Source organism: Synechococcus sp. PCC 6717, from assembly GCF_022698185.1.
Classification (GTDB): domain Bacteria; phylum Cyanobacteriota; class Cyanobacteriia; order Thermosynechococcales; family Thermosynechococcaceae; genus Thermosynechococcus; species Thermosynechococcus lividus.
Genome location: NZ_JAKLTV010000024.1, coordinates 1 through 57671, shown reverse-complemented (window position 1 = coordinate 57671; position 57671 = coordinate 1). Strand labels below are relative to the sequence as shown.

The following is a 57671-nucleotide window of genomic DNA, read 5'->3' as shown; positions in this document are numbered from 1 at the left end:
CGCTAAGGTCGTCTGTTGCTCCAGTTGAGCGGCAATGTTTTGGATGGCGGTCACACCAACATTTCCGCTTGATCCTTTGAGGTGGTGGGCATCGCGCTTCACCTGATCCAAATTGCCGCTAGCCACTGCGGCCGCTAGGGAGGCTAGGCGGAGTTGGGCATCTTCAACAAAAGTTTGTAAGAGTTCTTGCTCAAAGTCGCGATCGCCCCCTGATAGTGCTGCTAAATAGTCCCAATCAATGAGTGATGCCATCCATCCACATTCCAAACAGGGTCATTCGTGATTATTTTAACCCTTTGGCGCAATGGGGACACAGCGCTCTAAGTGTGCGCCCAACCCACGGAGCTTAGCCTCGAGTTGCCAGTAGCCGCGATCTAGATGCTGCAACCCATAGACTTGGGATTCGCCGTGAGCCGCCAAGCCGGCAATCACTAAAGCTGCTGTGGCGCGTAAATCTGTACCCGTTACTGGTGCCCCCGACAGAAAGGGAACGCCCCGCACTGCTGCATGGTTACCCTTGACACGAATATCGGCACCCATCCGGTTTAGCTCAGCAACATGGCCAAAACGATTTTCAAACACCGTTTCGCTGACTAAACTGTTCCCTTCACTGATGGCCAGCAAACTCATAAAAAGAGCTTGCATATCCGTTGGGAATCCCGGGTAAGGTAGGGTTTCAATATCCGTAGCCCGATAGCGATGAGCCGGTGAAAAGTGAACCCGAGTGGGATCGGGAAACGTAATCACGCCCCCCATGTCTTCAAGTTTGGCCACTACTGCGGTCAGGTGAGCAGGAATAACCGGTGCCAAGGTAATGGCAGAGTGTGTCACTGCCGCCGCAAGCAAGAAGGTACCCGCTTCAATGCGATCGGGAATGATTTGATACTCGGTACCATGAAGGCGATCGACACCAACAATAGTAATTGAATTTGTGCCAGCGCCATAAATTTTTGCACCCATGGCATTGCAGAAGTTAGCTAGATCAACTACTTCCGGCTCTTGGGCTGCATTCTCAATGGTGGTTTCCCCGTCTGCAAGGGTGGCAGCCATCATTAATGTCTCGGTGGCACCCACACTCGGATAGTCAAGATAAATCCGTGCTCCCTTGAGTTTGCTTGCACTGGCGGTGACCACACCATGATCAATGGTGACCTCTGCACCCAACGCTTGCAAACCGCGCACGTGCAACTCCACAGGACGCGCCCCAATAGCGCAGCCACCGGGCAGAGGCACTCGTGCAATTCCTAGTCGTGCCACCAACGCACCAATAGCAAAAAAGCTAGCACGGAGCTGGCTCACAAGGCGATAGGGGGGATCGTTCGTATTCAGGTCTGTGGCATCAATGGCAATTGTTTCTGCCCCTAGCCGTTGTACCTTAACCCCGAGGGCTTGTAAAATTTCCTCAAGGCGGCGAATATCTGCCAAGTCGGGGACAGCGTGCAAAATGGTTGTATCCGCAGCCAGTAAAGCCCCCGCCATCAGTACCAAGGCAGAGTTTTTGGCACCACTAATTTTTACCTCGCCCGATAGCCGATACCCTCCTTGAATCTTTAGGTACGCTTGATCTGTTGTCTGATCTGTTGTCGGCAGTGTTGCGGTCGAGGTTCGCATAATTCACTCTCACAGCCAAAAGAATTCCCAAGGATTATAGCGTATAGGTGCGGATTTTATTCACAAGTGGGTGCATGTTTATCCAAGGCACCCCTATTATCCTAAAAACTACTACTATACTTGCAGGCGACTTGTAGGCGCGGCGCTGCCCGCTTAGGTGTTGCTGACTGTGGCTATGAATTCCCTCATCCCCAACCCTTCTTCTTGGGGAGAAGGGAGCTAAGAGTCTTGTTCCCTCTCCTTTGGGAGAGGGCTAGGGTGAGGGCGGCAAAAGACTCAAACCCGAAAAGCAACGCCCCCGCTTGATAGCTAACTAAGGTGTGACCGCGATTGCGGCAACTTGCACAAAATGCTTCGATCACGCCTAGGGGTGAGATGCTCCATAATAGAGAAAAACTTAAGGAACAGGAGGAATAGATTGGTTCAATGTGCAGACGTTCCTAATTCCTAAAAGTGATTAAAAGTGATCAAGGTCACAGTCAATCGGTGGTTCAGATCACTAGCGGTGCTAGTCTCAGCCCCTATTATGCTTAGGTAAGTCAATAAGTATGCCGCCCGTGTTCCTGCACTGTCTTGGTACTGCTGCTTAGGAGCGCGTCACCATCATGAATACGTCGGTTAAAGCAAACGACTATCAACTAATCTACGATCATCTGTTGGCGTGTGTACAACAGGAACAGCCGCAGCAGGTGATTGAGCGGTTTCGTGCACTTTTTATCATGGGTTACACCTACCCCGAGCGCCACGTTCAAGAGGCGATGGATCGGATTGTCACCAGTAGTAATGCCTCCCAGAATTTTCGTCCTTTTGTTAACCGTTGCTGCCACATCTTAATTAACCGCTGGCAATCGCGACCCTTGTTACAAGGTGCCGTGCCCGATTTTCTGGCGATTCTCGAAACCCAAGTCTCGATGCCTGCGGGCGGCCTCAGCCGTGCCCCCATTGTGCGCAAACTGCGTCTGCTGCTCAAAGACTACTTAAACAGCGAAGCCTTTCAGAAACTCCAACGAATGGTTCAGTTTCTGCGCGAAGATGCTCAGGATACTTCCCAAATTCTCAAAAATAGCGATCGCCCCCTTTCAACACTGATTCGTCGCTATCCCTACTTGTACAATCATTGCTTGGTTGGGGATGAAACTTCACCGGAAGAACTGCGGCATATCCAACATTACCAACACCAAGCAGTACAGCAATTTGAACTGAATCTCAGCCAGTACCTTACTAGCGAGTTTCGGCGTGCCCAAGGTCATGTCAATACGCCAACAGTTAAGAACCCAACCCTACTTACCCCTGAAGAGGTGAAAGCCTCTGTACAGCACTTTGTTGGCAAAATTGATCAGCGGCATACCTATCGCGACTTAGCCAATCACTTTGAGCACCGGCTACAGCGGTTAAAATCGACCCGTGATTTTCGGGATGCATTTTTTCACTACTTGACGGATACTATCCCTGATGTCGGGCGCGGTCGCTTTCGCCAAAAATTTCACCAATATCTCGATACGTTACCAGCGTTTCAGCAGCCACAGCCCGTTAATGAGTTCACGATTGTGCGTACCTGTAGCCAAACATTGAACTATTTGGTGGTGGATAGTGCCCAAAACCCAAATCATTTGGTCTTTATTGACCTGTTGAATAATATTGGTACCGCGGCCACTATTGGCTTACTGCTGAAAGTGGTTCTTGTGAGCAAAAAGGTCAAGCCTTACCTCGAGAAACGCTTTGCCATTTTATTTAATCACTACCAATCCTTTAGTCGTGGCAAGGTGCGGTGGCTTGTAAATTGTCTTGAGCACTTTAATATTGCCAATGTAACCCACTTTGGTAAGCGGGATTTTTCCTTTTTTGGTCGCTACTAGGACACGCGCCATCCCCCCGGCCGGTGGTAGCAAGCGTTAATCTAGGTCTTCTGCCAAGACGCTGGCGATCGCCCGTTGAGACTGCTGTTGAAATTGGCTGACATCCACCCGTTGCAGCAAGCAAATGGCTAGAACCATGCCCACCATTGGCAAGCAAAATACAAGGCTATAGGCCAAAATGGGGACCCCAAATAGCTGCCGCCCGATATCCAGAGCCGCACCACCCAGCACTGTTGCCGATCCCCGCGCAATCGCTTGAGCGAGCCCCCATGCACCAATAAAGGTTCCTGCTGTTTCCGCAACCGTTAAATCCAACATCAAGCTTAGAGCGCCTGTGGTGGTAATTCCTGCGGTAATGCCAAAGAGAAATAACTCCAGCTTAAAGAGCCATGCCTGCTGGGTTACCCCCGCCACAATCAAGAGTAAAAACATCACAGCCACCCCTAAGCAGCCGTATTTCGTAGTTGCAATTTTGCCCAAACGAGGCACAATCAAAAAGCCGGTCAAACTGAGACCAACGAGGGTTCCCACCCCCCAATAGGCATTGAGGCGCGTTGTTTCGGCAATGGTCATGCCAAACACTTCACCCCCAAACGGTTCCAAAACAGGCTCTTGGATAAATAAACTCAAGGTCATCAGAACCAAGAATATAAAAAAGAGCCACGTTTGCGAGTTGGCAGTCAGAATTTTAAGGGCGCGCCCCAAGGTAATATGTTCAGTGCGTTGTGGGTGGGTTGTGCGCACAGCATAGCGGGAGTACTTGGCTTCTACCCCCCACGTGCCGGCGATCGCCAAGAGTAACACCACCCCCAGCACCGTCAAAAAAAGCTGATTCACGCTGCTGCGCAACAGTGCGATCGGGGTGTCGATCTCCAACTGCTGCAAGAGCACACCACTGAGGATGGCACCCACAACAATCCCCACCGTTAACATCGACCAGACAATCCCCACCAGCTTGCCTCGGTTGTCTTCCTCAGAGACATCCACAAGCAGTGCTGCAAACGGTGTAGAGCTACTGCTGACGCAAATGCCGTAGGCGGCAAACAGCACTCCCAAGAGTGCAATCCATGCCTGCGTGACCCCATTCCAGCCCGACCGGCTAAGGCTTTCCCCCACCTGCCAAATGACCTGCACAATGGTGTAGGCCACCAAGGTAAAGGCAACAGCACCGCCCCAAATATACCCTGTGCGATGCTGCCCGCCAATGGGGTGGGCATCCGAGAGTTGACCAAACCATACCCGCACCGGAGACACAAATTGATGCATCGCGATCGTAAGCGTCACCAAGGTCGCTGGCACGGCCAGCTCTTTAATCATGATGCGGTTGAGCACCCCCAAAACCAAGATAGACATCATCCCCAGTCCCAGCTGAAATAAACCGAGGCGGAACATCACCCAAAGGGGCAAGGGGGGTGGCGCAGTCGTTACAGAACGGGCAACCATGGCTCACTCAACTCACATGAATAGATGATTATAAATGGATTAGGGTTTTATTCTAGATTGCCACCAAGAAAGAAATGGTCAATGATACAATGAGCGCAAGGATTGTCAGAAAAAGAGAGCGTTTGAGGGATTCAGTATAAGCAGACATTGATGGAGCTACCTTTTATCAACCAGCACAAACTCAACTCTTAAGGCTTAGCCAGTCTTTCAACGACCTTGTCGTTTCTCATTTTACAATGTCTGCTAGTGCTGTGACCGAGGCTTTATGATTGGGGGGATTGTGCAACCCCGCGTGCACTGAGTTCGCTGATACGGTGCAACACACCATTGATAAATCGATGACTGCCTTCGTCGCTGTAGCGTTTGGCCATTTCAACGGCTTCGTTAATCGCAACTTGTTTGGCCACACCTAAGTAGGCCATTTCAGTCATGGCAATTTCAATAATGTAACGGTCTAACTGTGTCAGCCGATCCACGTGCCAATCGACCATGGCTGCGCCTAGGTGTTGTTCAATTTCTGCTTGGTGGCGATGGAGGTGCTGCAAAATGCCTATGGCGTAGGCTTGCACCTCTTCTTGGTGGGCAAAGTAGAGAATTTCCGGTAAATCTAAGGCGGCACCCACACGATTAATACAGCGTTCTGCCTGTTGTAAGGCCTCTTGCAGCAGGGACTGTGCCTTTTCAAGGTGGGGAAGTTGTAATTCACTGTGGTGTAACAGCCGTTGACTGTCACTTAGCTCACTCCCCGCCTGCTCTAAGGTATCGCGCACATCGCTGGCGAGGGTACGCACGGCCATTAAAATCAAGCTACGGCAGTCAGTATCGCTAAGTTGCTTGGGTTGGCGCAGGAGCTGCGCTGCACTGAGCAAGGCTAATTCACGGGCAACACGGCGAGCAGTTATCATTAGTTGTTCCTCAGCATTGATGTTGGCTTAATTGACGGTAGCTCTGCGCTCGAGTACTTAGCGATGCGGGTCGAGCTGTTCATGATAGGGGCAATGATGCAGGGGTCAAGGACTGCGGCAGGGGTGTCTCCGGCGTAACAATGCCGCCGGAGATGATCAGCTTAAAGGCATCTTCAATGGAAATGTTTAAGTCCTGCACCTCGCGCTCACTGGCAATGACGTACCAGCCTGTTGTGGGGTTGGGGGAGGAGGGCACAAATAGACTGAGCATTGGCTCTGAAAAGGGTGTTTCTAAGGATTCATTAATGGTACCAGTGACAAAGGCTACTGCCCATAGACCCCTACGGGGATACTCGACCAGGACAACGCGACGAAAGCGATTGCGTGAATTCCTCAGAATGGTTTCTAGCAGTTGTTGCAAAACCTTTTGACATACTCCCCATGCCTAAAGGCAGGGGATTCTTGTTCTTGGTTCTGCGACAGCACTTATCGCATCAGGTTGCCCTGCTACGACAGCGGTGCTTATCTCCCCAAGCGTTCCCCCTTGCGGGGCAGTTCCCTTTTGCCCAAAGGTACTGTTAAACCAACCAAAAAAAACTTAGGTTGTTTTCTAGCCGTTAGGCTATTGGGTTTTTAGAGAGGTTGATTACCCTTACCTCTGGTTTTAGTTTAAACTAAAACCACTCTAAAAGACGAGTTTTTAGACCCAAAATTTTCGATAACACAACATGCGCCTTATATCCCCATGCCTGAAGGCAGAGGCTTTACGGCGTTTTTTTGGTAAAGAGTAATGCCAGCTAACCGCGATAGGTTTTATTCTGTTTGAGGCATTGCTGAATGTGGCTATGAATTGCCCCCATCCCCAACCCTTCTCCTTGGGGAGAAGGGAGCCAAGATTCTTGTTCCCTCTCCTTTGGGAGAGGGCGGCAAAAGACTCAAACCCGAAAATCATAGGTCTATTCAGCAACGCCAAAAGTGCGTCACTCACCAGTAATCGCCAAGGGAGCAACCCAGACCTCAGGGCACATTCCATAGGGGGTAAATGCTGGCTCTGGCGCAAGGTAAAGAATCTGGTGCAGCAGGGTGCGAATGTCCCCAGCAACTGTGGCAGATTCAATGCTAATCGCGTCTCCATTCCGTAGGAGCCACCCATCAAAGGGTAAGGAAAACGAGCCTTGAAGAGCTTTGACCCCGGCGTGCAGGGCATGGAGTTCATCAATCCAGACAACGCCATCGGCGCGATCGCGCCGGTACTGAGCCGCCGTTGTCTGACCCGGCAGCACATCGTAAAAATAGCCACTGACGGTGACTTTAGCGCCTAGATTGGCATGACCTGTCGGTTGGCAGCCAAAGCGAACCGCCGTGCCCGCGCTGTGGTATAGCCCCGTAAGGCAACCTGCTTCAATTAAAGGAATGCGGCGAGTGGGGGTTCCTTCCCCATCAAATAACGGTTGACCAATATTGTGGGGGTGGCGGGCATCGTCGTAAATCGTTAGCAGTGGCGCAGCGATCGCCTGGTGGAGAGAATCAGGACTCGACAGGCTTTGACGATCAAGGATATTTTGAGCATTGAATAGGTTAGAAAAGGCATTGAGCAAACTCAAAAAGGCTTGAGGCGAAAAAAGCACTGGGTACTGCCCCGATGGAATAGGGGCATAGTCAAGATGACGAATGGTTTTGTCCGCCACTTCTTCAATGCAGCCGTTAATATCTAATTGCTCGAGATCGGCGCTGAGGCGCATGGCACCAGCGCTACGGGGCTTACGACCTGCTTCCTCGGTTTTGCTGTAAAGGTAGAGAGTCGTCGTTGTAGTGCGTTGCTGGCGATTGGCGCCATCGCTGTTGAGATAAAACCGCTCTGTGCATCGCTGGCTAAGGCCGTTGTAGGGCACACTGGCGATCGCCGGGTGGCGGCCAAGAAGTTCCTGCTCAGCAGCAATCAGGTGATCCAAAAGCATTTTGGCAGGGGCGAGGGGCTGTGCCTCTGGCAGCGATAGTTCCGCAAGGGGTGCCGTTGCCAGTGGGCTAAAGTCTGGAATATGCTCATCTACACCAAACTCGCTGGCTTCCAGCGCCATGCCTAGAGCCGTTTCTAGCCCCTGATCATCCAATTGGGTAGTACTGGTGACCCCCAAGCGACCTGCAGCATTCCAGACCCGCACCGTAATGCCAGATCGCTGGGATGCCTTGACTTGCTTCGGCTCCCCTTGCTGCACCTGAACGCTCACTTCATCAACGTGGGCACCGCCTAGATCAAATTTGCGAATGCCTAACCGCTGGGCGATCGCCGTTGTTCGTTGTTGTAGGGTCACGTTAGGAGTAAGCGTGGCAGTCATGGCGGTGCTAAATTTTAGCAGTTGTAATTGTTAATTTATATTACCAAAAATCGCGGCTTCTCACCAGCCACAGTAAATCGCCGCAAGCAACGCATTTAGAACCTTAAGCAGGCCGAGGTTGAGTACGATGCCGCGCTAGCACCTCCTCATACACCGCAAGGTACTGCTTTGCTACCACCGGATAGGCAAACTCCCGAACTGCAAACGCCCGGGCATTTGCGCAAAGTTGAGCGTGATGATACGAGTCCTCAATCACCCATTGAATGCCGTGAGCCAAATCAGCCGCGTCAAAAGGAGTGGCCAAATAACCCGTTTGCTGATGAGTCACAATATCTGGTAAGCCACCAACCGCAAAGGCGACAACAGGTGTACCACATGCAATCGCTTCAATAGCTGTATTGGGTAGGTTATCCTGACGGGACGGAACAACCATTACATCCGCGGCACTATACAATATTTGCAAACTAACATCATCGTAGAGGTGTCCTGCATAATGGATAGGAAACCCAAGGTCTGGCGGTTGTTGTGGCTGACGTTCACCAAAAACAAGCAGCTCTAACCCAGACACGTTAACCTGTAGAGACTGCAACGCCGCCTGCAATAGGTCAAACCCCTTGCGCGGATCACGAGTGCCCCCTATCGCCCCAAATAGCACTAAGGGTACCTCCGTCGGTAAGTTGAGTAGCTTACGTGCCAACTCACGGTTTAGCGGCTGCCAAGCTTCCGTATCGATGGGGTTAGGAATCACAGTAACTGGCCAATCGTGCATCAAAGCACTCTGACGGACACACGCCGCCAGCCACTGACTAGGGGTCACGATTTGGATGGGATGTTTCCAGTGTTTGCGTTTACGCTCCCATGTCCAGCGATTGAGGTCAACGCCGCGTTCATAGGCTGGACGATTATTGGCGCGATAGCCCTCTTGCCAGCGCCGATCTTCTGCGTAGTGCTCTGCCCCGCAAAATGCCCACATATCATGAAGCGTCCAGACCAGAGGTTTTTGCAAGCGGCCAATGTCAGCCACTGAAAGCATTTCATTTTGTACCCAGTGCAAGTGCACTAGATCTGCCTCACAGGTGTTTAAGCGCCGTAACCGACCGGAAGGAAAGATGGATGGGGAATGAAGAACTGGGTTGTCGGTGCGCAACAGGCGGGTGGCTAAACTACCCAGATGAGGTCGCAGCACCACCCATGCCTTGGTAATTTTGCTGTTTGGTGCTTGAACTGTCCAATCCCCAGATATAGCAACATCAGTCATTAACCTAGAATCCACGTCTGCCGTGCGCAAAGCACAGTGGATACGATAGGCAGCACGAGCAGCTCCACCAACGATGTCTGAGTGGTTGAGGTGGAAGACGTGCATGCTTATGGTTGGTATTTGAATTCAACAAGCAGAGTATGACCAGGTAGCAGCCTACGTAAGCCCATGCGCAAAGTTAACTGCAAAGGGAAGGTCGTGTAACGATTAATCAATAGACGAGGTAAAGTGCTACCAAGAGGTGCCAGCACGCTTCTCAGATATCCATTCAACATCCAGCTAATGTGATAACTGGCCAATGGTTCGCAATGTGCAGAGATAACCCTGAGTGGCAATAAGTGTTCGAGTGAGCGAAATACTTTCTCATCCCAATGGCTCATATGATGCGGTGGTTGGTTGAGCAAATCCTCGTTATCTGGGTCAACTTTACGCATTACTGCTGCATTAGGAACCGAAAGGATAAGCTTGCCCCCAGGCTTGAGCAGACTTAGCATTCCATTAAGAAAACTCATTGGATTGGGAATGTGCTCTAATACTTGAAAAGAACAAATCGCATCAAAGCGTTTTAGTGTCACTTTGCTGAGTTCCTCAAGCATTAATTCGTAAACCGTAAAACCGCGTGCACGTGCCCGCCTTGCTGCCTTAGGGTTCAGCTCCACCCCTTCAATATCGAAACCAGCGCTTCGAGCAGCTTCAAGAAAACTGCCAACCCCAACCCCAACCTCTAAGATAGATTTTGCTCCCCGGAGTAAGTCAACAGCCAAATGGAATTCCCACTTGTCCTTCATGTAATACCACTCAAACTTCTCAAGTTGTTCGTATAGATCTGCTTCCCCCGCTGCCTTCAATGGACTGTACCAGCAAAATCCGGTCGCATTGCATTGTAGATACTCAATCGTACCCAAGCGCCGGAAATTATCGCCAACATCGATTCCCAAGGTGGCTTGCCACTTTTGGGCTATCTCTAGTGAACTCAACCGCTTGATAACCCGCGCTTCATCTTTACCAGTTAGTAGTGAGATCATACTCGTGCTTCAGTAATCACCACCAGATTTACGTGCCTCGATATACATCGACTCAGCTCCCTTGCGCAAATGACCGCACGCATCCAGATCGAGCGGATAGAACGGGAAGCCTTAAAACTGGCTGGTATTCGGATGTGCAATCCACGATGTCTGCGAATCCAGCTTCGGCCAATACAGATCCTATCTGGATATTGCCACAGGCAACTTTTTGTGGCTTGATTCACGCTACACTCCCTTGCAAGCGTCGATAAATGCTTCCTGCAATGCGGCGGGGKAGGTATAAMATTGACCAAGGAAAACGCATGAATCGCCCACCAAAAACATGCTCGAACACATAGCGGTCTGCTTCGGTATCTTGGTGCACGCCATCTGTATGTACCAACTTACCCAACTCGAACGTCTGCTTATTTGCAAGGGGGCTTTTGGCTCTCTTTGTGTGTGTGGCGTCTGCTCCGAAGCCTATGTTGCTAACCAAATTGACGTTCGGGGTAGCCGTTAGACCATTCTGATACCAAACACTCGCCGTCCAAGAAAAATCCCAAATAGTGTGGACTTTACCAGCATAACAAGATTCAAATATCTTTGACCAGTAGTAGCGCTCAACTGGATCTGGATTAAGAGCGAACCATTCAGGCGATACAACCCAATTGGGGTAAAACGGAATATCCTCTTGATAATGCTTCCAAGCACGTCGCCAGCTTGCCCATCCCCAGCAGTGATTATACTTGGAGAAGTAATATGAGGCGTTACCGCGTTTTTGCCCATCCTGGAAGTTGTTGCCAGTAATAACAAAAACACGTTCATCACTAGCATAGTATTCGAGAAGCACATCACAGAAATGAAAAAAATCTGGATGAGGTAGGCAATCGTCCTCAAGAATGATTCCCTGCTCTTCATATTCAAAGAACCAAGTAATTGCGTCGCTTACTGCTCGCTTGCAGCCTAGGTTTTTTTCACGAAACAGGGTTTTTACCTCACACGGCCAATCAACTGACGTAGCAATGCATCGCACTTCTGCACAGCGTTCGGCTTCACCTAGCTTATTTGTGCGCGGGCCATCAGCAGCGACATAAAGCTTTGGAGGCTGTGCCCGCCGGATAGCCTCAAAGACTCGGCGTGTAGTGTCAGGACGTTTGAAAATAAGGAATAAAACTGGTGCTTTCATAGTTTCAAGAATTTCCTGCTATTTTGACTTACTAAAGCGGGACAAGATTATTTTTTTGATTTTTATTTCCAAATTGTGCAAAGGTTGAATTAAAGGCGGATAGTAACTAAGATAAGTTCCCAAAAATTTGCCAAAAAATAAGTTTTCTGGCTTGTAGTATTGAAAATTTTTTCCATAATTCAAATTGTAATAACCAAAAGGGTAAGTTGCTTCTTTAGGTTTAGCCGAAAGACTATCTTGAGATAAAAGCTCTTCTAGTTCTGTAATTGATGATGGTTCATAAACACATCCTAAATTCCTGTAAATAGCATCTCCCAGAACAATCACAGGTTTACCTAAATATGCAGCTTCAGCGCCAATTGTAGATCCGTAAACAATAACTAAATCAGAGCTGTTTGCCAGTGCATAGGAATCTATTGGCGAATCACTTGCAATTACAGTAACATTTTTACCTGCTAGATCTTCCCACCAACGTCTTAATCTTTGAGACTTCAGTTTCTTATGGGGATGAACTCTAATTAATAATTCAGTATTATCTATTTTATCTACAAAAGAGATTAACCATTTAATTGCTTCAAATTGTGACTCAAATAGTGGATGCTCAATCGCATCTTCAACAGCAGCATATTCATCATCACTAGAGCTAAAGTATGTCCATCGCTTAAGTTTTCTTTGTTCTGGAATTAGGTTTTTAACTTGATTTCTAGTAAAAGAAACCCACCCTATTCCTTCTCCAGATATTTTACGTTCAAAATATGACTTTGCAATAGCTACTTTATCTTCTGGTGCATCACTTTGCCAAAGAAGATTCATATTCTTTCTATGACATATAAAAGAATGAGGCGAGCAATAATCTAAAAAATACTTTGTTTCATTGGCTCCTCTTTCATGGTACATAATCCGTATATCATTGTTTTTGCAAACATCTATGATTGGTTTTGAAGTTGCGAATCTACCATTAAAAGTTATTACTGTCAATGGTTTAAACTTTTCAATTAATTGCTGTGTTCCTAAGTAAGTTGCAATGGCTGCCTTGAATAGCCTAGCAATAATTTTCTTATTAATACTTGGAAATGGATCACCCATTAATGATATATAGGAACTGGCCACTGCCATGCCGATTTTTATGCTATCATAACAAATTAATTTTATTTCTTCAATATTATTAGCTGCATCCAATGAAGGCCTAATTTGATTAAAAATGAGTTGGACTTGATGTCTTTGAGGTGTAAAAATTTCTGTTTTATAAAGGCCACTACTATTTAATTTGTTAATGAGCGCTTTAACTCGGTATATTCGGCGCTGAAATAACAAAGTCCTTCTAATTATTGAAGGAGAATAGTCTAAAATATTATCGAACAAAATAAATGAGAATACAACTTCAAATCCTTTTTCATGAAAATCGAGCGATATCTCGCCAGCTGTTTCTAAATGTGGACAGTAACTAAAGGTTTCAATAAGCAATATATCTACCTGTTCCATCGAAAAGTCTCTCTAATATCAAGTATTCAACGCGCAGTCTCTATAGTCAATGACAAAAGGCATCGAAAACATAACACTATCATAGAGTAAAGATACTTAAAAGGTTATAGTGCCCCCAAAATATTTTGAGTTCACTCTTCATAATTGAAGAAATTTTCTTGCTCTTAACACTGTAACTTAAGGCAGTTTTTACATACAAGGCTCATTGAGGTTTGTTAAGCCACTACAGGACTGAAATACTAGGGATACAGAGAGCAGACTACACCGACGCATTCACTAGGTTTTCATTCACTAGACTTTATGGCGCATGGGTATGGTGGCCTACTAGGGGCAGAGCGGTTCATAGTGACGAAGGGTACAGCATAGATGCTCAGTGCCAGAGAATTTCGGTCGCCCGTTTTGCAGAGCTTGAAGCAGGGATGCCCCAACCTGCTATGCTGCAATTGATCTAGATGTGCGGCAGGACTATGGTACTTCATTTCTCTGTGGCGTTCTCTAGACGGCATAGAGGCCTTGATTGTACCTCCCATCGTATTTGCTGCCTTTGAACGTGATGATGGTTAGCGGATGTTAACGATTGCTCTGCCCAAAGGTGCTCTCTTAAAAGAGAGCATTGCCTACTTTCAGCAGGTGGGCTTAAATTTTGATGCGCTGTTAGAACCGGATAATCGTCAGCTACAGGTCGTTTCCCGCGATGGTGTGGCGCGTGCCTTGCTAGTACGTGCCCAAGATGTGCCGGTGTATGTGCAGTACGGTCAAGCGCAGTTGGGTATTGTGGGTTACGATGTTCTGCGGGAGAAAACTCCCCATGTTGCCCAATTAGCAGATCTGGGTTTTGGGCGATGCCGCCTATCGGTGGCTGTGAAGGCCACTAGCCCTTATCGCAGTGCCCGTGATTTACCGCCCCATTGCCGGGTGGCTTCAAAATTTGTTCGCTGCGCCAATGCCTTTTTCCAAGAGTTAGATGTACCAGTGGATATTGTGCCCCTCTACGGTTCTGTGGAACTTGGACCGCTGACCGGCATGGCGGAGGCCATTGTGGATCTGGTGTCCACCGGGCGCACTCTCAAGGAAAATGGATTGGTGGAACTCGAGCAAATTTTTACTAGCACGGCCTACCTGATTGCTCACCCCCGTAGCTATCGCCTCAATATCGCTGGCCTAGGACACTATGTGAAGTGTCTTGAAGGCTATCGGAATCGCATGGAGGGCAGGGCCTCCGCGTAATTCTCAACACAGCGCTTGGCAGGGTTTGCAGGCTGTCCGTTAGGCATCCTATGACAATTTTTAGCCAAGGCTTGCGTTTTGTTAAAAATCCGATAACCTAGTTCGTAAAACAAAACATTTTTATACGTCATTGGCGTAGGTGTGTGGTGATGAGTGAGTGGCGCAAAATGGAGTGGACGATGGATGAGCAGGAGTGGCGGGCGATCGCCAACTCCCGCAGTCAGATCGAGCAATCGTGGCGTACCAGTTCGCAGTCGCCCGTGATAAATCATTTAGGTCATTTACGGGCTGCAAAAATACACTCGGCATCGGTTCCTCGGGTTCCGCGTCGCGCTGTCGAACCCATTGGTATCCAGCCATGGCAGGCTGAGTTTACCCAACAGCGATTTCGTACCCGGACATCGCTCCCCTTGAAACGTCCGCAGGTGGAACTCCCGCAGTTTGCCACCCGTCGTTAACGTCCTCACAACTCATAGAGAGGTTTGCTATGTGTGGCATTGTTGGCTACATCGGTCCACAGCGGGCAGCGGAGGTGCTGCTACAGGGCTTGCAAAAGCTCGAATATCGTGGCTACGATTCGGCGGGCATTGCCACCCTTAGTGAAGGTGAACTTCTATGTGTGCGCGCCAAGGGTAAGCTCCACAATCTTGCGGAAAAAGTTCAGCAACTCGAAATTCTGGCTCATGTTGGCATTGGCCACACCCGCTGGGCAACCCATGGCAAACCAGAGGAGCACAACGCTCACCCCCATCGGGATAGTCGCGATCGCCTTGCGGTGGTGCAAAACGGCATCATTGAAAATTACCGCGAATTGCGGCAACAGTTGCAGGAGCGAGGGCACCTCTTTCGCTCGGAAACCGACACAGAAGTTATTCCCCATTTAATTTCGGAGTATTTMCCTGCCACTCCTCAGCCCAATGGGTTGCTGGAGGCGGTACAGAAGGCCGTGCAAGAGTTAGAAGGGGCGTTTGCGATCGCCGTTGTTTGCGCCGACTATCCCGATGAACTGATTGTGGCGCGGCAGCAAGCTCCCCTCGTCATTGGCTTTGGCCAAGGGGAGTTTTTCTGCGCCTCCGATACTCCCGCCATTATTCCCTATACTCGCGCGGTACTGCCCCTAGAAAATGGTGAACTGGCGCGATTGACCCCCACTGGGGTTGAAGTCTATGACTTTGCTGGCCAGCGTCTGCGCAAAACCCCTCGCACCCTGAACTGGAACCCCGTCATGGTGGAGAAACAGGGCTTTAAGCACTATATGCTCAAGGAAATCTATGAGCAACCCGGTGTGGTGCGCACTTGTTTAGAGGTGTATCTGCGCCCTGAGTGGGAGCCGCAAGCGCCCTATAGTCCGGTGCAACTAGGGTTGGCACCTGCGGTTCTCGCTGACCTTGAGTTCATTCAAATTGTTGCCTGTGGTACTAGTTGGCACGCCAGCCTTGTCGGCAAATACCTTCTGGAGCAGTTAGCCAACATTCCCACGAGTGTGCAGTACGCCTCGGAGTTTCGCTATGCGCCGCCACCGCTGCTGCCCAACACCTTGACCATTGGGGTGACCCAATCCGGTGAGACGGCGGATACCCTAGCTGCCCTAGAAATGGAGCTGAGCCGACGGCAGGGGCTAGAGCCGCCGTTGAGTGCGCGACTATTGGGCATTACCAACCGCCCTGAAAGCACCTTGGGGCAGTTAGTCCCCGCCATTATTGATACCCATGCAGGCATTGAAATTGGCGTTGCTGCAACGAAAACCTTTGTGGCTCAACTCATGGCCTTTTACTTGCTGTCGCTGGAGTTGGCATGGCAGCGGCAGACCCTAGGGGGCGATCGCCTCGCTGAACTGGTGGCTGGCCTACGGCAGCTACCGGCGCAAATTGAACTGATTTTAGAAAGCCAAGAGCGTTATATCGAAGCGCTGTCCCACGACTTTTCGGACACCCAAGACTTTATCTTTTTAGGGCGTGGCATTAACTTCCCTATTGCCCTAGAAGGTGCCCTTAAACTCAAGGAAATTAGCTACATCCATGCCGAGGGTTATCCCGCCGGAGAGATGAAACATGGCCCCATTGCCCTGCTGGATGCTAAAGTCCCCGTGGTCACGATCGCCATGCCTGGGAGTGTGTTTGAAAAGGTACTCTCTAATGCCCAAGAAGCCCGCGCCCGGGATGCCCGCTTAATTGGCGTTACCCCCATGGCAGAGGTTGAAGCACAGCACACCTTTGATGATCTATTGCCCGTGCCGGAGGTGGATGAACTTCTCTCGCCAATTTTAACGGTGATTCCGCTGCAATTGCTGGCGTACCATATTGCGGCGCGGCGCGGCTTAGATGTGGATCAACCTCGCAACTTAGCCAAGTCGGTCACAGTGGAGTAGGTGGAATCGCGCTAGGCTAGTAAATGCACCTCTGGGACTGGAATGCATGTACTTAGTCACAGGCGCAAGTGGACAACTGGGGTTGCGAGTGGTGCGGCGCTGTGTGTCCCTCAATGTGCCGGTGCGTGCCTTTGTGCGCCTCACGAGCCAGTATGACATGCTGAAGGAGTGGGGAGCCGAGGTCTTTATTGGCGACCTCCAAGAGCCACGGGATATTGCCAAGGCCATGCAGGGGATCACAGCGTTGGTCTGCTGCCATGGGAGCCACCTCATTAGCCGCCACATCCACGCTATTGATTACCGTGCCACCCTTGATCTGATTCAAGCGGCCCAAGCTCAACAGGTGCGCCATGTCACCCTCATTTCCCCGTTGGCTGTCACTGGCGATCGCCACGATTCACCCTTTCTTAAGGCCAAGTACGAAGCCGAGCAAGCTCTGATCCGCAGTGGCTTGAACTATACCATCTTCCGCTGTGCCACCCTAATGTCTAGCTTGATTCCCCTTGCGGAGCGCTTTCAGCAAACCGGTATCTATGTGATTTTGGGGGATCCGCAGCACCGTCTGCAACTCACCAGCCCGGAGGATTTGGCTCGCTGCATTATGATTGCTAGCCACACCAGCGATCGCCAGATTTTTAGCATTGCCCATCCAGAAATCTTTAGCCGTCAAGAGATTGCCGATCGCCTAGGTCGCTTTTTTAATAAACGCCCTTTTGTGGTTAACCTGCCCTTGGGGGCGATCGACGGTGCCCGCCAATTTCTAGGGTTATTCAATCGTGACATTGAAGCCAGCATGGGCACCCTGCGCACCCTATTGGCCTACGAAAGTTTGTGTCCTAGCAGCGACATTGAGCGAGTACAGCACTACTTTCAACTCCCCTTAGAGTCTCTTGAGGATTTCCTGAACCGCTATTTTTAATTGGCTAGGTTAGCGGTAGGCAACAACGGTCCAATGGCGATCGGAGGTGGCGGTCACCTCAACGCTGCAGGGTGGCTGGGGTATATTGGCCAACATGCTGCTAATTTCCTCAAGGGTGAGGGCGGCATGGAGGGAGTCGGCAAAGAGTTGGCGTTGCTGTGGATCACAGTCTTGGGCGTAGGTTTGCACCAGCGTATTGAGGTGCTCATGGGTGGTCGGGCGGATCAGATCCCGCACAAAGAGCAGCCCGCCGGGGCGCAGTACCCGCAACATTTCTGCGAACGCTGGCCGTGGATCTGGCAAGTGATGAATAAGGCTATTGCTGATGACTACGGCAAAGGAACCGTCGGTAAAGGGCAGTGCCTTGGCATCGCAGGGGCAAAGGGTGATGTTAGGGCATTGCTGAGTATGGGTGTGGGCGATCGCCAGCATAGCTGCGCTCAGATCCGTGGCGGTGATGTGCCAATGGGGGTATCGCTGCGCGAGCATCCGGGGAATTCGTGCTGTGCCTGTGCCGACATCCAGCAAAGATAGGGGGTGATCGGCCTCGGTAATCTGCGCCAGTAAATCCTCACAAAACGCCGTGTTAACTGCCCTAAAGTCTGTGGCATCGTAGGCGGCTGCGGCTTCAGGGGTGTCCATCACCTCTGGCTCGAGAACCCGCGGTAAGTGAGCAGTAACCATGCAACCCCTAGTCCGTGACCTTTCGTATTCTATCGAAGCTAGACCCTGCTCAGCTAAAAACCGCAGGAGCGCCGCAGAGCCAACAGTTGGGCGTTTTATCAATTGAGACAATGTCTGCAGTACAAGGCGATACTGGCAGGGGTTAACCTTGTGGTTATGCCGCCGGCCTACACATTGCAGMCCTGCCACAAGTGTCTGCATATTCATCCTGACCGGAGCAAATCTTATCGGTCGGGTAAGATGTTCACGTGCGGTCATTGTGGCTGGCAGAGGGATGCAGACTTTAACGGTGCAACTGTGATTGCACTTTTGGGGCGGCCTGTAAACCAGCCTAGAGGTATGGCTGACGCCACCTACGGAGCGTGGTTGGCGTGCCAACTGCAGGGCTACCGAAAGCCCGCGCTCTGTCCGTAGGAGGAGCGTCGGGTAGTTTACCAACCTGTAACGAGCCAACACATCCGGTACAGTAAAAATAGCACATGTCCATTCCTTAACACGCTTGAATGCGGAGTATTCTACTATGCCCCCTCGCTGGCCCCGTAAACCGGATCGTCGAGATCCGCGCTACCGTCGTTTAGACGATCGCATGAATTTTGCCGTTCATGTGGCAGCATTTGCCGCAGTGAACTCGGGCGGTTGGTTTTGGCACCAAGTTCAGCCCCATGCTTTGCCCTTTTTACCCCTACTCACTTTGGGGTGGCTGGTGCTATTGCTGGGGCATGGGGCGTATATCTTTGCGATCGCCCGCTACGCCGATGGAGAGTTTACCCCATGAGTCGCACCCCCTTAATTGAACGATTGGCTGCTGCCATTGGTGGTGAAATTTACATTGATGTGGCCAAATGGCATCTGTACCTCAGGGATGCCAAGCTGCATACCCCCCTTGCGGAGGCATTTTTGCCCCTCCTAGAGCAGGGAGAGGTGAACCGTAGCCACGTACAAGCAGTGTTGCAGGAGGTGAGCGTGCCTCTGGGGGGTGGCCAAGAGTCTCTCTCCCTTGACCGGTTGGTTCCCAAAACGAATCAAGATAGCCTTTTAGAACTGCTCAACCGCTTCCGCCAAGACAACCTCTGATGGCAGACCTACACCTTTATGGTTGCGGTGGACACAGCCTGCGATCCCACTAAGAAGGGAGCCAAGTTGTATCCCTAGCTCCCTGATGTTCATCTACATTTGGCTAATGGGCTGCGCCCCTGATTGCCCTAGCTAAGGGCAACGTGGGAGCGATCGTAGGTGGCACCAAATACAGGATTGATTTTGCCTTGAATTTGGCTCCAGTAGTTGGCGGCAGTGGCGGGCATACCAATAGCAGCAGCAGTCCGTGCCAACAGGGTTTGCTCACGGCTTTTGATGGTAGCGTGATGAGCCATTGCCAATGAACGTGCCATTTCATTAATACCTGAAGGCATCGCTACAGACACCGTTGTATCGGCCATCCGTGCTGCCGGCACTCCCGCCAATTTTTTGCCTTTTTGGTACTTAACACCGCGATAGGTCATGATTTTCAGCGAGTCTTCCGGTGGATTCACTGCTGTGGCCACACGGTAGGTAGTGCCGCGATATTTGGCCACCACATCCGTGGCTTGTGTGTTGATTGCAGGAGGAACGTAGTTGTACTGAACGCCGCGATAGGTAAGAGTAGTCATAGTTGTCGCCCCATTTTTATTACAAGGTGGATCATTTGAGGCGCGTTCCTTCGGGATCACTTTCCCTACTTCCGTCTCTGACTACAGGAACAACGCTGACGAGTCACTAACGTCTTAAACGCGTTTTACTGATGTCCTGAGAGAGATGAACGATTCATTTCTGTATCTAATTTAACAATTTCTCCACCTTAACGCAAGTTGTTCACAAAACTTTACTATTGGCCTCCTTGAAGCTGTGCCAATAGCCATGGATCTACGGGCTGGCCATCACGCCGTTGCAGGTGAACCTGTACCACATAGACCAAGCCAGAATTGGGAGGGGCGGGATGTTGAGAAAAAGAGATGATGTAGTCGGCAGGATTTTGTTGATACTGTCTCAGCCAATCTTCTACTTTTGCTGTTGCAAAGAAGGACTGCCCTTGTTGGTACATTTGGCTAATTTGCAAATGTAAGTTGTAAGGTTTGACTTCTCCCCTCCTTGAAAGAGAGGGGATTCCCAAAGGATGCTACGCAACGGGCTGAAGCCGCGTTGCTTCGCTTTTCCCTTGAGCTGTCACCCACAACTTAATGCGGGTGGGGGCAGTCAAAGACCCCCTACTCACCTCAAGCATTTCTGCTATTGGGACTACGTTTATGTTTCGGWTCGTGGTTTCGCGCTTTTCAACACTAGCCAATTCGATACGCTCAACATCCTGCCATTGCTTGCAGTGGTTTAGGCTTGCCGCCAAAGCGTTAGTGACTTACTTGCCGGGATTTCTCCGTACTAGGATGTCTCTTGGCGTAGTTGATACGCCTACTTTCCACGTTTTTAGTTTAACACATAGAGAGGGCTAAAGCCCCCTGAGTTGGCTGTATCCCCTCGCTAAAGCGGAGCGCCCACATCACTCCTATAACCCTATACAACCCTATACAACAGTGTCGGATTGTATCTTTTCTTCCATATTCCGAGCGGTAAAGGAGAGTTTGTGGCAAGATAGGAGTCGTAGCTAGTGATACATTCATAACCTAGGAGCAACAACCTATGAGCCTAAAACTTGGGGATGTCGTACCGAACTTTACTCAAGCCTCCTCAATGGGGGAGATTAACTTCTACGATTGGGCGGGTGATAGCTGGGTTGTTTTGTTTTCGCACCCTGCAGATTACACCCCCGTCTGTACGACGGAACTGGGTGAGGTGGCACGGTTGCGCTCAGAGTTTGAGAAACGCAATGTGAAAACGCTTGCCCTGAGCGTTGATAGTGTTGAATCTCACTTGGGTTGGATCAAGGATATTGAAGAGGTCAATAACGTTAAGGTTGATTACCCGATCTTGGCAGACGAAGATAAAAAAGTCTCCGAGCTGTACGACATGATCCATCCTAACTCCCTCAACAACTTAACGGTGCGCACCGTTTTTATCATTGATCCCCAGAAAAAACTGCGCTTAACCCTCACCTATCCCGCGAGTACTGGCCGCAACTTTGCTGAAATTCTGCGGGTGATTGACTCACTGCAACTCACCGACAATTACAGTGTGGCAACCCCAGTGAATTGGCAAGACGGGCAGGAGTGTGTGATTGTGCCCTCAATCAACGATGAAGAAGCCAAGGAAAAATTTCCTAAGGGCTTCAATACTGTTAAGCCTTATTTGCGGCTGACTCCTCAGCCCAATAAATAGAGATAAAGGCGTTGCTGAATAGACGTATGATGTTCGGGTTTGAGTCTTTTGCCGCCCTCATCCTAGCCTTCTCGCAAAGGAGAGGGAACAAGACTCTTAGCTCCCTTCTCCCCAAGGAGACGGGTTGGGAATGAGGGAAACTCATAGCCACATTCAGCAATACTGAGATAAATAGAGGATCCTTTACTGTTAGCGGCACCCTACAACCCTGTGGGGTGCTTTTTTGATCTGCGCAGGAGCCTAAGCCTCATGCCCCAAAACACGAAACACCTGCTGTTGGGTAAAGAGTTCTACTAGGTCGGCATTAATTTTGAACTCGTCGGCTTCTTGACGCAAAATGCTTAAAGCGGTTTCAACGGGTAAGCTTTTTTTGTAGGGGCGATCGCTAGCAGTGAGGGCATCATAGATATCGGCGATCGCCAACATTTGGGTTTGTAACGGAATGTCTGCTGCTCCAATTCCCCGCGGATAGCCGCCGCCATCGAGCCGTTCATGGTGGCCATAGGCAATAATTGGCACGTTTTTGAGGTGCTGGGTCCAAGGAATGCGTGACAAAAACTCATAGGTATGGGTGACGTGAGACTCAATCATCTGACGCTCCGCTTGGGTCAAGCTGCCACGGCGCACCAGTAATTGTTCAAGTTCCGAGGCCGTAATCAGGGGGTACAGCTGGCCATCAATCCCCTTGTAGTAGAAATGGGTCATGTCCTGAAGGCGGGCAAGGGGTTCCTCGTCAAGCACTCGCGGTTCATTGGCCTGTTCGAGGGTATGCCAGTAAGATTCTAGGAGGTGCAGGCGCTGCTGTAATTCGCTGTCGAGGTGCCGGAAAAATGCACAGTGATCACAGGGATGCTCGCCGCTGTGGGGCGTGTGAGGATGCGAGATCAGATAGTTCACCTTTGCTTGAGCTGTTTCCATTTCCAAGGTGCGGCGAACCAAGGCAAATCGCTGCCGCATGACTTCAAGGTGTTCTGGAAAAATTTTCTTTTGTTTATTGAGGATCGCTTCGGGAACGCCTATCTTGCCAAAATCGTGGAGTAGCGCAGCGTAGCGAATTTCCTGAAGTTGGCGATCGCTAAAATAGCACTCCCGAAAGACCCCGTGGGTGGTTGCATTTGTGATTTCTGCTAGGCGCACGGTTAGTGCTGCTACGCGCTCTGAATGGCCTGCTGTCGTTGGATCTCGGGCTTCAATTGCCTGTACTGAGGCAGTCACAAAGCCTTCAAATAACTGTTCAATACTTTTAAGAAGATGGTTGCGCTCAATAATCACCGCAGCTTGACTGGCCAGTGCCCGGACAATATGTTCTTCCCATGGGCTGTAAGGCTGAGTGAGGTCTCGGGCAGTCGCAGGGGTTAAAATAGCGTTCTGCTGGCGTTTACGATTAATGAGCTGCAAAACCCCAATCACTTGGCCACTGATATTCTGCATCGGCACCACCAGAACCGAACAGGTGCGGTAGTTAAAGGACTCATCAAAAAAACGATTAAACTGGTAGGTTTCACTGCCTGACAGGGCATACACATCAGCAATATTCAGCGACTCTGCCTTCAGGGCGGCATAGCCCACCAAGCTTTGGGCTGTCAGAGGAACGGTGTACTGCTGGACATGGTCAGGGAGGACTACACTGTCATTTTGTGCCGCCTTGAATTCTAAGACCGCTGGCTCTGCCTCTGCCTTCACCAGAAAAATAGTGCCCGCATCACTGAAGCTTATCTCACGACTTTTCGTAAGAATCAAATGCAATAAATCGTCTAAGGATTCTGTGGCTGAGAGGGCAAGCCCAATCTCCAATAGTTGATCTACAAGTTGCTGAGTGTTTTTACCTAACGTTTCACGTTCAAAGGGCGTGGTAATCATTGGCAAAGGCTCGTTAGGAATGAGGCCATTATAGCTGTCCCACCTCAGTATCGTTACCGGCGTTGCTGAATAGATGTATGATTTTCGGGTTTGAGTCTTTTGCTGCCCTCACCCTAGCCCTCTCCCAAAGGAGAGGGAACAAGAACCTTAGCTCCCTTCTCCCTAGGGAGAAGCGTTGGGGATGAGGGCAATTCATAACTATATTCAGCAACACCCGACAAACGACCACATCTGGTCACACTGAATCATTAGCCGCCCTTTTTTCAGCTCGTACGCTCACTTGGCACGGCACGTTCTGATAGGGTTCATTGAAGTCAAACCAAGTTAGGCGGTACGGCGTTTTCAGACTTAGTTAGACGGATCCCTTTGCTGAAAAACCTCAAGCCAATGGCGTAACTTTTCAGCAGCCAATTCCCGGCCACCAAAACCAAACGCAATGGCAATAGCGACTGCTATAGAACCCATCAACAAACCAAAGGCTAGGTTAATAATATTTGGCGCAATTCCCATCTGTTGTAAAGACATCGCTGCCACCAAAATAATGATGGAGATGCGTGCAGCTTGGGCGAGAATGAGGCCACTACGTCCGCCGGTGTGCCGAATCACATTAAAGGCAAGATTAGCAAAATAGAGGCCAATCGCAAAAACCACTAACCCAGCAATGACCTGCCCCAAGATACGCATCAGATCAGTTACAATCTGTGTCAGCTCGACAAAGCCAAGTACATTAGTGGCTGCTACAGCCGCAAAGAGCATGATGCCAACCAAGGCTACCACCCCAACAAATTGGGAGGGGGTATAGGTCACCGTAGCCGAACTCTCTGGCGTGTCGGGAGCTGCCTCAGACCCAGCTGACCCTGCAACAGCGATGGGTAACCCCAACCACTGAAAAACATTGTCAAATCCTAGGCTTGTTAAAAAGTTAGTGACGAGAGATTGAACAAATTGACCCACAAGAAAGGCAATAATCAAAATTACGATAGCGGCAAAGATCTGGGGCACCGCAGCCAAAATTTGATTCAGCATATTGACTGCTGGAACTGTAATTGCCCGAATTTCTAAGGCTTCCAAAGCTGCAATCGCAGTTGGAATCAAAATCAAAACATAGGCCACAATTCCTAAGAGTCCCGAAATGGAATACTGACTTCCTTGGAGGGGGAGGCGGCGCACCAAGCGATCAGCACCAGCAGCGGCTAAAAGATTAGTCACTAAACCTTTGACAACCCGAGCAATCAACCAACCCACACCGGCAATGATGATTGCCTTGAGAACCTTAGGCAAAGCAGAGAGTAATTCATCTAGCAAGTTCTGGATGGGTGCAAGCGGGCCTTCTAGATTCAAAACGCCTAAAATAGTTGGCAAGAAAAATAAAAAGACAAACCAATAGAGCACGTTACCTAGAGTACGGCTGAGCTTAAAGACATTCTCTGGAGGAGTTGCCGCTGTAGTTGTTGTTTCTGTTAGCTTTTGATCTAGGTTTAGGGACTCAGCCAGACGAATCACAATAGTTTTGACAATGGTAGCAATGATCCAAGCCAAAATGCTAAGGCCAATGGCGGAACCAATCCGAGGTAAAAATCCCGTAATTTCTTCTAAGAACTTATTGAGAGGGCGAGAAACTTCGGTGAGATTGAGGGCATTGAGAGCAGCAATAATTGCCAAGAGCATGATCACCCAAAAGGTAATCCTGCTGATCCACACTTCAATTGGAATGGTAGGCCTCTCGTGTGCTTCGCCACTCACCCACTCTGTTAGGCGATTATCAAGACCAGTGCGATTCAGCAGTTGTTTAACCCCCGTTGCGACTAAGGTTGCAATTAGCCAGCCTAAAATTAAAAGGGCGATCGCACCGATCAATTGGCTTAAAAGCAGCCCCAGATCATCAGGAATCAGACGATCAACAAGACTAGTTTCCTGTCTCATATCTGTTGGAAATTGAGCTGGCGATATGACAATAAAATTAATACAACTTGAACAGCCTGCATAGATCATAATCAGTTCTCCATACCTTGGTCAGCTCGTAAAAACACTAACTCACTACAATAGCAAAAAATTAAAAGCCAATGATTAAAAAATATAGAAAATTATTGCAAAATATTAGTCAATACTTAAAGTAATAGACTCGGAATATGAGGACATAAACATGGCTAACAACAAATTGGCAATTCAATAGGTATCAATACCGAGGGTAGTTACGTGGGATTGGGGAACTAAACCCATAGACACTTCAGTAAAAATAAAAGACAAAAAAGACGTTAGCTTAAGTTGTCTGAAATTTTTAATACACCACATTTGGTAAGAGTAAAAATATTACGGATCACTCTAATTTTTACACCCACTCATTCTATCACCTGTTTTTCAGGCACAAGTATAACTGCTGTTATTAATTTTTGCAACAATATATTGATAAAATTTGCAAAGTTCAGACTTGCAAGTGCAGGGGTCAATCCAGTTCAGCCAGGTGTCAAACCCTGAGAGTCCTAGGCATAGGGTAACTTCTAAACCCTTCCCGATGTTTGGCTTGAGCCATCGTTAGACAACCGCTACACCAAGAAATACGGCTTAGGTCTTGTTACATATCTTTACGATTTGTCGAGCGCTAATTGATATTTTTTCTCATTAAATGCGCTAGACTGATTCCGGTGATTGTTGACATGAGCAATCAACAACAATCCTTCAATTGTCCAGACTATTTGTTTCTAGGAGGACTCTATGGCGATCGCCAGCGACCCCGTAGCCACGGTGAATACACCGCCTGCTAGCAGTGCAGGGCTACAAACCTACGGTCAAGCCAACGTCAAGTACGACTGGTGGGCCGGTAATTCACGCTTTGTTGGTCTTTCCGGCCTGTTTATTGCAGCCCATGTTGCTCAAGCTGCCCTGACGGTCTTCTGGGCAGGAGCTTTCACCCTTTATGAAATTTCTCAGTATCAACCCGATGTCCCCATGGGAGAACAAGGGCTGATTTTACTACCCCATCTTGCCACCCTTGGATTTGGGATTGGCGACGGCGGTCAAGTGGTTGACACCTATCCCTACTTTGTCATTGGTGCAGTTCACCTCATTGCTTCAGCCGTGTTGGCCGCTGGGGCTCTGTTTCATACCTTTCGTGCCCCTCAAGATCTCAGCACCGCCAAGGGTCGGGCACGACTCTTTCATTTTCGCTGGGATGATCCGAAACAATTGGGTCTCATCCTTGGGCACCACCTGCTCTTTTTGGGCTTGGGGGCGCTGTTACTGGTGCTTAAAGCCACCGTCTGGGGAGGGCTTTACGATGCCAACCTCCACGAAGTGCGCCTTGTAACTCAGCCCACCTTAGACCCATTTGTGATCTACGGTTATCAGACCCACTTTGCTAGCATCAATAATCTTGAAGACCTCGTCGGTGGGCATATTTACGTGGCAGTCCTCCTGATTGGGGGTGGTATTTGGCATATCGTTGTACCACCGCTGAACTGGGCACGGAAAGTCCTGATTTTCTCTGCTGAAGCCATCCTCTCCTACTCTTTGGGAGGAATTGCGCTGGCTGGTTTTGTTGCTGCCTACTTCTGCGCCGTCAATACCCTCGCTTATCCGGTGGAGTTCTATGGCCCACCCCTTGAAGTGAAATTAGGGATTGCGCCTTACTTTGCCGACACTATCCAACTCCCCCTCGGTCAACATACACCGCGGGCGTGGCTCGCCAATGCTCACTTTTTCCTCGCCTTTTTCTTCCTTCAAGGGCATTTATGGCATGCCCTGCGAGCCATGGGGTTTAACTTCAAGCAATTAGAAAATATTCTCAATCCAATTGCTGAGACTTAATCGCAATTAGTTCTTTATATCTCTTAGGCAGTCTCCCTCGATCCATGGCGATCGGGGGATTTTTATGGTGACGGTGGCTGATCTTCACTGCCTAAACTTGCAGGCGGCCCCAGTTCCACAATTGCCTTACTCGCCAGTGCTAAGTACAGGACAAAAGGGCAAAGTTGCACTCAGCAAGACGATAAGGTGTACTTAAAACTGTGGCTTCTCAATGAGGAAGCAGGCTGCCAGCACTGTTAGACGTCAAGTTCACAGTTGCATCAAGACCGACTGATTTTAATTCGAGATTTATCAATTTTTTGTCATCAAAAGGATGGCTAAATCATACACGAGCCGTTTACAATCAATGGCCAAAAATGATCTGTAAATAGTAAATAATTAAGAGAAACTTAAATTAGTAGTCTTTAGTATTGTCAGCTACAAAGAAAGCGTGAATTGCAGTTTATAATTCTTAAAATCATCAATTAAAACCTGACAAATTTTAGGATCCCTTGATGTCTCAAAAAACAACTCAAAAAACAAGGTGTACTCTATGATCAGCGTTTTAAGGCTGGGAATTGAGGAACTGTGGTTGCTGCTTTTAGGCAATTTTGCCCTGCTATCGCTATACATTCACCTAATGCTGGGATGCGCCAATAAGCTAGGATGGTACCATGGAAAGTCATAATTTTTTATCTACCCCAAGTTTGATCTTAAGGACATGGTTAGCTGTCAAGGCTATGGATTCGACTTTCCAGGGGGTGTAGACCCTTACGAGTTAATACGGCCAATTCTTGCACGGCTACCTCTATTAATGATTTTTTACGGGAACGAAGGCGACGTCCTTTCTATTAATCAAGAGGTGACGACGCATTTGGGGTGGGATACAGGAGATTTACTCTCACGCGATTTGTTGAGTCAGTGTTTCCCTGACCCCGAAACCCAGCGCCAATTTCGCTACTGGATGCTCCATCCCCCTCTTGGTTGGCAAGAGGTTCCCTGTCATTCTGCCCATGGCCAAGTGTTAGAGATGATCTGGGCGTTTGTGCGCTTTCCCAATGGTGAGGGCTTGGTCTGTGGCTACAACGTTACCGACGCAAAGCTCACCCAATCGGCACTGCTAGAAACCAGCGATCGCTATGCGTTGCTCACTCGGGGCATGAATGATGGCGTGTGGGACTGGAACCTCATCACCGATGAAACGTTCTACTCCTCACGCTGGAAAGCCCTGCTCGGGTATCAAGACCACGAAATTGGCAATCGCATTGATGACTGGCTACGGCTCATCCACCCTCAGGATGCAGAGCGGGTGAAGTTAAATTTAACCTTACATGTGCGCGGCCAAACTCCACATTTCCACCAAGAGTTTCGCATTCAGCATCGCAATGGCTCCTATCGCTGGGCGTTAGCGCGGGGGTTGGTCTTGCGGGATGCTTACGGCAAAGCCTATCGCGTGGCTGGCTCGTTAACCGATTTAACGGAACATCGCTTAGCAGAGGCGCAGTTACTTCACGATGCCCTTCACGATTCTTTAACGGGGCTAGCGAACCGCACGTTGCTATTTGATCGCATTGAGCAGGCAGTACGGCATGGTCGTCGCCGTCCCGACTATAAATTTGCCATTTTGTTTATTGATATTGACCGCTTTAAGGTCATTAACGATAGTTTGGGGCACAGTTGTGGGGATGTCATTCTAATTGAACTTGGACAGCGCCTTCAGCGCATCGTGCGTCCGGATGATACAGTTGCCCGCATTGGTGGCGATGAATTTGTCATTTTGCTGGATGATATTAATGGCAATAACGATGCTTTGGGGGTGTGCGATCGCATTCATTGTGAACTGAATACTCCCTTTATCCTCAAAGAGCAACAGATTATGCTACGGGTCAGCATTGGGGTGGCTACCCGTACTGCCAACGTTGAAAAGGCCGAAAATTACTTGCGCAATGCCGATATTGCCATGTATCGTGCCAAGCTGGCGGGGGGAAGTTGCTACCAAGTTTTTAGTGAAGAGATGCACCTAATGGCGCGCGATCGCCTGTCGTTAGAGGTGGGACTGCAGCAAGCCCTAGAAAGAGACGAGTTTACACTACACTATCAGCCCATTTACTGCCTTAAGGATAATCATCTCTACGGCTTTGAAGCCTTGATTCGCTGGCAGCATCCCACCGAAGGGTTACTCAGCCCCGAGCGGTTTATTCCCTTGGCTGAAGAAACGAGCTTAATTGTACCGATTGGGGATTGGGTATTGTGGCAAGTCTGTCGTGATCTGCAACGCTGGCAAGAGCAGTATCCCCAACACTCTTTCTGTGTCAATGTGAATCTTTCCAATCGCCAACTCATGCATCCTAGCCTTGTAGAACAGGTGCTAGCGGCGCTTGAGCAGACCCAAGTGCCCCCTGAGTCTCTCCACCTAGAGATTACAGAAAGCGTGGGTATGGATAAACCTGAGCAGGTGCGGGACATTTTGCTCGCCCTCAAGGCTCATGGCCTCAAACTGAGCATGGATGATTTTGGCACGGGGTACTCGTCCCTCAGCTATCTCACTAACTTACCCATTGACAGTCTCAAGGTGGATCGTTCGTTTGTGAAGTTAATTACCGAGACCAACCAACAGCACTCGGTCATTGATGCGATTCTAAGTTTGGCGAAGGGGCTAGATTTGGAGGTGGTTGCCGAGGGGGTTGAGCACGCCTATCAGGTCATTCGCCTGCGGGAATTGGGGTGTGACTATGCCCAAGGCTATTACTTTTCACGGCCTTTGACGCGAGAGCAGGTGGATCAGCTGCTGGCTGAACGCTATCGTGTTTGATCGCTACAGCAGCCATAGGCATCACTAAGGCAGTAAGGGCTAAAACCAAGGGGTTGTTTACCGATTTCTATCAACTGGATTGCACGAGCAATCGCTTCATGATTAAAACAATGGAGTGATTCTCGTCTTATCGAGGCATAGCAGGCGCTGTCCGGAGCATTGCCAGATGAGATGGGTCTTCAAATTATTCTTCAGCCTCAGCGTACTTTGATAGTAATTTCCATGAGCCAAGAGGGAATCATGGGTTTAGATGGAGCATAGTAAAGCCACCCTAGAACAAGCCATGCAACTTTCTGTTAGTAGCATATCCTCTAAACTCCCTATGGCAATTCTATGCCTTGGCATTGCAAGCTGTGACGGATCTGGTTCGGAGGCGTCAGTTCCCGACGCTGTTTTACAGGCATTCAATACAACCTACCCAAATGTATCTCCGAAATGGGGGCTAATGCCTTATGGGTATGAAGCGGTATTTGTTCAAGATGGACTGGAATATGAAGTGGAGTATTCGTCATCTGGAGAGTGGCTGGAGACAGAATATGAGGTTCAAGAACTCCAATTTCCCCAAGCCGTATTGCAAACGGTGAGGCAACAATATCCCAATTACACCATCACGAAGTATGAAATTGAGCTAACACCTCTAGGCACTTTCTATGAAGTAGAAGTGGAAGGGAATGACCAAGAGATCGAGCTTTATTTTGATGAACAGGGGCGGCCAACTGCCAATTCCAATGAGGATATATGAGAGACGCTTAAGCATCAATACTCCAGATTGTTATTGTGGGAGCGTATGACCCGTGCGTTTACCCCCAGCGGAACAGCGCCGCTCCCCACGTCAATCCTGCGCCAAAACCAGCTGTGGCAATAAGGTCGCCGCGTTCGATCTGCCGTTGCTGTAGGGGAGTGGTTAAGGCAATGGGAATGGAGGCCGCGGAGGTATTCCCGCAATGGCTGACATTGCTAATGACTTTGTGGGCGGGCACACCGAGGCGATCGGCAACGGCATCTAAAATGCGCTGATTGGCTTGGTGCAACACCAACCAGTCAATGTCGTCAGCACTGAGGTGGGCGCGGTACAAGGCTTTTTCAATAACTTCCGGCACTTGGGTAACAGCAAAGCGATAGACTTCGCGGCCGTTCATGGCAATGGGGGCAAAGCTCCCTTGGGCGATCGCCACCGCATCACAGAGAGGCTGGCTGTTGCCCTGAAAGCTAAGGGTTAAATGCTCGTTAAGGCGACCATCACTGCGTAACTCAAAACTCAGGAGCCGATCCACGTCACTGGCTTGGAGCACCATTGCCCCTGCTCCATCGCCAAAGAGAATGCAGGTGCGACGATCGCGCCAGTCCACCCAACGCGAGAGAATATCGGCCCCAATCACAATCGCATTGCGGTAAGTCCGGGTTTGTAGGTACTGAGCGGCAGTGACCAGCCCAAAGATAAACCCCGAACAGGCAGCGGTGAGGTCAAAAGCCACCGCATTCGTAGCGCCAATGCGAGTTTGCACTAAACACGCCGTGCCAAACAGATCATCGGGGGTTGATGTGGCTAAAATCACTAAATCCACGGCGGCCGGGTCTAGGTCTGCCATGGCTAGGGCAGATATCGCTGCCTCGGCAGCCAAATCCACAAGACCCTGATCGGGTGCAGCAATCAGCCGTTGCGTAATTCCGGTACGGGTGCGAATCCATTCGTCAGAGGTCTCCACCAAGGCACTGAGGTGCGCGTTTGTTAGTGTTTGGGTTGGGGTTGCGGCTCCTACCCCAGTAAATCGAACACCCACTAAGCGCGATCCTCAATGGTAACTGTGTGTTGGTAGCAGGCTTGAATCCGCTCTGAAACTCGATGATCCACCGCCTCTTTAGCAAGGCGAATTGCATTAAACATTGAAGGAGCCTGGGAGCTGCCATGGCTAATGATGCAGATGCCATCCMCCCCTAGCAGCAGCCCCCCGCCATGCTCGGCATGATCAATCCGCTGCTTAATTTGCCGCAAATTAGGGCGCAGCAGCGCCGTCCCCAGTTGTCCCCGCCAGCCTCGGGGCAGTTCTTCCCGCAGAATTTGCACCAGTACCCCCCCAAGGGACTCGGCAAATTTCAGCAACACATTTCCCACAAAGCCATCACAAACCACCACATCAAACTGACCAGACATGATGTCGCGGCCTTCGGCATTCCCTAAAAAGGAAATCTGGTCATTTTGGCGCAGCAGTTGGTGCGCTCTGAGGGCAACATCATTCCCTTTGCAGTCTTCTTCACCAATATTCAGCAGACCGACCTTGGGGTCATCAACATCCAGCACATACTTGCTATAGATGGAACCCATCACCGCAAACTGCTCTAGATATTTGGGGCGGCAGTCCACATTGGCACCAACGTCTAGCACCAAGACTGACTTACCGGCAATCAGAGTAGGTAGCACAGCACCAATGGCGGGGCGATCGATACCGGGGAGTCGTCCTAGCCGCAGCAGCGCCGCTGCCATCGCTGCCCCCGAGTGACCCGCTGAAACCACCGCATCTGCACGGCCTGATTTCACTAAGTCCATCGCCACGTTAATCGAGGCATTGGGTTTGCGCTTGAGAGCCACTAAGGGTTCTTCGTCCATATCCACCACATCCGTGGCCGCCACGATTTGGGGCTTGGCGCTGGGGGCGTGCTGATCGAGGTAATTCTGGATTTGAGTAGGGTCACCGACAAGAAAAATATCGGCATCTAATTCTTCACTAGCTCTGAGGGCACCGGCAACGATCTCATCAGGGGCATAGTCACCCCCCATGGCATCCACAGCAATCCGTGCACGAGTCATTGGCTGAACTCTTACGACAAAATCCTTCAGAATTTTAGCAGATGAACTGCCTTGCTACTCTATTACGGATCCCCGAAAGTGATGCAAAATCAGGCATAAAAACCAAGGTTCGTCCCTCGGCCACTGTGAACATAGGCCAATTGCTCATACTTTTGGGCATGGCTAATCAGCTCCGCTGCCTCTGTTTCACTGACCTCTCGCACTACTTTGGCGGGAACACCGACCACCAGCGATCGCGGCGGCACATCTTTACTGACGACTGCCCCTGCACCTACAATACTGCCGCTGCCGACTCGCACGCCGTTGAGCACCACCGCCCCAATGCCGATCAGGCAGCCCAATTCAATGGTGGCACCGTGAATCACCGCCCGATGCCCTACCGTTACATAGTCTCCTAAAATTGTGGGTTGCCCCGGATCCCCGTGGAGGATGGCACCATCCTGAAGGTTGGTGTGCTCGCCCACCTCGATATATTCCACATCCCCCCGCAAAACTGCCCCATACCAGAGGCTACAGCCTGTCCCTAGGCGGACATCGCCAACGAGGGTGGCATTGGGGGCAATAAAGGCGGCGCGATCGCCCACCACTGGCGGCCAAAAGGAACTGGGTGCAGAGATAGCCATAATATCCCTCGGAAAACTGTTTTAGCGGTGCAATTGTTTATTGCCCAAAGGTCAGCGATCGCCCTCGCACAGCGGTATTGACCTTGCCTTGGCGAAACACGATTTCGCCGTTGACAATGGTAACGACCGGCCAACCCGTGAGGGACCACCCCTCAAAAGGACTCCAACCGCACTTTGTCAGCAACTCCTCCCGCAGCACAGGACGATAGGTCTGCAAATCCACTAACACCAGATCGGCATCGTATCCAGGCATAATCTGGCCTTTGCGGGGAATTTGGTAAGCAGCGGCGGGGGCGGTTGCCATCCAGCGCACCACTTGGGGAACACTGCAGCGCCCAGCCATGGCTTGGGTGAGCATCAGCGGCAGTGAGGTTTCCACCCCCGGCATACCGGAGGGGCTTTGGGGGTAGGGCTGGGCTTTTTCCGTGAGGGTATGGGGGGCATGATCCGTCGCAATAAAGTCAATCACACCATCAAGCAACCCCTGCCAAAGCTTCTGGTTGTCTAGTTCTGTGCGCAAGGGGGGGTTCATTTGGGCAAGGGAGCCAATGGTCTCGTAGGCAGCGGTCGTCAGCAGGAGGTGCTGGGGCGTTACTTCCGTCGTCACCCACGGCGGTTTATTCTCCCGCAGAAAATCCACTTCAATCCCCGTTGACAGGTGGAGAATGTGCAGACGACGCTGGTACTTGCGCGATAGCTTAACGGCCAGCTGGGTGGCGTTGAGGGCGGCAATATCGTCTTGGATTTGCGAGTGAACCGCCACATCAGTGATGCCAGCAAACTCTTGACGGCGTGCCTGAATGCGGCCTTGATCCTCGGCATGAACCGCAATGAGGCGATCGCCCTCGCTAAAGATACGATCCAAAATCGGCTCTTCATCCACCAAGAGGGGGCCGTGCATTGACCCCATGAAAATCTTAATACCGCAGACCGGCTTCACGCTGTTGAGAACAGCAAGATTGTCTTTAGTGGCACCAATAAAAAAACCATAGTTGACGACTGACTTGGCCGCCGCCCGCGCTAACTTATCGTCTAAGCTGGTCTGGTCAATCGTGAGTGGACGGGTATTCGGCATCTCCAGAAACGAGGTGACCCCCCCCTTCGCACAGGCACAACTGGCCGTAAACAAATCCTCTTTGTGCTCAAGACCCGGTTCACGAAAATGCACCTGTGGGTCAATGACGCCCGGTAGGAGGGTTAACCCCGTCGCATCAATCACTGTATCCTCGGCGGTGACCGTGACCCTATCCGCCACCTCCACGATGCGATCGCCCTCTAGGCGCACCTCTTGTTGACGCAGTTCCCCCTCAGGGGTACAGATGACGGCATGTTGGATTGCGATCGCCACGGTGTGTTTTTGTCCTCATTGAGCTTTCCTCAATCCTAGTGGAACCCCGTGAGCCACCGCTAGAGGCAGCAAACTATAAAAATCAGTAATACTTATGGTGATAAAAATTTGCCGCAGATCTATCTTCGCAACGGAAATAAAACCCTTATACTGAAGAGCGTGTCTGTAGGTAGGGTGCGGCTCATCGCTATGGAATCCGGTATTGACTTACAGGGGCAGTTTATTGCTGCTCTTGAAACCTTGGGACTCAATCACGATCTGGCCAAGCTACTCTGGCTCCCCTTGCCAATGCTCATTATGCTTGTGGTGGCCACCGTGGGGGTATTAGTCGCGGTCTGGCTAGAGCGGAAAATTTCAGCCGCAGTGCAGCAGCGCATTGGGCCGGAATACATTGGGCCGTTGGGGATTTTAGCCCCTCTGGCGGATGGTCTAAAACTTCTATTTAAGGAAGATATTTTACCCGCTAACAGTGACCCGTGGCTGTTCACCCTTGGGCCAGCGGTGGTGGTGATTCCCGTCTTTTTGTCCTATATCATTGTCCCCTTTGGCCAAAACCTGCTGATCTCCAATTTGGCGATGGGGGTGTTCCTTTGGATTGCCCTCTCCAGCATTGCGCCGATTGGCTTACTGATGTCTGGCTACGCCTCCAACAATAAGTATTCACTGCTGGGGGGGCTACGGGCAGCAGCGCAGTCCATTAGCTATGAAATCCCCCTCGCCCTAGCGGTACTGGCGGTTGCCATGATGTCCAACGGCTTGGGCACCGTTGAAATTGTCCAGCAGCAGTCCGAGTACGGCATTCTCAGTTGGAATGTTTGGCGGCAGCCGATTGGCTTTCTCATTTTTTGGATTGCCGCCTTGGCAGAGTGCGAGCGCTTACCGTTTGACTTACCGGAGGCCGAAGAGGAACTGGTGGCAGGGTATCAAACCGAGTATCCGGGGATGAAGTTTGCTCTATTTTACCTCGGAGCCTACGTCAATCTGGTACTGTCCGCCCTACTAGTCAGTGTCCTGTACTTTGGCGGTTGGGACTTCCCCATTCCGCTGCACTTTATTACCGATGCCCTTGGCGTGCTGGAAACAAACCCCTTTCTTCAGATTGCCTTTGCGGTTCTCGGTATTACAATGACCCTCCTGAAAGCCTATTTCTTTATCTTTTTGGCCATTCTCTTGCGCTGGACGGTGCCCCGGGTTCGCATTGACCAACTCTTGGATTTGGGATGGAAATTCCTCTTGCCCGTTGGCCTTGTCAACCTTTTGCTCACCGCTGGCCTCAAGTTAGCCTTTCCCGTCGCCTTTGGCGGTTAGTCGTTTACCTTCTGCGATGAGGTACAACCATGAAATTCCTCAACAAAATTAGCAACTACGCCAAAGAAGCCGTACAGTCAGCCAAATACATTGGTCAGGGATTATCGGTCACCTTTGACCATATGCGCCGCCGACCAGTGACTGTGCAGTATCCCTACGAAAAGCTCATTCCGTCAGAGCGTTTCCGAGGACGCATTCACTTTGAGTTTGATAAGTGTATTGCCTGCGAAGTGTGTGTGCGGGTGTGCCCTATTAACCTGCCTGTGGTGGATTGGGTCTTTAACAAGGAAATTAAAAAGAAAGAACTCAAGCACTACAGTATTGACTTTGGGGTGTGCATCTTCTGTGCGAACTGTGTTGAGTACTGCCCCACAAACTGCCTATCGGTTACGGAAGAGTACGAACTGGCCACCTACGATCGCCACGAGTTGAACTACGACAGTGTGGCCATGGGGCGGATTCCCTATAAAGTCACTGATGACCCAATGGTGACCCCAATCCGTGAATTTGCCTACTTACCTGCGGGTGTGCTCTCGGGGCACGATCTGCCCGCAGGTGCACAGCGGGCGAGCGAGACAGCGATCGCCGCTGCCAATGAATCAACTGAGAACTGAACTAGGAGCCGCTGCTGTGGACTTAGCCACCCTGACCCAAACAATAACCTTCTTTGCCCTCTCTGGTGCGGTGATTGTAGCCGCTTTGGGGGTTGTTCTCCTATCGAATGTTGTTTATTCTGCGTTTTTGCTCGCTGGTGTGTTCATCAGCATTTCCGGCTTATACATTCTCATGAACGCCGATTTTGTGTCGGCGGCGCAGATTTTAATTTACGTTGGCGCCGTGAATGTCCTGATTTTGTTTGCGATCATGCTAGTGAACAAGCGGGAAGAGTACACACCCGTAGCCGGGCGATGGCTGCGGCAGGGGGGAGCAGCAGTTGTGGCTCTAGGGGTCTTTGCGCTGTTAACTAAGACGATTTTGCAAACCCCCTGGCAAATTAGCGACCTGCCCCCCACCAGTGACAGCATTACAACCATTGGCCAGCACTTCTTCAGCGACTTCTTGCTGCCCTTTGAGCTAGCGTCGGTGTTGCTCTTGATGGCATTAATTGGTGCAGTGGTGCTAGCACGGCGCGAATTGGTGCTAGAGCCAGAGCCAATCTTTGGGGAAGAGGTCGTCCCGCCCTTGGAATTGCCGGAACGCCCGCGGGAACCAGTAGCTCTGTCTGAAAAGTAAGGGATTTAGTATGCAGTTAACCTATATCTTAATTTTGGCAGCACTCCTCTTTTGTATTGGTATCTACGGTCTGGTCACCAGCCGTAATGCCGTACGGGTGCTGATGTCGATTGAACTGTTGCTCAATGCTGTTAACCTGAACCTCATCGGCTTTGCCAACTATCTTGATGGCCAGCAAATTAAGGGTCAAGTGTTTGCAATCTTTGTGATTACCGTGGCGGCAGCGGAGGCAGCGGTAGGCTTGGCCATTATTTTGGCTATCTATCGCAACCGCGACACCGTCGATATGGAGAAGTTTAATCTCCTGAAATGGTAGTTGGGGAACTGTTGCATAACCTGCTGCGTCTATAACGAAAAACAGTTATCGATTGAAGGGCAGTAACCTATGACGGCGCGTCAACAGCTTGGAAAGTCTGTCACCTACTTGTCATTAATGGCACTGGGTGCAGCAGCAACAATGTTTGCGACTCAGTTTATGCCCTTGGGAACGTCTCTAGAGTCTCCCACCCTTGCCCAGCTACCAGCCCCGCTGCCGGCGGGAAACGATATTAACTTTATTKCCCGCGCGGTCGAGCAGGTGGGGCCAGCGGTAGTGCGAATTGATGCGTCGCGCACAGTGCAAAGCAGTGTCCCCCCCATATTTAATGATCCCTTTTTTCAAGAGTTTTTTGGGCCAATGATGCCACCGCGATCGCGCGAAGAGCGAGGTCTAGGGTCTGGTTTTATTATCAGTAGCGATGGGGTAATCCTCACCAATGCCCACGTCATTGACGGTGCTAACCGTGTCCGCGTCACCCTCAAGGATGGCCGCACCTACGACGGGCAAGTAATTGGCCAAGATCGCCTGACGGATGTGGCGGTGGTCAAGGTGAATGCCACCAATCTCCCCGTGGTGCGTTTGGGAAATTCTGATACTCTGCGCCCGGGAGAGTGGGCGATCGCCATTGGCAATCCCTTGGGGCTAGATAACACGGTTACCGCAGGGATTATCAGTGCCACGGGGCGTTCTAGCGGCGATGTGGGAGTGCCCGACAAGCGGGTTGGCTTTATCCAAACCGATGCGGCCATTAACCCCGGTAACTCCGGTGGGCCGCTCCTCAACCAGCGCGGGGAAGTCATTGGCATCAACACCGCTATTATTGGGGGTGCCCAAGGCTTAGGGTTTGCCATTCCCATCGCAACTGCCCAGCGCATTGCCAACCAACTTATTGCCAATGGGCGCGTGGATCATCCCTTCTTGGGCATTCGTATGACGAACTTAACCCCAGAGGTGCAGCAACGGCTGAACACAACCCCCAACAGTCCGGTGCGGGTTCAGGAAAGCTCAGGGGTGTTAATTTTTCAGGTGTTGCCCAACTCCCCAGCGGCTCGCTCTGGCCTGCAAGCGGGGGATGTGATTAAGCGTATTAACGGCCAGCCGATTGCCAAGGCGGATCAAGTGCAGCAAATGGTGGAAAGCACCGGCATTGGTCGCACGATGGATATGGAAATTCGCCGCCGTGGCCAAACCTTGACGGTGTCTGTGCAACCTGCTCCTCTGCCGGCTCAAGCCAGTCGCTAGGGTGCTCACAGCGGTTTTGCTAATTCCGACGGGAATTGGTGCAGCCATTGGCGGCTATGCCGGAGATGCGATTCCGGTGGTTCGCGCCATGGCTCAGGTGTGCGATCGCCTGATTACCCATCCCAACGTGCTCAACGGCGCCATGCTGTACTGGCCGTTGGCCAATGTTTGGTACGTTGAGGGCTATGCCTTAGATCAGTTTGCAGCGGGGGAGTGGGGGTTGCGATCGCCGCGCCCCAACCGCATTGGTTTAGTTTTGGATGCTGCCCTAGAGCCAGATCTAAAACTCCGCCATCTTCAAGCAGCGGCAGCCTGCCAAACGACCCTAGGCTTAACCCTGACAGAGAGCATCACTACCGATAGACCGCTGGGGGTCTGCTTACAAACCGCTGCGTCAGGCGCTACGTGGGGAACCCTCAAAGAACCTGGGAGCCTGCTGCGGGCGGCGGAACGCCTAGTCCAAGAGGCCAACGCCGAGGCGATCGCCATTGTCAGCCGTTTTCCTGACGATCTGGGTAGTGCTGCCCTCCACAACTACCGCAGCGGCCATGGGGTCGATCCCCTCGCAGGGGCAGAAGCCGTCATCAGCCATTTGGTCGTACAACACCTACAGGTGCCTGCCGCCCATGCCCCAGCACTACAACCCTTGCCCCTAGATGATAGTGTTCATCCCCGCGCCCTTGCCGAAGAAATTGGCTATACCTTTTTGCCCTCTGTTCTCGTTGGACTCAGCCATGCCCCCCGCTATACCCTTCAGCCTGAGGCTGATACGCTATGGCAAACTGCCGTTGATGCGGTGATTTCGCCAGCCACTGCCTTGGGTGGCCGCGGCCTGCTCGCCTTGGCACGGCAGGGCACCCCGATTCTCAGCATTGCCAATAATACAACCACATTGGCGGTCACTGCAGAGGGCTTGGGTCTGGACACCATTCCCTGCCAGTCCTACGCCGAAGCCATTGGCTTCCTCGCGGCCTTAAAAGCAGGGGTTAACTGGCAGACCTTACTCAATCAAATCTCAATCAAATCTAAGGGGCAGCAGCCAAATTCCTAAGCCGCTCAATGGCCTCATCCAACAGTGCCAGCCCCCCTGCCACGGTTTCAATGCGGCAGAGTTGACTCCGCAGTTCTGCCGCCGCCGCAAACCCCTTGGCATACCATGTCAAATGCTTACGGGCTTGGCGAATCCCCCGCTCGCCCTTGTCCTCCCACAGGGCAATAAGGTGATCTCGGGCGCATTGGAGTCGCTCGATCACCGTAGGGGCGGGCCGCTGTTGGCCAGTTTTCAAAAAATGATCAATTTCCCCCACCAAGAAGGGATACCCCATCGTCCCCCGGGAGCACATCACCCCGTCGGCACCGGTTTGCTCAAGGCACTGTACCGCTGCCTCTACCGAGAAAATATCACCATTGGCAATGACCGGAATTCGCAGATGCTGTTTAACGCGGCCAATCCACTCCCAGCGCGCAGCACCATTGAAGCCTTGGGCACGGGTACGGGCATGAATGGTGATCATGGCGGCTCCTGCATCTTCCATAGCCTTGGCAAAGTCAAGAATGTTAATCTCCTGATCACTCCAGCCTAGGCGGGTTTTCACCGTCACTGGCACGGAAACTGCCGCCGATACGGTGCGCACGATCGCCGCTGCGGTGGGAACATCTCGCAACAGGGAGGAACCTCCGCCATTCTTTGTGATTTTATTGACTGGACAGCCCATGTTGATGTCCACGGTGTCTGCCCCTTCCGCCACCGCCTTGATGGCTGCTTCCGCCAAAAAATCGGGGCGACAGTCAAACAGTTGAATACTGATGGGGTGCTCGTTGGCATCCACTTCCATGATGCGGGGCAGCGTTTTCAGGTAGTGCAGGCCAGAGGCACTCACCATTTCGGTGTACATCATTGAGTCTGGCGCATACCGCCGCACCAATCGCCGAAACACTAAATCGGTAACCCCAGCAAGGGGAGACTGAAATACACGACTGTTGAGGGTAACCGTGCCAATTTGTAGGGGGGTTGCCAACCGTGACCTTAGCTCTGGAGAGAGTGCCAGCATGAGCAGTGCAATGAACGGTGCTCTGGAACTTCGGATCTCTATTGTCCGCCAAGGAGTTCCGGTTCGGCAATGCTGCTTTGGCGTACCCCTTGGACAATGTACCAGTTCAAAAACACACTACAGCACTGTAGCGCCAGTTCGGAGTATCCCCGCTCGATCAGCCACTGCAAGAAGGGTGCCATCGTTTTTTCGTTTAGCTGCCCCCACAAGGACAAGATCCCCCAAAGCCACCAATGGAAAACCGTGCGTTGCACCATCAGTCGCACCGCAAAGGTGGGATGCTTTTTATAAAAAAGGGCACCGGTTTTTCCGCGCTGAATGGCTTTGCTGACCAAGTAGGGCAATTGCTCTAGGGTAAAGGGCGGATGGACATGGTAACCGATGGCTTGGGGGGCTTTAGCTAAGCGAACACCAATATTTTTGAGCCGCAGCCCAAGTTCTAGATCATGCCACCCATACCCTTTGAAGTCTGTGTCAAAGAGGCCGACCTCGAACAGCAGGTGCTTGGCGATCGCCACATTTTTGGTATCAAAGAATGCCGCTGAAAAATCGGTGATTTTGGCTGGGGTGCGGGTTGGGTCTTCTAGGTTACAGGTTTCAATGCAGTGGCCGTAGGTAAATACTTTGTCGTCGCCGTACTGAGCGTAGGCGCGGTGTAGTGCTTCGGCATGACCTTGGAGAAAGTGGGGCGTGGCAATGAGGTCACTATCGACAAAAAGGATAATGTCTCCCGTTGCCTTTTCGACCCCAAGGTTACGGGCAGCGGCCGGGCCTGTATTCTCTTTCGTGAACCAGCGCACATGGGGCAAGTCTTTTTGGTTGGCCTCTAGCCACGAAAGGGTGTCATCCGTTGAGCCATCATCGACGACAATAATTTCATAGCCCTCTAGCAGTTCAGTATTGTAAGTTTGCTGCTCGAGAGCTTGTAGCGCTTTGGCCAACAGCGATCGCCGATTGTAGGTAGGAATAACAACACTAAAAAACATTCTGATTGCTGAATGGGTTCCCAACACTAATTATCCTAGGTCAGCCCCAACAGTGGGGCAGTAACGGTCAGCATAAGCACCGCCAGTAGTGCGCCTGTGGTGGTATTAATACCATTCACTACCTCGTTACTCAGCCAAGTATAACGCTCTTGGAGGGTTGCCCCAACGACGCTTTCCACAAGATTCGCAAGAAAGGCCGCCAATATGCAGATCGGCACCGCGATCGCCGCCATTAATCCCAGCTCCCACCCCAGCCCAGCAATGAGCGCCGCCCCTAGGAATCCCGCCAGCGTTCCCTCTAGACTGACAGCCCCCTCTGTTCCCCGCGGCACGGGTTGCAGGGTTGTAATCAAAAACGTCCGCTGACCGTAGGCTTTCCCCACTTCACTGGCACAGGTATCGAAGAGTTTAGTACTAAAGCTGGCAACAAAGGCCACGAGTAATAGGTCGTGCCCCTTTGGCAGTAGCGGGATCAACAGGGCACACACTGCCCCCGTCAAGGCTGACCCCCACACATTCTCTGGTCCCCGGGCACCCTGCCGTTTTTCAGCAATGCCCGCCGCTTGTTTTTGCGCCATGCCAACCCGCGTCACCGCTGAACCCACTAAAAAGTAAACTATAACCACCAGATACCCTCGCCAGCCAAGGGTGCCCCAGATCAGCACCCCCAGTAGCCATGCATGAAGCAGTCCGGCAAGGGTGAGCAAGGTTTGGCGGCTCAAGAGGCCAAGGCCCGCTAAGGCTGTGTTGAGGAGAATTCCCACCAGCCACGGCGGTGTGGCCACCATAATATCCAGTAGTTGATTCACCGTGGTGTGCAATGCTTCGAGCTTCAGCCAGTCCTTATCATACCCTGCGGCTGCAAGAGTGCCACAATAGCAAGGGGGCGCAGGGTATGGGAGGTATCGATCTGCCACGGTGTTGTTTGGGAGGTTATACAGCGTGTCCCCACTCTCGACGTTGAATGGATCGGATGCCACCTCGGCAACGGTGCTGCTGCGGGTGTCTGGCTTGCGTTGCGCAGGCTGTGTGCGCTCCCTAGAGCGACAGTTAGAGCAGTTGCCCGGAGTCACTGCGGCGGCGGTCAATTTAGTGACGGGCACGGCCATTGTTACCTACGGGTCAAGCCTGACAAGTCCAGACGCGATTGTTCAGCACATCAATCAGGGGACGTTTCAAGCCGCACTGGTGGCACCGAATGCACCGCTGCAACTGCCACCCCCTTCAGACGGTAAACCTCTCGCCGCCTTGGCGATTGGGCTGTTGATTCTCTCTAGCCTCGGCCATGGTATTCACCTGTTGCCCGGCCACTGGCCGATGTTGGAAACGATGGTGTTGCATTGGGGGTTGGCTACCCTAGCGTTGCTGCTGCCAGGGCGCGATATTGTCCGAGAAGGGATCAAGGGGCTGTGGCACGGTCGCCCGAATATGAATACCCTTGTGGCCTTGGGGGCGTTGGCTGCCTATGGTACGAGTACGGTGGCGTGGCTATGGCCGCAATTGGGGTGGGACTGTTTTTTTGATGAGCCGGTGATGATCTTGGGGTTTATCCTCTTGGGGCGCACCCTAGAGCAGGGGGTGCGGCAACGGGCGCAGCAGGGGTTGCGATCGCTTCTGGCATTGCAGCCCCTTGAAGCCACATGGTTGCCCAGTTTAGAGTGCCGGGAACCGTGGCCCATTCCAGTGAGCCAAATTCAGGTGGGAGACTGGCTCTGGGTGGCCGCAGGGGACACCTTTCCTGCGGATGGCACCATTGTGGCGGGCGAAACCTTAGTGGATGAGTCCATGCTCACCGGGGAAGCCACACCTGTCCTCAAGGGACTAGGCGCAACAGTTTTGGCGGGCAGTCGTAATCAAGCTGCCGCCGTGACGATTCGGGTCGAGCGGTGTGGGCAAGCCGCCTTTCTTGGTCAAATTTTAGAGTTGGTACTACAGGCTCAAAACCGCAAGGCTCCTGTCCAGAGAGTGGCCGATAGGGTTGCGGGCTATTTTGGCTATGGGGTTTTGGCCTTGGCTGCTGCTACAGGGCTGTTTTGGTGGGCGATCGCGCCCCATTTTTGGCCAAATCTCACAACACCACTGTTACCCTTGAAACTGGCCTTGAGTGTGTTAGTCATTGCCTGTCCTTGCGCCTTGGGGTTAGCCACCCCCATTGCCCTCTTGGTGGGCACCAGTCGCGCGGCGGCCAACGGTGTGGTTATCCGGGGGGGCGATGTCCTTGAGCGTAGCCAACACCTGACCACCATTGTCTTCGATAAAACGGGCACCCTAACCAGCGGTCAACTCGAGCTAGAGGCTGTGACCCGCTACGGTTCCCTTGAGGAAGAGGAGGTGCTCACGGTGCTTGCTAGCCTAGAGCAAGAGAGTTCCCATCCCCTTGCCCGTGCCATTCAGCGCGCCCATGGTTGCGCTGAGCTACTAGCCGTAACCGATCTCACCACTGAGTTGGGGCTAGGGGTCTGCGGTTGGATTGGCGAGCACTACTACCAAGCCGGGCGCTTAGCATGGCTCGAGCGCCAAGGAATTGACTGCCGTGATGCCCACCCAAGCACAACCCACGTTGCCTTAGCCTGCGATCGCCAGTTGGTTGCTGTGTGCACCTTTCGCGATCGCCTGCGCAGCGATGCCATCGAAACCGTAAAAGCCCTAAAAAACCAAGGTTTCGCCGTGCACGTCCTGACAGGGGATACCGCACATGCCACCCAGCCGTTACTGGCCCCCTTGAACCTGCCAGCAGATGCCATTCACACCGATCTACAACCCCATGAGAAGTTAGCCTTAATTGAGGCATGGCAAGCAGCGGGAGAAACCGTTGCCATGGTGGGGGATGGCCTGAATGATGCCCCTGCCCTCACCACTGCCGCCGTTGGCATTAGCTTGGCCAGTGGTACAGAGGTCGCCATTGAAGCAGCGGATGTGATTCTTGTCCGTAACCAGCTTAGTGATCTGCTAACGGTGTTGTCCCTGAGCCGTGCCACCTTTGCTAAAATTCAACAAAATTTGCTCTGGGCGGTAGCCTACAATCTGGTGGGGTTACCCGTTGCGGCTGGTGCCTTGCTCCCCTTGTGGGGGGKGAGCTTGACACCAGCGGTGGCAGCCGCTTGCATGGCGTTTAGTTCCATTGCGGTTGTTGTCAACTCACTTTGGGGTATCAATGCCTTTACTCGTTCATATTCTTATAGGTCGCTACTGCGGACGGTGAAATCTGATTCAAGTATCGGAAAATCCAATACTTAAAGACAGTATCGAGCATAACCGGAAAAGTGGCAATGAACATATTGATAAAATCCTCATTACGGGGAAAGCCAAAATGTTCAAGAGTGTTATTCACTAAAACCTCCCAGCCATGGGGGGAGTGAAAACCGACAAAAACATCAGTAAATAAAATAATCACAAAGGCTTTGGCACTATCACTCAGACCATAGACAACTTCATCTAAAAAGGCTTTAACAATAGCCAGTTGCCGCTGTCCTGTAAACACCAGCGTTAAGAACACTGAAAAACCCAGCGCATCGGACAGAATATTTTTTAGGGGTTCAATAAGTTCTTTTTGGTACTCTGTCGATAGCTCAATCGCTTTCTCACGAATACGAGCCTGAATCTCTGCGGATGAAACCGCTACATTACCAACAAGACTTTCAAAACGAATCTTGTTTTCAAACCGTGCTAGCTCATCGAGAATATTATCTTCAAGTTGAGAGTTAATAATGCGCTCAATTTGCCCCACTGCCTTAAAGTGATTCACGAGGGGGCTAACAATTAGTGCTTTAGAAATCTGCTGTGTCAGCAAGGGCAAAATGATGAGAAGTAATAGAAATCGAACAGCTAAGCGAGTTCGTAATTTTGACGTGCGAAAATCCCGCACAACTTCGGTTTCAGTGGTTTCATCAGAGTTGAGTTCACGACGAAAACGATCGGCGGTTCGTAAAATTGAGCGGGGAATAAAGCTACTGCTGTCAAGCTTAGAGTCGTCGGTTAAATCATCATTAATATATTCCGATAGATACAGTGAATCATCCTCGACACGATCTAGCGCTGCCGATCGCTGTCGTTGGTCAGGGTCTTGGTGACTAAGGCTGGGACGGGCAAGGGCATTCAGTTCTCGTTCCCGCTGTCGGCGATAGCGGTTAAGAGTGGCATCAATCACTCGTAGTTTTTCATAGACGGTTGGTTCTGGGGTATCCTCGCTGGCGGTGGCTGTAACCGTGTAGGTTGCTGCTGAACCATTGCGCTCTACACCAGAAACTGGGCGACGACGCTCAGGGCTGGGGGACAGGGGCAAAAACTGACGGCTGGCGCGGAATTCTGTCATCCGCATCCGAATGGTCTTCAAACGTTGTTTTAGCTCTGTTTCAAAGTAGTTGGAGACTTCCCCAAGGGGCAAATTGAGCGGACTAATGGGTTGCCCATCGAAGTGTTCGAGCTCAATTTTACGAATGCTGAGAGCAGCCTCGTAGGCTTCTTGCAGTGCCCGCTCCGGAGTTGTTAGGTACCACTGTTCTGCACGCTTAATCCATTGTCCAAGGCGGGCAAGGGGGTTACTGGACATTGTTCCTCTCGGCAGTTGTTCAACACGCCACGTACGAAGTTATGTAAAAGCTATGTAGTAGGATCGTACCAACTTAATTTTAGTGAGTGTCGTCTTGCGTGTTGCGGTGGATTAGTGGCGGCAGCCGCAGTGGTAAAACCCACACCCTCGTTGGCTACATTGCCGAATGGCTACAGGCGCAGCAGATCCCAGAGCAGCCAAAATGTCCGCCCTACATTTCCTGTGAGCGATCGCTCCTGTTGTTAACCGATACTGGCGAAGGACGAGACCATCTCAGCACCCAACTTGAGCGCAAACTCGGTGCCGGTTACTTTCCCTATATCACGACACCGCTTGGCTTTATGCAGGATGAGGTGATGCTGTTTTGGCCCCTGTTAGTCAAGCTCAACGCAGTGGCTGCCCGTCCACCCCTACGGTTGGCAACGGAACTGGAACTTCTTTGGGCGAAGGCACTGTGGCACTCAGACTTAGAGCAAAACACCTTTGCCGCACTCAGTAACAATCGCGATCGCGCCGTGCGCCATTTGCTGGATATTTTCCAGTTAGCGGCCTTTGCGGGTATGGATCTGCCAGAGATTCCCACCGTCATGGCCGATCACGGGGTGGCCGTTGCCCCAGAAACGATGGCAGCCATTGTGGCGGTGCTGAGTCGGTGGCGACATTGGTGTACCCAACATAGCCTGCTGACCTATGGCATCATCGCGGATTTATTTGGCCGGGTACTCCTGCGGCAGCAAGACTATCAACTTTCGCTGCGGCGGCGGTTTCGTGGCATTGTGGCCGATAACATCCACAACTACCCTGCCCTTGTTGCTGATCTATTGGGGCTGCTGGCCAGTGGCATTCCTCCTGAGATCCCTGTCCCGCCAGATATTCCCAGACAGGCGGTCACCATGGTTCTGAGCCACCAACCCACTGGTGTAGTGCGCCTAGGGCTTGGGGCGGATCCCGATGCGTTTTTGGCCTTGAAGGCAAGGGCGACGGTGGAGGAACTGCCGCCCCCCCAGCAAACAATCCTCGGTATTGGCGACCCTAGGATTCGTGTTGCCGAACTCCTGACAACCCCACAGCCACAGTTGCCGCCGCAAATTGTAACGCTGCAAACCACCTCCCGCATGCAGTTACTCAGCCAAATCTGCGCGACAGTGACCCAGGCAGTGCGCAGCCAGCAGGTCATGCCGCAGGAGATTGCCATCCTTGGTCCGGGGATCGATACCATTGCCCGCTATGTCCTCACCACGGAGCTAGGCCAGCAGGGGATTCCCGTCGTTGTTCTCAACGATCAACGGCCGTTAATTCAATCACCCTACGTGCGTGCCCTCTTAACAGTGCTGATGTTGGTCTATCCGGGGATCAGTCTGGAGTGCTCAGCGGGGGCGATCGCCGAACTATTGGAGGTGTTCCACGCCAAAAACCATGAGATTGATGCGGTGCGGGCAGGTCTGTTAGCCGCCCATTGTTTGCAGCCACGCCCCCTCAAACTCTTAGCCGCTAGCCACTATAGTCGCTGGGATCGCTTGGGGCATCGAGCCAGCACTGCCTACGAAACCTTTCGCACGTGGCTCAGTAGCCTACCGACAACCCAGCCCCCCACAGCTGTGATGGATGCTGCCATTCAGCGCTACCTCTGGCCACAAAATTTACCGGCAACCGAATTGGCTGCCCTACGGTCTCTCCTAGAGAGCGCCGCGGACTACTGGCAGGTCTGCGAGCACCTGCATACCCTGACCCCCCCTGAGCAGCGGCTGGAGGAATGGATTCGCTTGCTGCGACGGGGCACCGTAACGGCTGATCCGCCCCCCTTGCACCCCCCACCCCAAGGGGTTCTATTGGCAACGACATTTCAGTATCGCAGCACACAGCAAGCCCATCGTTGGCATTTTTGGCTAGACGCTAGCAGCCCTCGCTGGCAAGATGGTGGCCTGCAAACCCTGTGGCAAGCCCCTATGTTTCTACGTCAAGGCACCGCCAGTCCCAGTGCCTTGGTATGGCAGTCTGAATCAGAGCGATTGCAGCAGCTACTGGTTGATCTGTGCTTGCGGGTGGGCGATCGCCTCTACCTGTGCCATAGTGACCTTGCAGCCAACGGCAAAGAACAGGACGGTCCACTGCTGGCATTCGTCGATTTGGCGGCAGGTTCCATGGATGGGAGTATGATAGATACAGCCAATTCCCAACTCGGCAAGCCGAAACAGCAATAGCCACCGGACGTTACGTGCGCTTGCTGATAGGGTGCTGTAACGCCATCGGGCAAACCAACTAGGGAGACCACTGCTTGTCGCCACGCTTTTCACTGACTACACCGCTTTACTATGTCAATGCCTTACCCCACATTGGCAGCGCCTACACAACCATTGCTGCCGATGTCGTTGCTCGCTTTTATCGTCTCCAAGGGTATCATGTGCGCTTTATCACCGGTACGGATGAGCACGGCCAGAAAATTGAGCGCACCGCCCAGCAGCGCGGCCTCACGCCCCAAGATCACTGCGATGAAATTGCCGCTGGCTTTGAAGCCCTGTGGCAGCAGTTACACATTACCTACGACCGCTTTAGTCGCACCACCAGTCCGCGCCACCATGCCATTGTTCGGGAGTTCTTCCAGCGGGTGTGGGACAACGGCGACATTTATCTAGGGCAACAACAGGGGTGGTACTGCGTTGAGTGCGAAGAATTCAAAGAAGAGCGGGAATTACTCGAGGGACAGCGCTGTCCCATTCATGTCAATCGGCCAGTGGAGTGGCGCGATGAACGGAACTACTTTTTCCGTTTGTCGACGTACCAAGATGCACTGCTGACCTACTACGCCACCCATCCTGACTTTGTGCAGCCCCGCAGCCGCCGCAATGAAGTCCTGAGTTTCATAGAGCAGGGGTTGCAAGATTTTTCGATTTCGCGGGTGAACCTTGACTGGGGCTTTCCGGTACCCACCGATCCAGAGCATACCCTTTACGTTTGGTTTGATGCCCTCCTAGGGTATGTCACCGCACTGTTAGAGCCGGAACAGGAACCCACCCTAGCAAATGCACTAAGCACATGGTGGCCGATTAACTTGCACATTATTGGCAAGGATATTTTGCGCTTCCATGCCATTTCCTGGCCGGCTATGCTCATGTCGGCAGGGTTACCGTTGCCCGAGCAAATTTTTGTCCATGGGTTCCTCACGAAAAACGGTCAGAAAATGGGGAAAAGTTTGGGGAATACCCTCGATCCCGTTGCCCTAGTGCAGCAGTATAGTGCGGATGCCGTTCGCTATTACTTCATGAAAGAAGTAGAATTTGGCCGCGATGGTGACTTTAGCGAAACTCGCTTTGTGAATATCCTCAATGCCGACTTGGCCAACGATATTGGTAACTTGCTCAACCGCACCCTMAAAATGGCATGGAAATATACTGGCGGCGAGGTGCCCGCCATTGACATCCATGCCATTGCGCCAGAGCATCCTCTCCGGCAATTGGCAGAGCACGTGAGCCAGTCCTACGGGACGGCTTATCGGCGCTTAGCCTTCCACGAGGTCTGCCAACTCGCCTTGGGGTTGGCGCGATCGGGAAATAAATTCTTAGATGAAGAAGCACCGTGGAAGCGGGCAAAAGCTGGGGAGATGAATGCCGTGGCAGAAATTCTCTATTGTGTTCTAGAGGCCGTACGTTTACTAGCCTACGTACTTGCGCCCATTATCCCCCACTTGAGTGAAGCTATCTATCAACAGTTAGGTTATAGTGTTAATTTTAATGGATCAGTGATCGACTCAGCATTGTTGGCCGATAGTCAGGCGCACTGGGGGGTTCTGCCTGCCGGTCAGCCCTTGTCTCAGCCAGCGCCAGTATTTCAAAAGCTCTCAGTCCTAGCTCCAGTCCCCAGTGACCCGAACTAGGCTAGAGTAATACCTTTATTTACATAAAACATTTTTTTGAGATGGTTTTTGCATGGTTACATCTTCTACATCTGTGATTTACAGTCCTGAACACGTGCTGCAAAATCGGGGTCGGATTGCCATTTTTATTGATGGTTCAAATCTATTTTATGCAGCATTGCAATTGGGTATTGAAATTGACTACTCAAAGCTGCTTTGCCATCTGACCCAAGGCTCTCGTTTGTTTCGTTCCTTTTTCTATACTGGAGTTGATCCCTCCAACGAGAAACAGCAAGGGTTCCTCTTATGGATGCGGCGCAATGGCTACCGGGTTGTCTCTAAGGAACTTGTGCAGTTACCCGATGGCTCTAAAAAAGCCAACCTAGATGTTGAAATTGCCGTTGATATGATGGCCTTAGTGGGGTGTTATGACACAGCCATTCTAGTCAGTGGCGATGGAGATTTGGCCTATGCGGTTGATGCAGTCAGTTATCGGGGAGCACGGGTCGAGGTGGTCAGTTTGCGCTCGATGACCAGCGATAGCCTTATTAACGTTGCCGATCGCTACATTGACCTTGAAAGTATTCGCGAAGACATCCAAAAAGCACCGCGGACAACCTATACCTACCGCCCTTTAACCGGTGGATTGACACCTCCGGAGCTATCGAGTACATCATGGGAAGACAATGTCTCTGAGTCTGCGAATGCTGGAACATCGCCGCTGGAACCGTTGGACAATTTGGACAATAATGCCCCTGCTTAGGCTTGTCCTCCTCGGCAGTTTGGCGGGGTGTGGCTGGGTCGATGCTTGGATTGGCGACGAACCCACCCCAGAGCCAGAAGTGACCGGAGCAGTTCGCTTGCAAAACCTGACCCTGCAGCAGACGGATGATCAAGGGCAGATTCTCTGGTTACTACAGGCAGACGGTGCTCGCTACAGTGATGGGGGTCTCCAGCAAATTGAGATCGACAATTTGCGCGGGGATCTGCGGGTGGCGGGCAAGCCCACTTACACCCTAGAGGCGAAAGCCGTCAAGGTTCGGCAGCGCAATGACCAACTCTGGATTGAGGGGCGAACCACGGTGACCGATGTTGCGGCTAGGGGAACGATTGTTGCGGATCAGTTTGTGTGGCGGGGCGATCGCGCCCTACTGCAAGCGCAGAAAAACCTACAAATTCGCTATCCGCAAGTGGCTATCACAGCGCAACGGTTAGAAGCAGACAGTCAACGCCAAGAACTGCGAGCACTGAGGGCGGTGCAGGTCACGTCCAGCCTGCCTGAAGCACAAGATCTGCGCCTCAGCACCGATGTCCTCGTGTGGCAACAGGAGCAGGAGCGCCTCTTGGCCGGTGTGGGGGGGGCTGGAGGGGTTACAGTCGTAGGCGTTGCTGGCGATCGCCTCCGTGCCCAAGAAGCCGAATGGTCAATTCCGCAGCAGCAGGTCGCCCTACGGCGATCGGTACAGGTGGACTTGCAGGAACCTAGGCTCTTGGCTCGGGGAGAGCTGATCCAGTGGCGGATCGACCGTCAGCAAATCATCAGTGATGCCCCCCTCACCGTCGAATACCCCTCCCAAGGGATCACAGGCCAAGCCCGTCGCGGTGTTCTCTTTTTAGACGATAATCGCGCCATCTTTGAGAATGCACGCTTACAAAGTCAGCCCCAAGCGGCGCAACTACGGGCACAACGCCTGACGTGGCGGATTCCTCAACAACAGGTGGAGGCCAGCGGCCACGTCGAAATCCAGCGGCCTAATGCCACCCTGCGCACGGCGCAACTGGTGTGGCGCATGCCCCAGCAGGAAGTCGAAGCCCAAGGCGGCGTGTTTTATCACCAAGCCAACCCGCGTATTCAGGTGCGCGGCCAGCAAGCTAAAGGCTGGCTCGATCGCCAAGAAGTCATTGTTACGGGTCGGGTGCAAACCCAAGTCCCGGTTCAGTTGCGATTGCCCTAAAAGTGATTTCATAATGTCTAAATCCTAGAAACGATTTATTACTAACCGCAATGATTATTGGGCGCAATTGCTAGAATCGCAACACCATCGTTCCTTAGGTCAAGGAGTTATTCATAATGCTGCGCCCTTCCTTTGCCCTCCTCGGAGCCGCTACCCTCGGTTTGACAGTAGCGATCGCCCCCCCGGTTCTAGCAGAGCGGGAAGTTGAAGTTGCCCGCGATAGCCGGGGCCGCGTTTATACTGCAGACATGGATTCGCGCCGCTTTTACACCAACAGTAATGGCATCACCCAAGTGGACTTTAGCCTTTCCACCCGTGGGGATGACTATTGGCATAAGGCAACAGCCTCCTGTAATCCCTACGATGTCAAAAGTGAGTACTACAGTTGGGATTGGAGCGGTACCAAGAGCTATCCCCCCGGTACCGTTGGCGGTGATATTGCCCGCGCTGTTTGCCGTCGCTAAATTGCTAACTAGTAAGAATCCTAGGGTGTATAGATCCCACACTGTCGAACTACCAAGTGTTGGGATTGGGTGGTTCTGGAGCAGGCATCGGATCAACTGGAGCCATACGTGAAGGACTGGTAGCTCCCTGAGCCTGGATTGGCCCATTGTAGTCAATCCGGATCATCGGGTTTGCCGAATCTGGATTCACCGTCACAATACTTTCAATGGTGGGCGGTGCTGCTGGCGGCCCCCCTAAAAACCGAAAGGTAAAGGAGCCATCGCCATTCTCAACAAAAGGCGACTGACTGGCAGGCCCAAACATCGACTCTTCAGCACGGTAGCGACTAAGCCCCCCGTTGGCGCGTTCTGCGGCTTGTCGCGCCCAGTTCCGTGCTCGCTGTAGAACTGGGTTGTCAACCCCAAAGGGATTGAAGGTCTGTGACGGAGGGGCTGGCGAGAGTTGTGCAAAGGCAGAGGAGATCCCCATCAATGTGCCACACAGGATCAGACTAGGTATGACTGGACGCAGTAACATGATCAACCTCTCACCATTCAAATATATTTTTGGACATTTTTATCGTATGTCTTGGACGGAGGAGGTAAGTGCGCAGTTCCATCCCATGCAGCCAATGCCAATAGCTGCTATAGCGTAAAAGCTACAAAACTTACAAGCTGTGGCCAGTAACATTGGGGGTGAAGTCAAGATGTCCGAAATTATTACACTTTGATACAATAGTTAAATGCTAGGCTAATTAAGATCGCACCGTGCAATATCTTCACGTTGCGGTAGGCTTTTTTATTTGTAACCGTAGGGGCATGATTTGAGTCAACCTATGAGTGATGAAACCATAACCAATTCTGTCACTGATGCTTCGGAGCCACTGGCTACCGATACAGCGATCGCTAACGAAGCAGAGACTGAAACGGCAGACACAGCAGAAACCGTTGAAACGCCTGACGCTGTAGCGGCAGACACCACTGCTGCTGACTCAGCAGACGATCGCGCAGACTTGCTCGAAAAAATTGCCGCCCTAGAAGCCGCGCAAGCAAGTCTCTCCCAGCTTGTTGAAGAGCGGAACACTCAGTACATGCGCCTAGCCGCTGACTTTGAAAACTTTCGCAAGCGGACACAGCGGGAAAAGGAAGAGCTAGAGGTGCAAATTAAATGTAAAACCATCTCGGAGCTACTGCCTGTCGTCGATAGTTTTGAGTTAGCGCGTACCCATATTCAGACGGCCACGGAAGCAGAGGAAAAAATCCACCGCAGCTATCAAGGGGTGTATAAGCAGTTAGTGGACTGCCTGAAGCGTATTGGGGTTTCTGCCATGCGACCGGAAGGAAAACCCTTTGACCCCAACCACCACGAAGCGGTGATGCGAGAACCCACCAGCGAGCACCCTGAAGGAACAGTCCTAGAAGAATTGAAGCGGGGGTATATGCTCGGAGACCGCGTGCTGCGACACGCCATGGTTAAAGTGGCAGCAACGCCAGAAGAGGACGGTGGCAGCGAGATGAATCCGACCAATGATGTCACGGATGTGTAAGCAAAATGCCGCGCCGCTACTACATCACGACGTTTGGCTGTCAAATGAACAAGGCCGACTCCGAGCGGATGGCCGGCGTTTTAGAGGCTATGGGCTTAGAGCCGGTTGCTGAGCCAGATCAGGCAGATGTGTTACTCTACAACACCTGCACGATTCGCGATAACGCAGAGCAAAAACTCTACTCCTACCTTGGCCGCCAAGCAAAGCGTAAGCACCAAAACCCCAATCTAACGCTGGTGGTGGCAGGCTGCGTTGCACAGCAGGAAGGAGAGCAGCTCCTACGGCGCGTGCCGGAAGTCGATTTGGTGATGGGGCCACAGTACGCCAATCGCCTTGGTGAACTTCTAGAGCAGGTGTGGAGCGGCAGCCAAGTCGTGGCTACGGAACCTCTGCACATTGTCGAAGACATTACCAAGCCCCGTCGCGACAGTACGGTAACGGCGTGGGTGAATGTCATCTACGGCTGTAACGAGCGCTGCACCTACTGTGTGGTGCCGGGGGTTCGGGGTCAGGAACAGTCCCGTACACCCGCTGCCATCCGTGCAGAAATTGAGGAACTGGCTGCGCAAGGGTATCGCGAGGTAACGCTCTTGGGGCAAAATATCGATGCCTACGGTCGAGATTTGCCCGGAATTACGCCGGAGGGTCGCCGCCAGCATACGTTTACGGATTTGCTCTACTACATTCATGATGTGGCCGGCATTGAGCGCATCCGCTTTGCCACCAGTCACCCCCGCTATTTTACAGAGCGGTTGATCCGAGCCTGTGCCGAGTTGCCCAAGGTGTGCAAGCATTTTCACATTCCCTTTCAATCGGGCAATAATGACATCCTCAAGGCAATGGGGCGGGGCTATACGCGGGAGCGCTATCTGCACATTATTGACACCATTCGCCGCTATATGCCCGATGCAGCAATCAGTGCCGATGCCATTGTGGGCTTTCCGGCAGAAACAGAGGCGCAGTTTGCCGACACCCTTGATTTAGTCGCAACGGTGGGGTTTGATCAGTTAAACACCGCGGCCTACTCCCCCCGTCCGAATACGCCGGCGGCCACTTGGCCGGACCAAGTGCCGGAGGCGGTGAAAGAGGATCGCCTTCAGCGGCTCAATCATCTTGTAGCAACTGTGGCGGCTGACCGCTCCCAGCGCTATCTGGGACGCACAGAAGTGGTTTTAGTGGAGGGGGTGAACCCCAAAGACCCCACGCAGGTCTATGGCCGCACGGATGGCAATCGTCTCACCTATTTACAGGGAGAGATCGAAGCGTTGCGGGGGCAGTTGGTGCGTGTCCAGATTACGGAGGCTCGTGCTTTTAGTTTGAGTGGGGAACCTTTAGAGCCATTGCCACGGACGCCAGCACCTCTTGCCGCCACTGGGCATTAAGTTTGCGATCGCTGTGGAACTCTAGCAGCTGTACCTTGGCAGCCGACCCATCTTGGAGGTGCTTCTCAAGGTCTAGGGTGTCCTCAAGGGTGTGGTAGGGCACACCATAGGCCGCGGCAAGATGGCTTAAGGTAGCGGTTTGGGGAGTGGCAAAGAAGGTTTCAAAGGGTGGCTCAAACGCATGGATAGGTAGGTGCTCAAAAATGCCGCCCCCCTGATTGTTGATGACGACAACTGTGAGGGAGCCGTGGAACTGTGGTGTAATGAGCCAGCCATTGGTATCGTGAAGACAGGCCAGATCGCCGGTAATCAGAACCGTGGGCTGGCCGCGGTGGGCGGCTCCTAAGGCACTAGAAAGGGTGCCATCAATGCCATTGGCACCGCGATTAAAGTAAAAGCGATAGTGGCGATCGCTAGCGACCCAAACACTTTCAACATCCCGAACCGGCATACTACTGGCCACAAACACTGCTGTATTGCTGGGAAGAATCTGGCTGAGGCGGTGAATTAGTTTGACATCGCAGTGCCAGTCAATGGCATCTAGGGTTGCCGCCAATGCGTTGGCGATGCTCTTGTCAAGATAGAGCCACTGATCTAGGTAGGCGGAGGAAGGGGTGGGTGAGCGGCGCTCAGGCGACACCACTGGCGATAAGTGCACTGGATCCACCGCTAGGGTAACACTGCGACCGTGGAGGGGATTATTGTTATCGGCAACTGCATCCAAACACCAAATCAACGGATCTGCTTGCTTGAGCCACGCCCGTAGGGGCTTACTGGTGGGAAGAGGCCCCAATTGCAGAACAGCGGTTGGGCATAGTGCGTCTTGCACGTGGGGCGATCGCAACAATAGATCGTAGTGGGCAATCACATTTGGGCAGCCGTAGTGCCGTAAGGGGGAGAGGGCATCGGCGAGAATCGGCCACTGTAAGTAATCACTCAGGCGTGCAACAGCGGTGGCATAAGTGTGGGGCTGCGGCGTATGACTAGGCCCGGCAATAATGAGTCCCTTGGGATGACGTTGCCAGTCTGACCACGGTAAGGCAGTCGGAATAGGCACAAGTGGGCAAGGTGGTTTGAGGGCGCGAAAAAACCCCATTTCTTCTAGGGTTGGAGCGATAAAGCTGGCATCCACCACTGGTGCTAGGGGTTCGGCGAAGGGAATATTCAGGTGCACAGGCCCCGGATCCGGCCACAGGCAGCGCTGCCAACAGTGGCTGAGGGTTTGGCGCAGGTAAGGCATAAGAGTTAGTTCTGGCAGACTCAGTTCCCGAAACTCGCGCACATAGCAGCCGTACAGACGCACTTGATCGATGGTTTGTCCGGCTTGGCAGCCTCGCAACTCCGGTGGGCGATCGGCGCTCAGAACAACAAGGGGCAGATGACTCAGGCTAGCTTCAATGATGGCTGGGTAAACGTTCGCCGCTGCTGTGCCCGAGGTACACACTAAGGCCACAGGGGTTCCTTGCTGCTGAGCCAGCCCTAGGGCAAAAAAGGCAGCAGAGCGCTCATCCAAAATGGGAATGGCCTCTAACTGGGCATGAGCCGCCGCTGCAACGGCCAACGGCCCCGATCGCGATCCTGGGCAGACCACAACAGTACCCAATCCCAGTCGATAGAGGGTTTCAAAAAGAACACTGGCCCAAAAAACATTCAGATTTTGCGTCAGGAGCATGGGCTACTCCAAAGTTGACTTCTCCCCTCCTTGAAAGAGAGGGGATTCCCAAAGGATGCTACGCAACGGGCTGAAGCCGCGTTGCTTCGCTTTTCCCTTGAGCTGTCACCCACAACTTAATGCGGGTGGGGGCAGTCAAAGACCCCCTACTCACCTCAAGCATTTCTGCTATTGGGACTACGTTTATGTTTCGGTCCGTGGTTTCGCTCTTCCGATCTCACTAGCCAATTCGATACGCTCAACATCCTGCCATTGCTTGCAGTGGTTTAGGCTTGCCGCCAAAGCGGTAGTGACTTACTTGCCGGGATTTAGATCGGAAG

The 57671-nt window shown here is 51.8% G+C and carries 50 protein-coding genes, 1 pseudogene and 1 riboswitch (1 of these 52 running past the window's edge); of the genes and pseudogenes, 26 read left to right on the top strand and 25 right to left on the bottom strand.

Annotation, left to right across the window (positions count from 1 at the left end; genetic code table 11):
- Both L5470_RS10095 and murA read right to left on the bottom strand, forming a co-directional pair.
- Positions 1-252, bottom strand: partial view of an Hpt domain-containing protein gene (locus tag L5470_RS10095; RefSeq protein ID WP_499499791.1) — the 5' portion only. It extends 69 nt beyond the left edge of the window; only the first 252 of its 321 coding nucleotides appear in the window; the start codon lies at positions 250-252; its stop codon lies beyond the left edge, outside the window.
- A 36-nt stretch (positions 253-288) separates the two neighbouring features.
- Positions 289-1611 carry a UDP-N-acetylglucosamine 1-carboxyvinyltransferase gene (gene murA, locus L5470_RS10090; RefSeq protein WP_099798937.1) on the bottom strand — a complete coding sequence of 441 codons (1323 nt, stop codon included), beginning with the start codon at positions 1609-1611 and terminating at the stop codon, positions 289-291.
- Between the two features lie 605 nt (positions 1612-2216).
- On the opposite strand from murA, the gene L5470_RS10085 reads away from it, so the two are divergent.
- Positions 2217-3467, top strand: a complete 1251-nt coding sequence (locus tag L5470_RS10085; protein ID WP_499499788.1) for a Sll1247 family protein — start codon at positions 2217-2219, stop codon at positions 3465-3467.
- 36 nt (positions 3468-3503) lie between these two features.
- Here the strand turns inward: L5470_RS10085 and L5470_RS10080 are convergent, their stop codons facing one another.
- The 8 genes from L5470_RS10080 to L5470_RS10045 all read right to left on the bottom strand — a co-directional run bounded on the left by L5470_RS10080 (position 3504) and on the right by L5470_RS10045 (position 13081).
- Positions 3504-4910, bottom strand: coding sequence for a BCD family MFS transporter (locus tag L5470_RS10080; RefSeq protein ID WP_099798939.1), 1407 nt, complete (start codon positions 4908-4910; stop codon positions 3504-3506).
- A gap of 263 nt (positions 4911-5173) precedes the next feature.
- Positions 5174-5815: a transcription antitermination factor NusB gene (nusB, locus tag L5470_RS10075; RefSeq protein WP_099798940.1), complete on the bottom strand. Its 642-nt coding sequence runs from the start codon at positions 5813-5815 to the stop codon at positions 5174-5176.
- A gap of 79 nt (positions 5816-5894) precedes the next feature.
- Entirely contained in the window at positions 5895-6236 is a 342-nt protein-coding gene (locus tag L5470_RS10070) for a DUF502 domain-containing protein (RefSeq protein ID WP_499499785.1), read from the bottom strand.
- A 559-nt stretch (positions 6237-6795) separates the two neighbouring features.
- Positions 6796-8151: a TldD/PmbA family protein gene (locus L5470_RS10065; RefSeq protein WP_099798105.1), complete on the bottom strand. Its 1356-nt coding sequence runs from the start codon at positions 8149-8151 to the stop codon at positions 6796-6798.
- Positions 8152-8254: 103 nt separating this feature from the next.
- Positions 8255-9514 carry a glycosyltransferase family 4 protein gene (locus L5470_RS10060; protein WP_499499783.1) on the bottom strand — a complete coding sequence of 420 codons (1260 nt, stop codon included), beginning with the start codon at positions 9512-9514 and terminating at the stop codon, positions 8255-8257.
- Positions 9515-9516: 2 nt separating this feature from the next.
- Positions 9517-10434 carry a class I SAM-dependent methyltransferase gene (locus tag L5470_RS10055; protein WP_499499781.1) on the bottom strand — a complete coding sequence of 306 codons (918 nt, stop codon included), beginning with the start codon at positions 10432-10434 and terminating at the stop codon, positions 9517-9519.
- A 220-nt stretch (positions 10435-10654) separates the two neighbouring features.
- Positions 10655-11599 (bottom strand): glycosyltransferase family 2 protein, encoded by a 945-nt coding sequence (locus L5470_RS10050; RefSeq protein ID WP_499499779.1) that lies wholly within the window; start codon positions 11597-11599, stop codon positions 10655-10657.
- A gap of 18 nt (positions 11600-11617) precedes the next feature.
- The gene (locus L5470_RS10045) at positions 11618-13081 is read right to left on the bottom strand and encodes a capsular polysaccharide export protein, LipB/KpsS family (RefSeq protein ID WP_499499777.1); all 1464 of its coding nucleotides are present in this window, start codon (positions 13079-13081) and stop codon (positions 11618-11620) included.
- Positions 13082-13648: 567 nt separating this feature from the next.
- On the opposite strand from L5470_RS10045, the gene hisG reads away from it, so the two are divergent.
- The 4 genes from hisG (at position 13649) to L5470_RS10025 (ending at position 17595) form a co-directional block, all read left to right on the top strand.
- A complete protein-coding gene (gene hisG, locus L5470_RS10040) occupies positions 13649-14308 on the top strand; it encodes an ATP phosphoribosyltransferase (protein WP_099798109.1) in 660 nt (219 codons plus the stop codon).
- 149 nt (positions 14309-14457) lie between these two features.
- Positions 14458-14766, top strand: coding sequence for a hypothetical protein (locus tag L5470_RS10035; RefSeq protein ID WP_499499774.1), 309 nt, complete (start codon positions 14458-14460; stop codon positions 14764-14766).
- Positions 14767-14795: 29 nt separating this feature from the next.
- Complete coding sequence (gene glmS / locus L5470_RS10030) at positions 14796-16676, top strand: glutamine--fructose-6-phosphate transaminase (isomerizing) (RefSeq protein WP_499499772.1); 1881 nt, start codon at positions 14796-14798, stop codon at positions 16674-16676.
- Positions 16677-16722: 46 nt separating this feature from the next.
- A complete protein-coding gene (locus tag L5470_RS10025) occupies positions 16723-17595 on the top strand; it encodes an SDR family oxidoreductase (RefSeq protein WP_099798114.1) in 873 nt (290 codons plus the stop codon).
- Between the two features lie 9 nt (positions 17596-17604).
- Here the strand turns inward: L5470_RS10025 and L5470_RS10020 are convergent, their stop codons facing one another.
- Entirely contained in the window at positions 17605-18279 is a 675-nt protein-coding gene (locus tag L5470_RS10020; RefSeq protein ID WP_499499770.1) for a class I SAM-dependent methyltransferase, read from the bottom strand.
- Between the two features lie 66 nt (positions 18280-18345).
- Here L5470_RS10020 and L5470_RS10015 point away from each other — a divergent pair.
- The 3 genes and pseudogenes from L5470_RS10015 to L5470_RS10005 form a co-directional block, all read left to right on the top strand.
- Positions 18346-18693 (top strand): annotated as a pseudogene (locus tag L5470_RS10015) (zinc ribbon domain-containing protein); the annotation flags it as partial.
- A gap of 106 nt (positions 18694-18799) precedes the next feature.
- A complete protein-coding gene (locus L5470_RS10010) occupies positions 18800-19054 on the top strand; it encodes a hypothetical protein (RefSeq protein WP_099798240.1) in 255 nt (84 codons plus the stop codon).
- Entirely contained in the window at positions 19051-19353 is a 303-nt protein-coding gene (locus tag L5470_RS10005) for a DUF3181 family protein (protein ID WP_448525050.1), read from the top strand. Before L5470_RS10010 ends, L5470_RS10005 begins: the two co-directional genes overlap by 4 nt.
- A gap of 128 nt (positions 19354-19481) precedes the next feature.
- On the opposite strand, the gene gifA is transcribed toward L5470_RS10005, so the two are convergent.
- Positions 19482-19925, bottom strand: a complete 444-nt coding sequence (gene gifA, locus L5470_RS10000; RefSeq protein ID WP_099798239.1) for a glutamine synthetase inactivation factor IF7A — start codon at positions 19923-19925, stop codon at positions 19482-19484.
- 39 nt (positions 19926-19964) lie between these two features.
- Positions 19965-20079, bottom strand: a riboswitch (Glutamine riboswitch).
- Positions 20080-20140: 61 nt separating this feature from the next.
- Positions 20141-20356 (bottom strand): hypothetical protein, encoded by a 216-nt coding sequence (locus L5470_RS09995; protein ID WP_099798238.1) that lies wholly within the window; start codon positions 20354-20356, stop codon positions 20141-20143.
- A 590-nt stretch (positions 20357-20946) separates the two neighbouring features.
- Here L5470_RS09995 and L5470_RS09990 point away from each other — a divergent pair.
- A complete protein-coding gene (locus tag L5470_RS09990; RefSeq protein ID WP_099799325.1) occupies positions 20947-21582 on the top strand; it encodes a peroxiredoxin in 636 nt (211 codons plus the stop codon).
- A 240-nt stretch (positions 21583-21822) separates the two neighbouring features.
- Here the strand turns inward: L5470_RS09990 and L5470_RS09985 are convergent, their stop codons facing one another.
- Both L5470_RS09985 and L5470_RS09980 read right to left on the bottom strand, forming a co-directional pair.
- Positions 21823-23442 carry an HD domain-containing phosphohydrolase gene (locus tag L5470_RS09985; protein ID WP_499499766.1) on the bottom strand — a complete coding sequence of 540 codons (1620 nt, stop codon included), beginning with the start codon at positions 23440-23442 and terminating at the stop codon, positions 21823-21825.
- A 348-nt stretch (positions 23443-23790) separates the two neighbouring features.
- Entirely contained in the window at positions 23791-25365 is a 1575-nt protein-coding gene (locus L5470_RS09980; protein WP_198406004.1) for a mechanosensitive ion channel, read from the bottom strand.
- A 789-nt stretch (positions 25366-26154) separates the two neighbouring features.
- Between L5470_RS09980 and L5470_RS09975 the strand changes: the two genes are divergently transcribed.
- The 3 genes from L5470_RS09975 to L5470_RS09965 all read left to right on the top strand — a co-directional run bounded on the left by L5470_RS09975 (position 26155) and on the right by L5470_RS09965 (position 30779).
- Complete coding sequence (locus L5470_RS09975) at positions 26155-27246, top strand: chlorophyll a/b binding light-harvesting protein (RefSeq protein ID WP_099799322.1); 1092 nt, start codon at positions 26155-26157, stop codon at positions 27244-27246.
- Between the two features lie 793 nt (positions 27247-28039).
- Entirely contained in the window at positions 28040-30037 is a 1998-nt protein-coding gene (locus L5470_RS09970) for a putative bifunctional diguanylate cyclase/phosphodiesterase (protein ID WP_499499763.1), read from the top strand.
- 322 nt (positions 30038-30359) lie between these two features.
- Entirely contained in the window at positions 30360-30779 is a 420-nt protein-coding gene (locus L5470_RS09965; protein WP_499499761.1) for a PepSY-like domain-containing protein, read from the top strand.
- Positions 30780-30837: 58 nt separating this feature from the next.
- Here the strand turns inward: L5470_RS09965 and L5470_RS09960 are convergent, their stop codons facing one another.
- From L5470_RS09960 to L5470_RS09945, 4 genes are all read right to left on the bottom strand, one after another.
- A complete protein-coding gene (locus L5470_RS09960) occupies positions 30838-31818 on the bottom strand; it encodes a beta-ketoacyl-ACP synthase III (protein ID WP_499499759.1) in 981 nt (326 codons plus the stop codon).
- The gene (gene plsX, locus L5470_RS09955) at positions 31818-32843 is read right to left on the bottom strand and encodes a phosphate acyltransferase PlsX (RefSeq protein ID WP_499499757.1); all 1026 of its coding nucleotides are present in this window, start codon (positions 32841-32843) and stop codon (positions 31818-31820) included. Before plsX ends, L5470_RS09960 begins: the two co-directional genes overlap by 1 nt.
- Before the next feature lie 89 nt (positions 32844-32932).
- Positions 32933-33466, bottom strand: a complete 534-nt coding sequence (locus L5470_RS09950) for a gamma carbonic anhydrase family protein (protein WP_499499755.1) — start codon at positions 33464-33466, stop codon at positions 32933-32935.
- Positions 33467-33503: 37 nt separating this feature from the next.
- Positions 33504-34814: a dihydroorotase gene (locus L5470_RS09945; RefSeq protein ID WP_499499753.1), complete on the bottom strand. Its 1311-nt coding sequence runs from the start codon at positions 34812-34814 to the stop codon at positions 33504-33506.
- Positions 34815-35003: 189 nt separating this feature from the next.
- Between L5470_RS09945 and nuoH the strand changes: the two genes are divergently transcribed.
- From nuoH to L5470_RS09915, 6 genes are all read left to right on the top strand, one after another.
- Positions 35004-36122, top strand: coding sequence for an NADH-quinone oxidoreductase subunit NuoH (gene nuoH / locus L5470_RS09940; RefSeq protein WP_499499751.1), 1119 nt, complete (start codon positions 35004-35006; stop codon positions 36120-36122).
- Between the two features lie 29 nt (positions 36123-36151).
- Complete coding sequence (gene ndhI, locus L5470_RS09935) at positions 36152-36736, top strand: NAD(P)H-quinone oxidoreductase subunit I (RefSeq protein ID WP_099799316.1); 585 nt, start codon at positions 36152-36154, stop codon at positions 36734-36736.
- A 16-nt stretch (positions 36737-36752) separates the two neighbouring features.
- The gene (locus L5470_RS09930; protein WP_099799315.1) at positions 36753-37355 is read left to right on the top strand and encodes an NADH-quinone oxidoreductase subunit J; all 603 of its coding nucleotides are present in this window, start codon (positions 36753-36755) and stop codon (positions 37353-37355) included.
- A 10-nt stretch (positions 37356-37365) separates the two neighbouring features.
- A complete protein-coding gene (nuoK, locus tag L5470_RS09925; protein WP_099799314.1) occupies positions 37366-37671 on the top strand; it encodes an NADH-quinone oxidoreductase subunit NuoK in 306 nt (101 codons plus the stop codon).
- A 117-nt stretch (positions 37672-37788) separates the two neighbouring features.
- Complete coding sequence (locus L5470_RS09920) at positions 37789-38916, top strand: HhoA/HhoB/HtrA family serine endopeptidase (protein WP_499499807.1); 1128 nt, start codon at positions 37789-37791, stop codon at positions 38914-38916.
- A 1-nt stretch (position 38917) separates the two neighbouring features.
- Positions 38918-39967, top strand: coding sequence for a DUF3326 domain-containing protein (locus L5470_RS09915; protein ID WP_499499748.1), 1050 nt, complete (start codon positions 38918-38920; stop codon positions 39965-39967).
- On the opposite strand, the gene dusB is transcribed toward L5470_RS09915, so the two are convergent.
- Genes dusB through L5470_RS09900 form a run of 3 tightly spaced genes read right to left on the bottom strand, consistent with a single transcriptional unit; the run spans position 39942 to position 42741 of the window.
- On the bottom strand, positions 39942-40967 hold the full coding sequence (gene dusB, locus L5470_RS09910) for a tRNA dihydrouridine synthase DusB (protein ID WP_499499746.1): 1026 nt from the start codon (positions 40965-40967) through the stop codon (positions 39942-39944). The genes L5470_RS09915 and dusB overlap by 26 nt on opposite strands.
- 38 nt (positions 40968-41005) lie before the next feature.
- Positions 41006-41953: a glycosyltransferase family 2 protein gene (locus tag L5470_RS09905; RefSeq protein ID WP_099799311.1), complete on the bottom strand. Its 948-nt coding sequence runs from the start codon at positions 41951-41953 to the stop codon at positions 41006-41008.
- Positions 41954-41988: 35 nt separating this feature from the next.
- Positions 41989-42741, bottom strand: a complete 753-nt coding sequence (locus tag L5470_RS09900; protein WP_499499804.1) for a TIGR00297 family protein — start codon at positions 42739-42741, stop codon at positions 41989-41991.
- A gap of 154 nt (positions 42742-42895) precedes the next feature.
- Between L5470_RS09900 and L5470_RS09895 the strand changes: the two genes are divergently transcribed.
- Positions 42896-45190, top strand: a complete 2295-nt coding sequence (locus L5470_RS09895) for a heavy metal translocating P-type ATPase (RefSeq protein ID WP_499499744.1) — start codon at positions 42896-42898, stop codon at positions 45188-45190.
- Here the strand turns inward: L5470_RS09895 and pxcA are convergent.
- Positions 45114-46502 (bottom strand): proton extrusion protein PcxA, encoded by a 1389-nt coding sequence (gene pxcA / locus L5470_RS09890; RefSeq protein WP_499499742.1) that lies wholly within the window; start codon positions 46500-46502, stop codon positions 45114-45116. The two genes, L5470_RS09895 and pxcA, sit on opposite strands and share 77 nt — an antisense overlap.
- Positions 46503-46600: 98 nt before the next feature.
- Here pxcA and L5470_RS09885 point away from each other — a divergent pair, with 98 nt between their 5' ends.
- The 5 genes from L5470_RS09885 (at position 46601) to L5470_RS09865 (ending at position 52771) form a co-directional block, all read left to right on the top strand.
- On the top strand, positions 46601-48703 hold the full coding sequence (locus L5470_RS09885) for a hypothetical protein (protein WP_499499740.1): 2103 nt from the start codon (positions 46601-46603) through the stop codon (positions 48701-48703).
- Positions 48704-48777: 74 nt separating this feature from the next.
- Positions 48778-50373 (top strand): methionine--tRNA ligase, encoded by a 1596-nt coding sequence (metG, locus tag L5470_RS09880; RefSeq protein ID WP_499499738.1) that lies wholly within the window; start codon positions 48778-48780, stop codon positions 50371-50373.
- Between the two features lie 52 nt (positions 50374-50425).
- Positions 50426-51115, top strand: coding sequence for a LabA-like NYN domain-containing protein (locus L5470_RS09875; RefSeq protein WP_448513919.1), 690 nt, complete (start codon positions 50426-50428; stop codon positions 51113-51115).
- A complete protein-coding gene (gene lptC / locus L5470_RS09870) occupies positions 51039-52307 on the top strand; it encodes an LPS export ABC transporter periplasmic protein LptC (protein ID WP_499499735.1) in 1269 nt (422 codons plus the stop codon). Before L5470_RS09875 ends, lptC begins: the two co-directional genes overlap by 77 nt.
- Before the next feature lie 116 nt (positions 52308-52423).
- Positions 52424-52771, top strand: a complete 348-nt coding sequence (locus L5470_RS09865) for a hypothetical protein (protein ID WP_499499733.1) — start codon at positions 52424-52426, stop codon at positions 52769-52771.
- A gap of 49 nt (positions 52772-52820) precedes the next feature.
- Here the strand turns inward: L5470_RS09865 and L5470_RS09860 are convergent, their stop codons facing one another.
- Positions 52821-53288 carry a hypothetical protein gene (locus L5470_RS09860; protein WP_198405999.1) on the bottom strand — a complete coding sequence of 156 codons (468 nt, stop codon included), beginning with the start codon at positions 53286-53288 and terminating at the stop codon, positions 52821-52823.
- A gap of 298 nt (positions 53289-53586) precedes the next feature.
- On the opposite strand from L5470_RS09860, the gene grpE reads away from it, so the two are divergent.
- Positions 53587-54297 (top strand): nucleotide exchange factor GrpE, encoded by a 711-nt coding sequence (grpE, locus tag L5470_RS09855; protein ID WP_099799306.1) that lies wholly within the window; start codon positions 53587-53589, stop codon positions 54295-54297.
- Positions 54298-54302: 5 nt separating this feature from the next.
- Complete coding sequence (gene miaB, locus L5470_RS09850) at positions 54303-55679, top strand: tRNA (N6-isopentenyl adenosine(37)-C2)-methylthiotransferase MiaB (protein ID WP_099799305.1); 1377 nt, start codon at positions 54303-54305, stop codon at positions 55677-55679.
- Here the strand turns inward: miaB and menD are convergent.
- Positions 55609-57351 (bottom strand): 2-succinyl-5-enolpyruvyl-6-hydroxy-3-cyclohexene-1-carboxylic-acid synthase, encoded by a 1743-nt coding sequence (menD, locus tag L5470_RS09845; protein ID WP_499499730.1) that lies wholly within the window; start codon positions 57349-57351, stop codon positions 55609-55611. The genes miaB and menD overlap by 71 nt on opposite strands.
- Between the last annotated feature and the right edge of the window lie 320 nt (positions 57352-57671).

Coding starts and splice junctions, on each gene's coding strand:
- murA (WP_099798937.1), bottom strand. CDS start 1,611: ATGCGAACCTCGACCGCAACACTGCCGACAACAGATCAGACAACAGAT.
- L5470_RS10085 (WP_499499788.1), top strand. CDS start 2,217: ATGAATACGTCGGTTAAAGCAAACGACTATCAACTAATCTACGATCAT.
- L5470_RS10080 (WP_099798939.1), bottom strand. CDS start 4,910: ATGGTTGCCCGTTCTGTAACGACTGCGCCACCCCCCTTGCCCCTTTGG.
- nusB (WP_099798940.1), bottom strand. CDS start 5,815: ATGATAACTGCTCGCCGTGTTGCCCGTGAATTAGCCTTGCTCAGTGCA.
- L5470_RS10065 (WP_099798105.1), bottom strand. CDS start 8,151: ATGACTGCCACGCTTACTCCTAACGTGACCCTACAACAACGAACAACG.
- L5470_RS10060 (WP_499499783.1), bottom strand. CDS start 9,514: ATGCACGTCTTCCACCTCAACCACTCAGACATCGTTGGTGGAGCTGCT.
- L5470_RS10055 (WP_499499781.1), bottom strand. CDS start 10,434: ATGATCTCACTACTAACTGGTAAAGATGAAGCGCGGGTTATCAAGCGG.
- L5470_RS10045 (WP_499499777.1), bottom strand. CDS start 13,081: ATGGAACAGGTAGATATATTGCTTATTGAAACCTTTAGTTACTGTCCA.
- hisG (WP_099798109.1), top strand. CDS start 13,649: ATGTTAACGATTGCTCTGCCCAAAGGTGCTCTCTTAAAAGAGAGCATT.
- L5470_RS10035 (WP_499499774.1), top strand. CDS start 14,458: ATGAGTGAGTGGCGCAAAATGGAGTGGACGATGGATGAGCAGGAGTGG.
- L5470_RS10025 (WP_099798114.1), top strand. CDS start 16,723: ATGTACTTAGTCACAGGCGCAAGTGGACAACTGGGGTTGCGAGTGGTG.
- L5470_RS10020 (WP_499499770.1), bottom strand. CDS start 18,279: ATGGTTACTGCTCACTTACCGCGGGTTCTCGAGCCAGAGGTGATGGAC.
- L5470_RS10010 (WP_099798240.1), top strand. CDS start 18,800: ATGCCCCCTCGCTGGCCCCGTAAACCGGATCGTCGAGATCCGCGCTAC.
- L5470_RS10005 (WP_448525050.1), top strand. CDS start 19,051: ATGAGTCGCACCCCCTTAATTGAACGATTGGCTGCTGCCATTGGTGGT.
- gifA (WP_099798239.1), bottom strand. CDS start 19,925: ATGACTACTCTTACCTATCGCGGCGTTCAGTACAACTACGTTCCTCCT.
- L5470_RS09995 (WP_099798238.1), bottom strand. CDS start 20,356: ATGTACCAACAAGGGCAGTCCTTCTTTGCAACAGCAAAAGTAGAAGAT.
- L5470_RS09990 (WP_099799325.1), top strand. CDS start 20,947: ATGAGCCTAAAACTTGGGGATGTCGTACCGAACTTTACTCAAGCCTCC.
- L5470_RS09985 (WP_499499766.1), bottom strand. CDS start 23,442: ATGATTACCACGCCCTTTGAACGTGAAACGTTAGGTAAAAACACTCAG.
- L5470_RS09980 (WP_198406004.1), bottom strand. CDS start 25,365: ATGAGACAGGAAACTAGTCTTGTTGATCGTCTGATTCCTGATGATCTG.
- L5470_RS09975 (WP_099799322.1), top strand. CDS start 26,155: ATGGCGATCGCCAGCGACCCCGTAGCCACGGTGAATACACCGCCTGCT.
- L5470_RS09970 (WP_499499763.1), top strand. CDS start 28,040: ATGATTTTTTACGGGAACGAAGGCGACGTCCTTTCTATTAATCAAGAG.
- L5470_RS09965 (WP_499499761.1), top strand. CDS start 30,360: ATGGCAATTCTATGCCTTGGCATTGCAAGCTGTGACGGATCTGGTTCG.
- L5470_RS09950 (WP_499499755.1), bottom strand. CDS start 33,466: ATGGCTATCTCTGCACCCAGTTCCTTTTGGCCGCCAGTGGTGGGCGAT.
- nuoH (WP_499499751.1), top strand. CDS start 35,004: ATGGAATCCGGTATTGACTTACAGGGGCAGTTTATTGCTGCTCTTGAA.
- ndhI (WP_099799316.1), top strand. CDS start 36,152: ATGAAATTCCTCAACAAAATTAGCAACTACGCCAAAGAAGCCGTACAG.
- nuoK (WP_099799314.1), top strand. CDS start 37,366: ATGCAGTTAACCTATATCTTAATTTTGGCAGCACTCCTCTTTTGTATT.
- dusB (WP_499499746.1), bottom strand. CDS start 40,967: ATGCTGGCACTCTCTCCAGAGCTAAGGTCACGGTTGGCAACCCCCCTA.
- L5470_RS09905 (WP_099799311.1), bottom strand. CDS start 41,953: ATGTTTTTTAGTGTTGTTATTCCTACCTACAATCGGCGATCGCTGTTG.
- L5470_RS09900 (WP_499499804.1), bottom strand. CDS start 42,741: ATGGTGGCCACACCGCCGTGGCTGGTGGGAATTCTCCTCAACACAGCC.
- pxcA (WP_499499742.1), bottom strand. CDS start 46,502: ATGTCCAGTAACCCCCTTGCCCGCCTTGGACAATGGATTAAGCGTGCA.
- L5470_RS09875 (WP_448513919.1), top strand. CDS start 50,426: ATGGTTACATCTTCTACATCTGTGATTTACAGTCCTGAACACGTGCTG.
- lptC (WP_499499735.1), top strand. CDS start 51,039: ATGTCTCTGAGTCTGCGAATGCTGGAACATCGCCGCTGGAACCGTTGG.
- L5470_RS09865 (WP_499499733.1), top strand. CDS start 52,424: ATGCTGCGCCCTTCCTTTGCCCTCCTCGGAGCCGCTACCCTCGGTTTG.
- L5470_RS09860 (WP_198405999.1), bottom strand. CDS start 53,288: ATGTTACTGCGTCCAGTCATACCTAGTCTGATCCTGTGTGGCACATTG.
- grpE (WP_099799306.1), top strand. CDS start 53,587: ATGAGTGATGAAACCATAACCAATTCTGTCACTGATGCTTCGGAGCCA.
- miaB (WP_099799305.1), top strand. CDS start 54,303: ATGCCGCGCCGCTACTACATCACGACGTTTGGCTGTCAAATGAACAAG.
- menD (WP_499499730.1), bottom strand. CDS start 57,351: ATGCTCCTGACGCAAAATCTGAATGTTTTTTGGGCCAGTGTTCTTTTT.